Here is a 57,671-nt window from a genome sequence, read left to right on the forward strand (position 1 = left end):
ATCTGGCGGGCCGCGCTCAACAGCAGGGTGACGGCGTGCTCGGCGGCCGTGTGGATATTGGAAGTGGGCGCGTTGACGACCATCACGCCGCGTTCGGTGGCGGCGGGGACATCGACATTGTCCAGGCCGACGCCGGCCCGCGCGACGATCTGCAGGTTCTTACCGGCTTCGAGGACTTCGGCGTCGACGGTGGTCGCGGAGCGGACGAGCAGCGCATCGGCCTCGGGCACCGCGGCCAGCAGCGCGGGCCTATCGGGGCCGTCGACCCAGCGGACCTCGACACCGTCACCGAGCGCATCGACGGTCGACTGGGCGAGCTTGTCGGCGATCAGAACTACAGGACGGCCTGCTTGGCTCACAGTGGGGTACTCCTGGATGTGGGGACGGCCAGTTGACGGGGCCAAGCTTAGTTCGGACCGATCCGGCCATGTCCCGCCCCCTGCTCTCGGTCTCGGCCGACCTGCACGGACCCGGCCGGCCGGGTGGGCCGAATCACGCCCCGGATCGCCGCTCACCCGGGCGGAAGTCGTGTCCGCACCCGTGCGGGCATATCCGGCCCGGACCGCGGGGCGGCCGCCATGGAGACGGAAACCGCCGCGTGTACCCGGCTCGGCCGGAAGACGAGTTTCGAAATCCGCCGGACCGGATCGGGAGCGGAGAAAAACCGTTCGGGAGCGGCGTGCGCCGAAAGTCCGCGCAGTCCGAATTCCGGTCCTCGGACCGGCCGATTCGAATTGCCGGATTTTCACACCGGGCGACCTCGGGCGCTTACTCGGCAATTTTCGGTTCGGCTTGTATCGGCCGACCACCAAAACGCCGACCGGCGAACCCGGACCTACTCGTACCGGGCCGACAGGGAATTACATACCCGGCGGTCGGCTTTCCGTCGAGACCCGAGCTGCGCACCCCGGAAACGGAGCAAGGCCCCGTACCTCGCGGTACGGGGCCTTGCTGCTTCGTCACACCACTCAGATGGCGCGGACGTCCTGAGCCTGCGGACCCTTCTGGCCCTGCCCGATCTCGAACTCCACGCGCTGACCCTCTTCGAGGGTACGGAAACCGCTTCCCGACACTGCCGAGTAATGCACGAAGACGTCAGGTCCGCCCCCGTCTTGCGCGATAAAGCCGAAGCCCTTCTCGCTGTTGAACCACTTCACGCTGCCTTGAGCCATGTTACTTACTTCATACTTTCTGTTGCGAGCCAGACGGACCACGGTCGATCCGCCTGATCTCTCTGACAACGATGCCACGTTCGGGAAAGTTCCTCCAGTTCGAAAATTTTCCATCGTGAGGAAGAACGCGGTGCCCAGGAGACCGGCGTCACGTTCCGACGGGGCGGTCCGCCGCACGGATGACCCGCTCATCGCCCGGTCGAAGCAGGACCCCGGGATTCCCCGTAGTACCCGGGGATGATTTCTCGATCGGATCCGCGGAAGGTCTGTGACTTTCGTGACCATTACGCAAAGGTGAAGGTTCAACGTCTTCCGGCCGGCCGCTCCCCCGGCCGTGCCGCAGGACACAGCACGAGAGGATTCGACGTGTTCCGCACGAACCGAGTATCCGCGACCCGCCGGGCCACCGCCCGGCTCGCCGTCGCGGGTGCCATCACCCTGGTCCCGCTGGCCGGCCTCGCGGCGCCCGCGATGGCCGACCCCGCGGCCCCGGCGCCGGGCTACACCCAGGTGGACCGCGACCGCCACGGTGATCGCGATCGCGACCGGCACTGGGACCGCGACCGCGACCGTGACCGCCATTGGGATCGCGACCGCGACGACCACTGGAACCACGACCGGCACCGGGACCGCGGCTGGCAGGACCCGGCGGGCTGGGCCCGCCACCTGCTGCGCGGCCTTTTCGGCAGCAGCTGACCGCTATGCGGGCCCGCGTGCGCGGGCCCGCTTCGCGAGCACGACTCCACACATCGGTAACCCGAGCCGGCCACGGATGTACGCCCGTAGCGTAATCCGCCCGTGCCGCTGAACCCGGGTTCTAGGCTCTGTCCATGACCGAGCCTCGCAGACTCCAGGCGATTCCCGGTGGACGCGCCGAGCGGCCGCCCCGGCAGCCCGCGGACCGGCCCGAGCCGCTGTGGCGTGAGGTCCTCGGCGGACGACTCCGTATGCTGCGCAACGAGAAACGCGAAACGCTCGCGGAAACCGCTGAGCGCGCGGGCATTTCGCCGCAGTACCTCTCCGAGGTGGAACGCGGCCGCAAAGAACCCTCCAGCGAGATGATCGCCGCGCTGGCGGGTGCTCTCGGCACCTCTCTCGGCGCGCTCACCGAGCAGGTGGCCGACGAACTCCGGGCCCGGCGCCATCCCGTGGCGACCCGTCGCCCGGGCACCGCGCCGACAGCGCTGCTCCGGGCGGCCTGACCGGCCGGTGTCCGCGCCCGCCGCATCCGGCACGGTCGCGATCAGCGGGCGAGGGCCGGGCTCCGCGGCGTCAGCACTGAATCGACCAGCCCGTATTCGACCGCTGCCGCCGCGGTGAACACCCGGTCGCGGTCGGTATCGTGCCGCAGTTGCTCCGGGGTCCGCCCGGTGTGCCGGGACAGGATCGTTTCGATCTCCGCCCGCATCCGCACGAGTTCGTCGGCTTGCAGGATGAGGTCGGGGATGGCCCCCTGGCCGCGGGCAGCGGGCTGGTGCAGCACCACCCGGGCGTGCGGGAGCATTGCCCGGTGGCCGGGGGCGCCCCCGGCGAGCAGCACGGCGCCGACCGCGATGGCCTGACCGACGCAGGTGGTGTGTACCGGGGCGCCGATGTGCTGGATGGTGTCGTACACCGCGAGCATCGACGACAGATCGCCGCCTTCACAGTTGATGTAGAAGTCGATCTCCTGGCCGGGACTCTCCGATTCCAGGTGCAGCAGCTGCGCGATGAGCGCGTTGGCGACCCCGGAATCGATGGGGGTGCCGAGGTAGACGATGCGTTCGGCGAGTAGATGCGAATAGATATCGGTGATCCGCTCGCCCCTCGGATGCTGGGCTATCACATTGGGGATCGTGTAGGTGCTCATCGGGTCTCCCTGTCTTCGGTGCGGCTTTCGTGGGATCCGCTCACGCGGAGATCCCGACCCGTTGGCGCTGCGGGACGACCTGCGCGAAATCGCCGACGATATGGTCGATGAAGCCGTATTCCTTCGCCTGGGTCGCGCTGAACCAGCGGTCGTGCAGGGAATCCTCGTAGACCCGTTCGTAGGGCTGCCCGGTGTCCGCGGAGATCAGGCCGAGCACGGTTTCCACCGTGTAGCGCAGATCGTCGGCCTGCACCTCCACGTCCACCGCGGACCCCCCGATACCGGCCGACCCCTGGTGCATGAGGACCCGGGCGTGCGGCAGCGCGAAACGTTTACCCGGAGTCCCCGAGGAGAGCAGGAACTGGCCGGCGCTGCAGGCCAATCCGAGGGCGAGGGTGGATACCGGGCTCGGTATCAACCGCATGACGTCGCGGATGGCCAGCATCGCCGGCACCGACCCGCCGGGCGAATGGATCCACAGCGAGATACCGGCGTCGCCGTCTTCGGCGGCGAGGGTGAGCAGCTGGGTCGCCAGCAGGGTGCCGTTGTCGTCGTCGAGCGGGCCGTCGAGGACCAGGATGCGACGGGCCAGGAGTTGTTCGCGGGCACGCCAGCCGAACAGCGGGGATTTATCGTCGTGAGCCATGGTCACCACGCTGCCGGAGCGGACGGGTGAGCGGGAGGCCACGCTGCTGTCGGCAGATCTGCTCTCAGCAGCGCTGCCCGGGACCATCGGCCGATCGATACTCGAGCTTCACGCTGCGATACGTGGGCGAAACACAGCCTCCCTACCGTAATTCCTCGTATACGTCGCTGTATACAACGCCGAATACAAGCAAGTCAGCGGGCTGACCTTTCCTGAGTGGAGGCCGAACGGTCATGAATGCAGCCAGAACCGAAGCACCCGGACAACCCAGGAAAGGTGCGGTATCCCGCGGCACCCACAACCGTCGGCAGCGCCGGCGCGCACGGAATTTCCTCGCGCTGCCGGCCGCGGTATGCGCGACCGCGCTGGCGGTCACCGCCTGCGGTAGCTCCGCCTCCGATCAGGCCGGCGCGAGCGCGACCTCCTGTGTCGACACCGCGGGCCCGGATATCAAGGTCGGCTCACTGAACTCGCTGTCGGGGACCATGGCGATCTCCGAGGTCACCGTGCGGGATTCGATCAGGCTCGCCGTCGACGAGATCAATGCCGCCGGCGGCGTACTGGGTAAGCAGATCCAGCTGGTCGGCGAGGACGGCGCCTCCGAGCCCACGGTGTTCGCGGAGAAAGCGGAGAAGCTGATCAGCAGCGACTGCGTGGCCGCGGTATTCGGCGGCTGGACCTCGTCGAGCCGCAAGGCCATGCTGCCGGTGTTCGAGGACCGCAACGCGCTGCTGTACTACCCGGTCCAGTACGAGGGCCTGGAATCGTCGGAGAACATCTTCTACACCGGCGCCACCACCAACCAGCAGATCGTGCCCGCCCTGGACTATCTGAAGGGCCGCGGCGTGAAATCGCTCTACCTGGTCGGTAGCGACTACGTCTTCCCGCAGACCGCCAACCGCATCATCAAGGCCTACGCCGAGGCCAACGGTATCGAGATCAAGGGCGAGGACTACACCCCGCTGGGCTCCACCGATTTCTCCACCATCGTCAACAAGGTCCGCTCGGCCGACGCCGACGCCGTGTTCAACACCCTCAACGGCGACTCCAATGTCGCGTTCTTCCGCGAGTACAAGAACGTCGGCCTGACCGCGCAGGATATGCCGGTGGTCTCGGTGTCCATCGCCGAGGAGGAGGTCGGCGGTATCGGGGTGCAGAACATCGCCGGCCAGCTGACCGCCTGGAACTACTACCAAACCGTCGACAACCCGCAGAACACCGCGTTCGTCAAGGCGTACAAGGCGAAATACGGCGCGAACAAGCCGACCTCCGATCCCATGGAGGCCGCCTACGTCTCGGTGTACCTGTGGAAGAACACCGTGGAGAAGGCGCAGTCCTTCGCGGTCCCCGATGTGCAGCAGGCCGCGGGCGGGGTCACGTTCGAAGGGCCCGAGGGGCTGGTGACCATCGACGGCGAGAACAACCACATCACCAAAACCGCCCGGATCGGCGAGATCCGCCCCGACGGCCTGATCTACAGCGTGTGGGATTCCGGCGCGGCCGTCGAGCCGGATCCGTACCTGGCGGGCTACTCGTGGGCCGAGGGACTCGGGGGCTGATCTCGTGGAAGCACTGGTCGGGCAGCTGTTCACCGGCTTGAGCCTGGGTTCCATCCTGCTGCTGGCGGCCCTGGGGCTGTCGCTGACCTTCGGTCAGATGGGCGTGATCAATATGGCCCACGGCGCGTTCATCATGGCCGGCTCCTACACCGCCTACACGGTGCAGGAGTACCTGGTCGCCAACGCCGAGGTCTCGCTGATCGTCTCGCTGCTCATCGGATTCGGAGTCGGCGGTCTCATGGGTGTCGCCCTCGAGGTGACGCTGATCAAGCGGATGTACGACAGACCACTGGACACCCTGCTGGTGACCTTCGGCGTCGGTTTGATCCTGCAGCAGGCGGCCCGGGACATCTTCGGCGCGCCCGCGGTCCGCGTGGTGACTCCGGAATGGCTCGGTGGCGGGGTGGAGATCCTGGGCGCGGTGGTGCCCAAGACGCGGATCTTCATCATGCTGCTCGCGGTGCTGTGCGTGACGGCTGTCGCGGTGACGATGAAGTACACCGCGATGGGCCGGCGCATCCGGGCCGTGGTGCAGCATCGGGATCTCGCCGAAACCAGCGGGATCTCCAGCCGCGGCACCGATATCACGACGTTCTTCATCGGGTCCGGGCTGGCCGGGGTGGCGGGTGTGGCGCTGACCCTGATCGGCTCCACCAGTTCCAATACCGGCACCACCTATCTGGTGGACGCCTTCCTGGTGGTCGTCATCGGCGGGCTCGGGCAGATCCGCGGCGCGGTGCTGGCCGCGGTGGCGCTCGGACTGTTGAACTCGTTCATCGAATACAGCACCACGGCCTCGGTCGCGAAGGTGATCGTATTCGTCGTCATCGTGGTCTTCCTGCAGGTCCGCCCGCAAGGACTGTTCACGATCCGGTCGAGGAGTCTGGTATGAGGGAATTCCTGACCACCCGCTGGAAGGTCTATTCGGGCTTCGCGATCGCCGCCGTACTGCTGTTCGCGGTGGCGCCCGCGGTGCTCTCGGACTTCCGGCTCAACCTGCTCGGCAAGTTCCTGTGCTTCGGCATCGTCGCGGTGGGTATCGGATTGGCGTGGGGCCGGGGCGGCATGCTCACCCTCGGGCAGGGTGTGTTCTTCGGCCTCGGCGCCTACATCATGGCAATGCATCTCAAGATCTCCGACGCCCAGTTGCGCGGGGACGAGGTCCCGGACTTCATGCAGATCGCCGGTATTCGTGAACTGCCCGGCTATTGGGTCCCGTTCGCGTCGCCGGTCCTGACGATTCTGGGGATTGTGATCGTGCCGCCGCTGGTGGCGGTGCTGCTCGGGCTGGGCGTGTTCAAACGCAAGGTCAAGGGCGCCTATTTCGCGATCCTGTCGCAGGCGCTGGCCGCGGCCTTCGCCATCCTGCTGGTGGGTCAGCAGTCCACCGGCGGTAGTAACGGCCTCAACCGGTTCCGCAGTTTCTTCGGGCTGGCCCTCAACGATCCGGTGAACCGGCGGCTGCTGTTCTTCATCGCGGCCGCCACCCTGCTGGTGATCGTCGCGGCGACCCGGCAGCTGATGTACAGCCGGTACGGCGAACTGCTGGTCGCGGTGCGCGATCAGGAGGAGCGCGTGCGCTTCCTCGGCTACGACCCGGCCAATGTGAAGGTGGTCGCCTATGCGGTGGCGGCGCTGTTCGCCGGTATCGCCGGCGCGCTGTTCGTGCCGATCGTCGGGATCATCTCCCCCGCCGATATCGGGATCGTGCCCTCCATCGCGTTCCTGACCGGTGTCGCCATCGGCGGACGCACCACCCTGCTCGGCCCGGTGCTCGGCGCGATCGCGGTGGCCTGGGCACAGACCGGCCTGTCGGAGAACTTCCCCTCCGGCTGGGTGTACGCGCAGGGCGTCCTGTTCATCGTCGTGGTCGGTTTCTTCCCGGCCGGTCTGGCGGGCCTGGTGACCCTGCTGCGGCGGCAACGCCGTACCGGCGAGAAAGAGGATCCGCCGCCCACCCGGACGCCGGACCCCACACCCGCTACCCCGGTAGGAGTGTCGTCATGACCGAGGCAACCACCGTGAAAGCCCCGGTGACCGGCGGTAACGCCGGTATGCACAGCGACTACCTCGAGGTGCGCGGGCTGAGTGTCGAATTCGACGGGTTCAAGGCCGTGTCGAATGTGGACCTGACCCTCTTCCAGGGTGATCTGCGGTTCCTCATCGGCCCCAACGGCGCCGGGAAGACGACCATGATCGATGCGATCACCGGCTTGGTCCCGGCGACCGGTTCGGTGCAGAAATCCGGGGTCGAACTGCTGGGCAAGAAAGTCCACCAGATCGCCCGGCTGGGTGTGGGCCGCACCTTCCAGACCGCGAGCGTGTTCGAGGAACTGTCGGTACTGCAGAACCTCGATATCGCCGCGGGCGCGGGACGATCGCTGTGGACCATGCTGCGGCGCCGGCCGGCCGCGGTCTCCGATTCGATCGAACAAGCCCTGGAGACCATCGGACTCACCGCGCTGCGCGACAAACCCGCCGGGACGCTGGCCCACGGCCAGAAACAGTGGCTCGAGATCGGCATGCTGCTCGTCCAGGACGCCTCGGTGCTGCTGCTTGACGAACCGGTCGCCGGGATGAGCCAGGAGGAGCGGGAAGAGACCGGGAACCTGTTGCGCCGCATCGGCGGTGAACGCACGGTCGTGGTGGTCGAACACGATATGGACTTCATGCGCAGTTTCGCCACCTCGGTGACGGTGCTGGCCCGCGGCGCGGTCCTCGCCGAGGGAACGGTGGCCGAGGTACAGGCGGATCCGGCCGTACAGGAGGCGTATCTGGGGACCGCGGCGGCCGCCGACGAGAACGAAGGGTGACCGCGATGCTGGAACTCGTCGATGTCCACGCCGGTTACGGCCGCACCGAGGTGGTGCACGGGGCCGGTATCGAGGTCCCGGCCGACGGCGTGGCCGCGATCATGGGCCACAACGGTGCCGGGAAAACCACCCTGCTGCGCGCGGCGGTCGGCCTGGTGCGCACCCACCGCGGCACCATCCGTTTCGACGGGTCCGATATCACCGGGCTGCGGCCCAGCGCCCGGGTCAAGCGCGGGTTGGCCTATGTCCCGCAGGGGCAGCAGTGCTTCGGCCACCTCACCACCGCCGAAAACTTGCGGGTGGTGGCCGACGGCCGCAAACGCGGCCGGGCACTGATCGACGAACAGCTGGATCTGTTCCCCGCGCTGAAGGAACTGCTCGACCGCCGGGCCGGGCTGCTCTCCGGCGGGCAGCGCCAGCAGCTGGCGATCGCGCGGGCACTGATCACCGAACCGCGCATGCTCATCCTCGACGAACCCACCGAGGGCATCCAGCCGTCGGTGGTCGCCGAGATCGAGAACACCATCACCGAACTGGTGACCCGCGGCGGGCTCGGGGTGCTGCTGGTGGAACAGCACATCGGTTTCGCGCTGCGGGCCGCGAGCCGGTACTACGTGATGGAGAGCGGCCGGGTCACCTCGACCGGGGAGGGCGGTGCCGGGGCGGTGGAAACCGTTCGCGCCGCCATGACTCTTTAGGCTGCGCGTCGTGACGGAACCACGAGGTAAACGCGAATCACGCAGCGACGCTGTGTACAAGTCGCTGCGCGACGAACTCATGTCCGGTGCGCTGGGCCCGGAGGAGCGGCTCGGCGAGGAGCGGCTGGCCGAACGCTACGGTGTCTCGCGGACCCCGGTCCGCGAGGCGCTGGCCCGGTTGCAGGCCGACGGTCTGGTGGAACGCCACGACGCCGGACTGTTCCCCTACCGGCCGCGCCTGGACACCCTGGGCGACTACTACGAGCTGCGGATCACCCTGGAGGTCCAGGGCATCGCCCGCGTCCTCGACGATCCGGAGCTCGGCCACGACCGGGCCGTCCTCGGACCCGAGATCGACCGCTGGCGGGCCTTCCGCACCACGCCCCCGGACCCGGACGCCGGTTTCGTGGCCGCCGACGAGCAGTTCCACACCGTCCTGCTCGACTCCTCCGGCAACCACGCCCTCACCGACGCCCTGAAAACGGTGAACGCCCGGATTCGCCCCGTCCGGATGTTCGACTACCTGACCCCCGACCGCATGCTCGCGACCATCGAGGAACACATCGCCATCGGCGAGGCCGTCCTCGACCGTGATCTCACCGGCGCCCGCGAGCAGCTCCTCGCCCATATCGACCAGTCCCGCCGCGTGGTGGCCGACCGCGCCGGTCAGGTGCTCCAGCTGACCCGCATGGCCCGCGCGACCAAGACCTGAAATTCCCGGCTACTCCGGTAGCCGCACTGTCCACGCCGAGAGGATCGACCGTGACCGAGACCGCCCCGCAGTTGTATACACCGCTGCATACGCCGCTGCCCGAATGCCTGCTGGTCGCCAACCGCGGTGAGATCGCCTGTCGCATCCTGCGTACCGCCCGGCGGCTGGGCATCGAAACGGTCGCGGTGTTCTCCGATGCCGACGAGGGTTCGCGGCATGTGCGGATGGCCGATCGCGCGGTCCGGCTCGGCCCGGCCCCGGCCGCCGAGTCGTATCTGCGCGCGGACGCGGTGATCGAGGCGGCGCTGTCCACCGGCGCCACCGCCGTCCACCCCGGCTACGGATTCCTCTCCGAGAACGCGGATTTCGCGGCGGAGGTGGAGGCCGCGGGTATCGCGTTCGTCGGGCCGGCCGCCGAGCATCTGCGACTCTTCGGGGACAAACACAGTGCCCGCCGGGCCGCCGCGGCGGCGGGTGTTCCGCTGGTCGCGGGGAGCGGTCTGCTCACCGGGCTCGACGAAGCGCTCGCGGAGGCCGAGCGGATCGGCTACCCGGTGATGCTCAAGGCGGCCGGAGGCGGCGGCGGTATCGGAATGGCCGCATGCGCGGGACCCGGCGAACTCACCGACGCCTACCAGCGGGTGATCCGACTGGCGCAGAACAACTTCGGTTCCTCCGCGGTGTATCTGGAGCGGTTCGTCGCCCGGGCGCGCCACGTGGAGGTGCAGATCTTCGGCGACGGCCGCGGTCGCGCCGTATCCCTGGGCACCCGCGACTGCAGTCTGCAGCGGCGCAACCAGAAGGTCATCGAGGAGGCGCCCGCCCCCGGGCTCCCCTACACCGTGAGCGAGCAACTCCTCGAATCGAGCCGGAAACTGCTCGGTGACGTCGGTTATCGTTCCGCCGGGACGGTCGAGTTCATCTACGACGTCGACCGCGGAGAGGCCGCGTTCCTCGAGGTGAACACGCGGTTGCAGGTGGAGCATCCGGTCACCGAGGCCGTCACCGGCGTGGACCTCGTCGAGTGGATGCTGCGCCTGGCCGGTGGCGATTCCGCGTTCCTCGACGAGATCCCCGATTCCGGCCCGCCGATCACCGGATACGCGGTGGAGGCCCGCGTCTATGCCGAGGACCCCGGTAACGATTACCGTCCCGGCGCGGGCACCCTCACCGGCGTCGAGACCCCCACCGCGGCGGCCCGGGTGGAGACCTGGGTCGACACCGGTACCGAGATCAGCCCCTACTACGACCCGCTGATCGCCAAGATCATCACCTCCGGGGAGAGCCGGCCCGAGGCCCTGCACCGCCTGCGCGCCGCGCTCGACGAGACCCGTATGTTCGGTATCACCACCAACCTGCCCCAGCTGCGCGCCGCCGCCACCAGTTCCCCCATGCTCGACGCCCGGCACACCACCGCGACCCTCGGCAGTCTGGCCACCATCCGTCCCCGCCTGGAGATCCTGCGTGCCGGTGTCTCCACCACCATCCAGGACTTTCCCGGCCGCCTGGGACTCTGGAGCGTCGGTATCCCGCCGTCGGGCGCCTTCGACGATCTGTCCTTCCAGCTCGCCAACCACGCCGTCGGGAACTCGCTGGGCGAGAACGGCCTGGAGGCCACGCTGCTGGGTCCGCGGATCCGCTGCACCGACACCACCGTGATCTGTGTGACCGGGGCCGACGCCCCCGTGACCGTGGACGATCGGCCGGTCCCCATGTGGGAGCCGGTCACCGTCCCCGCCGGTTCGGTCCTCGATATCGGCGCGCCCCACGACACCGGCTTGCGCACCTATCTCGCCGTCCGCGGCGGCATCCTCGCCCCCGACTATCACGGCAGCGCCGCGACCTTCACCCTCGGCGGGTTCGGCGGTATCACCGGCCGCGCCGTCGCCACCGGCGATATCCTCGGCCTCAAACCGGACGCGGGCGGCCTGCTGGAGCCCACGCCCATCCCGGCGGGCGAACGCCCCGAATTCGGTCACACCTGGTATGTCGGTGTCGGCGAGGGGCCCCAGCCCGCACCCGACTACTTCACCCCCGCCGATATCGACCGGTTCTACGACGCCACCTGGCAGGTGCAGGCCCACGCCAACCGCACCGGTCTGCGCCTGGCCGGCCCGAAACCGACCTGGTCGCGTACCGACGGCGGCGACGCCGGCCTGCACCCCTCGAACCTGCACGACTGCCCGTACAGCGTCGGCGCGCTCAATCTCTCCGGCGACACCCCGATCCTGCTCGGCCCCGACGGTCCCAGCCTGGGCGGTTTCGCCTGCCCGCTCACCGTGATCTCCGCGCACCGCTGGAAACTCGGCCAGATGCGCCCCGGTGACCGGGTGCGTTTCGTACCGGTCGCCGACGACCGCACCGGTGCGTTCCGCTCCGCATCGGCCCTGCGCGGCCGTGGCCGTCCCACCCCCGAACTCCTCGGGTCCCGGGAGCGGGACAACGGCGTCCTGGGCCGCCGCGACGCCGGAAGCGGCACCCCAGAGGTGAAATACCTGCGCGGTGGCGACGACAATGTGCTGATCGAGTACGGCCCGAGGGAACTCGATCTGGGTCTGCGGATGCGCGTACACGCCCTGAGCGAACGCCTCGAACAGGCGTCCATCCCCGGCCTGATCGATATCACCCCAGGAGTGCGCTCCCTGCACCTGCACTTCGACCCCGATGTCATCGATCAGCGCACCGTGATCCGGCTGCTCGGTGAGCTCGAGGACGATATCCCCGATACCGCCGCGCTGCGGGTGCCGAGCCGGCATATCGAACTGCCGCTGTCGTTCGACGACCCCACCATCGGGCAGGCCATCGAACGCTACGGTCGCGGTGTCCGCGCCGAAGCTCCCTGGTTGCCGTCCAATATCGAGTTCATCCGCCGGATCAACGGGCTGGACGGTATCGACGAGGTGCGCGATATCGTCTTCGCCGCCCAGTACATGGTGCTCGGTCTCGGCGATGTCTACCTCGGCGCGCCGCTGGCCGTCCCGCTCGATCCCCGCCACCGCCTGGTGACCACCAAATACAACCCCGCCCGCACCTGGACCCCGTCCGACGCGGTCGGCATCGGCGGCAAGTACCTCTGCGTCTACGGGATGGAATCCCCCGGCGGCTACCAGCTCGTCGGCCGCACCGTCCCGATCTGGTCCGGTTACCGCCAGCGGGCGCCCTTCGAGTCCGGGAAGCCGTGGCTTTTCCGGTTCTTCGACCGGATCAGCTGGTATCCGGTCGCGGCCGCGGAACTGCTGGACCTGCGCGCCGATATGGCGGCGGGCCGTTACGAGATGCGCACGAGCGTCGGTGAATTCGCCATGGCCGACCATCTGGAGTTCCTGCGGGACAACGCGACCGAGATCGCCGCCACCGAGGAACACCGGCAGGCCGCGTTCACCGCCGAAAGGCAGCGCTGGGAGGCCAGTGGCGAACTGAACGACCGGGCCGATCCCGCCGCCGAGCCCGAACCCGCCGAGGAACTCGACCTGCCCGCGGGCGCCCATATCGTGGCGGCGCCCATGATGGCCAATGTCTGGCGGGTCGAGGTCGCCGCGGGCGAGCACGTCGAGGCCGGCACCACCCTGCTCGTATTGGAAGCCATGAAGATGGAGCTGCCGGTGGTCGCCGAGGTCTCCGGCACCGTGCACACGATCACCGTCGCGGCCGGCGACCAAGTCACTACCGGCGCACCGCTGGTCGCCATCGACACCGAAGGAGCGGCATGACCATGGAGCAACTACCGCTAGCGGAACCCGCGACCGGTACGCCGGTCGGCGTGACCGGCAAAGTCGCTCACGCCTACCGGACCATCCGCGAGCACGATCGCCCCGAAATCTGGATCACCTTGCGCGCCGAGGACGAGGTCGCGGCCGAGGCCGCCGCGCTCGATACCCGGCTCGCGCAGGGCGAGCGGTTACCACTGGCCGGGGTGCTGCTCGCGGTCAAGGACAATATCGACGTCGCCGGTATCCCCACCACCTGCGCCTGCCCGGGTTTCGGCACGACACCGCAGCACACTGCCCCCGCTGTGGCCCGGCTGATCGATCAGGGTGCGCTCGTGCTCGGCAAGACCAATCTCGACCAGTTCGCGACCGGCCTGGTGGGCACCCGCAGCCCGTACGGCGCGGTCCGCAACGCCCTGTTCCCGGACCGTGTCTCCGGCGGCAGCAGCTCCGGCTCGGCCGTCGCGGTCGCACTCGGCATGGTCGACGCGGCGCTGGGCACCGATACCGCGGGGTCGGGCCGGGTACCGGCCGCGCTCAACGGGATCGTGGGTGTCAAACCGACCCTGGGCCTGGTCTCCACCACCGGTGTCGCTCCCGCCTGCCCCGACTACGACGCGGTCACCGTTTTCGCCCGTGATCTGGCCCTCGCCACCGAGGTGAGCGCCGCCATGATCGGCCCCGACCCCGCCGACCCCCGATCACGCGTCTGGCCCGCCGACACCCCCTTGGGCGCGCCCGCCCGGACCACCCTCGCGGTCCCCGCCGACCACAACCTGTCCGCCCTCTCCCCCGCCTACCGTGCCGCGTTCGACGCCACCGTCGCGCGTTGGCGGGCCGGTGGCGGCGAGGTCGCCACGGTCGATATCGGCGAACTGCTCGATGCCGCGAAACTCCTCTACGACGGTGCCATCGTCGCCCAGCGCTACGCCGCGATGGGCGAATTCCTCGCCGGCGAACCGGACGGCGCCGATCCGGTGGTCGCGCGGATCGTCGCGGGCGCGGCGCGGCCCGCCGCCCACGAATACGTCACCGACCTCGGGCGTCTCGCCGTCGCGGCCGCCGCCGCGCGCCGGCTGTTCGCCGAATACCCCGCCCTGCTACTACCCACCACCACCGAGCATCCGACCCTCGCCGCGGTCACCGCCGAACCGGTGGCGATCAACAGCCGGATGGGCACCTTCACCAATTTCTGCAACCTTCTCGACCTGGCCGCGGTCGCGGTCCCGGGCGAGGAGACCGCGACGGGCGACCCGTTCGGCGTCATGCTGATCACCCCGGCGTTCGCCGACCAGGTGGGTATCGAACTGGCCGCCCGGCTGCTGGATACACCCGCCCCGCTGCTCACCGGGACCGGCACCGACCTCCTGGTCGTCGGCGCCCATCTGCGCGGCCTGCCCCTGCATCACCAGCTGGAGCAGGCGAAGGCGCGATTCCTCGGCGAGGTCGTCACCTCGGCGGCGTACCGCATGGTCGCGCTACCCGCCGAACCACCCAAACCCGGCATGCTCCGGGTCGGCACGGACGCCGGCCGGGCGCTGCCCGGCGAACTGTACCGGCTCTCCCCGGCGGCCCTCGGTACCTTCCTGAGCAATCTGCCGGCGCCGATGACGCTGGGAAAGGTGGAACTGGATTCCGGCCGCTGGGTCACCGGCTTCGCCTGCGACTACGAATCCGCCCGCGACGCAATCGATATCACCGAATACGGAGGGTGGCGCAACTATCTGAACACCGGTCGTTGACACTCCCCGCCCGAGACCCCGTGCGGCCCGTCCAACCGCACGGCGCCACCCGGCCGTTCCCGATGAGGGTTGCAGGGCAGCCTGCGAAGCAGGAACGGCCGGGTGGCCTTCGGCCACCCGCGATCCGAAACGAATGCCGTCACCACGCTGCCGGGTCCGATGACCTGCGGCGCTCCGCTCGCCGCACGTAATCCACAGTGCTGGACTACAATTCACGACGAGTGTGACCTGACGAAGCGGGAGGGATTCGTTGTGCCGGAGCGTGCCGTGCCACCGCCGCCGCCCGGTCCGTCTCTTCCGCGCGACCGCCTGCGCGCCACCGCCGTCCGCGAGCGCGCCCCCTTCGGCCGGCAGCCCGCTTCCCGCGTATCGGGCAGCGGTGGATGCACCCCTCGCACCTCGCCGGCCCCATACACCTGCCGCCGGGCTTCCTCCCCGCAGCAACCGATCCGTCGAGCGCGCAAGGTCGCGCCGATCCGGCGCACCCCGCCCGCCCGACCGGGCCGCCCTCGATTATCGACGGCCGGCGGCCCCGCCACCGCGCGGTGCCCCGGCCCGACTTCCCGGTGACGAAAACGGTTCCGCCCCGGCACCGTAGGTAATCACCCGGACCGCCCCGTGATCGTTCCGAGTCGGGAACAGCACACGAAAGTGCGTGCCCTGGGCGCCCGCAGTCGTTGTCGGGCTGCCGCGCGCGGGGACCCTCCGTGATCGGGGCCTTCGACCGCACCATCGATCCGTTTTTGGAGTACGTGACCATGTCGATTCCGTCCACGCGTCCGGCCACCCAGGGGTCGCCGCCGGCAGCCGGTGGCGAGCGCGTGCCGCTCTACGCCCCCGAGTTCGCCGCCGACCCCGCCGCCGCCTATCGAGAGATGCGGCGCCGGTACGGCGCGCTGGTTCCGGTGGATCTGGCCCCGGACGTTCCCGCGACGCTCGTCATCGGATATCGCCACGCACTGCGCATCCTGCACGACCCCGACCACTTTCCGGCCGACCCCCGCCGTTGGCAGGAAACCGTGCCACCGGATTCCCCCCTGCTACCGATGATGGAGTACCGGCCCAATGCCCTGCGTTCGGCCGGTGAGGAGCATCTCCGCCTGCGCTCCCCCATCGTCGCCGGCCTGGAGGCGGTGGATCTGCATCAGCTGCGCGCCACCATCGAGCGGCTGGCGATCCCGTTGATCAACGATTTCTGCGAGACCGGTACGGCGGATCTGCGCACGGAGTACGCGTTTCCGCTGACCTTCGCCACACTGACCGAACTGATGGGCCTGTCGCCGGAAGCCGGACACACCGCGTTCGAGGGTATGGCGGCGATTCTGGACGCCACGTCCGCGGAGAGCGCCGCCGAGGGCAATATGCGTTTCGCCGGGGCTCTGATGGAGGTCGTCGGGCAGAAACGCGCCTGCCCTGCCCACGACGTGACCTCCTCCATGATGCAGCACGAATCCCGGCTCGACGATATGGAGATGGTGCAGCAGGCGGCCCTGGTGTACGCCGCCGGTACCGAGCCGACCACCTCGTTGATCACCACCACCCTGCGGCTCATGCTCATCGACGAACGGTTCGGCAGTCATATGCTCGGCGGTTCACTGTCGACCCGCGATGCCATCGACGAAGTGCTGTTCACCGATCCGCCGCTGCCGAACTTCTGCACCTCCTACCCGCGCCGGCCGATCCTCATCGGGAACACCTGGCTGCCCGCCGATCAGCCGGTGGTGATCGGCATCGCCGCCTGTAACACCGATCCGCGGATCGGTGGCGGCGAACGGATCGGCAACCGTTCCCATCTCGCCTGGGGTCAGGGCAGTCATGCCTGCATGGCCGAGAACATCGCGCGCATCATCGCCGGTGAGGCGGTGGACCAGCTGCTCGACGCCCTGCCGGAGATCGAGCTCGCCATCCCCGCCGAGGACCTCACCTGGCGCCCCGGCCTGTTCCATCGCGCCCTGAGCGAACTCCCCGTGCGGTTCCCCCCCTCCGCTCCCCTGACCCCGACGATGACAGGAGCACCCCGATGACCCAGGAGCAGTCGCAGACCGAACCGCTGGTCCTCGACCCCGCCGGCGCCGATTTCCACACCGAGATCCACCGGATCCGGGCCCGCGGCCGGATGGCCCGGATCGAACTTCCCGGCGGCGTGCCCGCCTGGTCGGTGATCGACACCGAGTTGCTGGAGAAGCTGTTCACCGATCCCCGGGTCTCCAAGGACGCCCACCGGCACTGGCCCGCCATGCACACCGGCGAGATCCCGCAGGATTGGGTGATGTGGCCGTGGGTCGCCGTATCCAATCTGCTCACCTCCTACGGTGACGACCACCGGCGGTTGCGGAAACTGGTGGCTCCGGCGTTCACCCACCGCCGGACCCAGTCCCTGCGCCCCCGGATCGAGGCGATCACCGCCGAGCTGCTCGACGATATCGCCACCACCCCGGCCGATCGCCCCGTCGACCTGCGGGACCGTTTCGCCTGCGCTCTCCCGATCCGGGTGATCGGCGAACTGATGGGTGTGCCCGCCGAATTGTCCGCTGCCCTGCGCACCTACGCCGGCGGCACCCTCGACACCACCCTCACCCCCGAGCAGGCCCAGGCCAATTTCGCCGGCCTCTACACCACCCTGCACGAACTGCTGGACTACAAGCGCCGCAACCCCGGTGACGATCTCACCACCGTCCTCATGACAACCCACGACGAGGACGGTTCGAAACTCGGCGAGCAGGAACTGGGCGACACCCTGCTGCTCATCATCGTCGCCGGGCACGAAACCACCGCCAATCTCCTCGATCACGCCGTCTATGCCCTGCTCACCCATCCGGAGCACCGCACCGCCGCGTTCGACGGGCAGCTCGACTGGTCCGAGATCATCGAGGAGACCCTGCGCTGGGAACCCCCGATCGCCCATATGCCGATGCGTTTCGCCCTGGCGGACATCGACCTGCCCGACGGCTACCGCATCACCGAGGGCGAGGCCATCCTGGCCGGGCTGGCCGGCGCCGGCCGCGACCCGCGGGTCCATCCCGACCACCCCGACACCTTCGACCCGACCCGGCAGACCAAGGACCACATGGCCTTCGGCCACGGCGTTCACCACTGTCTCGGCGCCCCGCTGGCCCGCCTCGAGGCCGCGGTTGCGCTGCCTGCCCTGTTCGCGCGCTTCCCGGAGATGCGCCTGGCCGCCGACCCCGTCACCCTCGGCAACGTCCCGAGCCTGGTCACCAACGGACACCGCACCCTCCCGGTGGTGGTCTGAGAGCCCCGATCCCGCACTTAGGATTGACTAACCTAAGACTGGTCGCTAGCGTTTCGCATTACCCGAGTGGGTTCCGCCCTGCGTCCACCCACCCGGGCAGCGCCGGCGGACGAGGTACGCGACTCCGCGAACACCGCCCCCGTCGCATCGCTTCGCAGGTTGGTCTTAGAAGGGGCCGTCATGTCCAAATTCATCAGAATCGCCGCTGTCTGTATTCTCACCGCGCTCATGGGATTCGGCCTGGCGCAGCCCGCGTCGGCCGATTTCTCCATCCGGGCCTCCCAGGCTTCGGATCTCTACGTCCGTGACGAGGTCCCGAGCCTGGCGCAGATCGAGAAGCAGTTCGCCGCGTTCTGGAACCCGAATATCGGCATGGACCCCAAAATCGAGGTGAGCTTCAACGGCCCCTCGGCCCGGCCCGCCCTCGAACGGGTCATGGAATCCAGCAAGACCATGGATTTCTTCTCCATCCAGGGTCGCGCCATCGCCCCGGTCAATGTCTCCGGTAATACCATGTCGGTCACCGTGCACGGCGTCATGGCCGGTTTCCCCGCGCAGAGCACCCTCTACCACTACATCCGCGAGGGCGGCCTGTGGAAGTTCGATTGGAAGGCCACCTGCCAGGAAATGCAGTGCCAGGGTGACCCCTCCTTCGGCTACTGAGCCAGGACACACCGGCCGGAGCGGCCCCGGAGCATTCGACCCGGTGTCGCTCCGCCCGGGTGTGCACGTATTTCCGAAACCACCTCCGGGTCTTCATCCCCCGTCGGTATCCGGCACCAGTCACCAGGAATCCCTATGATCAGCGTTCGTGGCGTTTCCAAACGCTTCGGTGAGAAACTCGCCGTAGACGACGTCACCTTCGAGGCCGAGCCGGGCTCGATAACCTATTTGCTCGGGCCGAACGGTGCCGGCAAAACCACAGTCATGCGCATGATCGCCGGCCTGGCCCGCACCAGTTCCGGCACGATCTCGGTGAACGGCAGCGGTTTACGCGAATTCCGCAGCACCCTCACCGAAATCGGTTTCGGCCTCGGTGCATTCGCCCGGAATCCCGGCCACACGGCCGAACAACATCTCCGCTGGCAGGCAAAACTCGGCGGCCTCCCCACCTCGAATATCACCCCGGCCCTGGACCGAGTCGGTCTCGACGGGGTCACGAAACGCCCTGTCGGCAAATTCTCCTACGGCATGCTGCAACGCCTGGGCATCGCGTCCGCCCTGCTCGGCGACCCGAAAACCCTGGTCCTCGACGAACCGGCCAACGGCCTGGACATCGAAGGCATCATCTGGCTGCGCGAACTACTCCTCGGCCTGGCCGCCGAAGGCACATGCCTGCTCGTGGCCTCCCACAACCTCACCGAAGTAGAGATCACCGGCACCCGCGTGGTCATCATGGGCAAGGGCAGAGTCCTGTCCGATACGAGTAAGGACGAACTGGTGACGGCAGGGTCCGGCCCACGCCCCCTGGAATCGGCCTACATCGAAATCACCCAGGACAGCGTCGAATACGCCGCCACCGGAGGTGCCCGGTGATCGCCACCTCTCTCGTGCGGGCCGTCCGCAGCGAACTCGCGAAACTCTCCTGGCGCAGCCCGATCTGGTACGCCATAGTCCCTCTCGCCGTCGTGATCCCGCTGGGCCTCAATTTCGGTATCGCCAAGGCCACCGAATCCAATGCCCTCAACGGCGCCGGCGGTATGGACACCAACAATGCCGCCTACTGGATTCTCGTGTTCTCGTCCTTCATCCTCATGGCGGGCGGGGGGTCCTCGCTGTGCGCGGAATTCAAGGACAACACGATCGAAACGGTTTTCGGCATCCAAACCCGCCGCTGGATTCTTCCGGTCGCCAAACTCATCGTCTTCGGCGTGATCGCCGCGGTCACCGCCGCCGTCGTCACGTTCCTGGTCCTGTGGGCATTCCCGCAGTTGTTCCCGGAGATCTGGGGCCGGGTCGAAGTGTTCTCCGGTGACGGAGTCCAGCTGCTGATCGGAGTCCCGGTCTACACACTGCTGATCTCCGCGCTCGGGTTGGGAGTGGCGGCGTTGGTCCCCAAGCCGGGGCTGGTGGTCATGATCGTGCTGCTGTGGAAGTTCGGGGTGGAGGTGTTCGTGACCTTCGTCCCGGGGGATTTCGGTGTGACCCTGCAACAGCTGTCGCCGTTCAAGAACGGGGAGCTGGGGGTAGGGCAGCTGGCGACCATCGAGAGCATGTTCGGCGGGCAGAACGGGTCGCTGATCTACTTCGCGGTGGTCTGCGTGGCGATCTTCGCAATCGGTACGGTCCGGCTGTCCGTCACGGACACCAAGGGCTACTGACCGACCGCCGATACGTCGACGGTCGATTCTCGTGGTAATCCCCTGCCATCGACTCGGCCGGGGTATTTTCCTGTTCGCCGACGGCCGTCGGTCGCCACCTCGGGCACCGCCCCGCATACCGAAACCCCGAGTAGCGTCGAGTTGTGGCCGGCGCCCACGGATCGAAGTAGTTGCGCTTCCGTGTGTTCATCGACCGATGCGTTCGCGGGCAGCGCGTCGGGCCGTGGGGTCGGCGCCGAGTCGCTCGTCACGGTGTCCGATTGGTTCGAGGCCGAGGCTGTGCCCGGTTCGATGAAGCCGCGACCTTTCGCTGCCGCCTCGACGCCGGCCAAAACGGTTGGGATTGTGCTCCGCAGCGGGGTTGACAGTCGGATCGCTCACCGATAGAGTCTGTCGCCTCATGGGTACTTTGTTGTTCTTCCTGTAATCACACCCCCGACGCGTCGAGCGCCACTCATCAGCGAGTGCGCCTCCGCGTTCTTCACCCACAGCGCCCTCCGGTCTCGTCCGGCTGTTCGGGCGTGTGGGTTCTTGTGATCCCGGCCGTGCGCCGAGAACAGGAGGAATTCATGCTTACCGCTGCTCAAATCACCCTTTCCGACACCAGCAAACGCTACGGCGACCGCACCGTCCTGGACCGCGTCTCACTCTCGATCCGGCCCGGCGAAACGGTCGGTGTCGTCGGCGACAACGGGTCCGGTAAGTCGACCTTATTGCGGCTGCTCGCCGGGCAGGAACTACCGGACAATGGCGAAGTCCGCGTTTCGGCGCCCGGCGGGATCGGTTACCTTCCACAGTCACTCGAGCTGCCGGGTGCCGCGACAGTCGCCGAGGCAATCGATCTGGCGCTGACCGATATCCGCGAACTGGAAACCCGATTACGCAGTGCGGAAATAGAACTGGGCGCCGACGGGCCGATGGAACCGGCGCTGGGCCGCTACGCGGAATTGCTGGCGCGGTTCGAGGCGCGCGGCGGCTACCAAGCCGATCAGCGTGTCGATACCGCGCTGGCCGGTCTCGGGCTGCCGGGCCTCGCGCGGGACCGCACGCTGGGCACATTGTCGGGCGGGCAGCGGTCCAGACTCGCACTGGCGGCCACACTCGCGGCCGCGCCGGAACTGCTGCTGCTCGACGAACCCACCAACGATCTCGACGATGCGGCGGTGGACTGGCTCGAGCGGTATCTACGCGGCCACCGCGGCACCATCGTCGCGGTGACGCACGATCGAGTGTTCCTCGAACGGATCACGAACGTTGTGCTCGAGGTCGCGGACGGCCGCGTCGCCCGGTTCGGCGACGGATACGGCGGGTACCTGCGCGCCAAGGCGGCGCAGCGGCAGCGGATGGCCGAGGAACACCAGCGATGGACGCAGGAACTGGCGCGCAACCGGCGGCTGGCGGCATCGAATGTGGCGCGGCTGGATGCCATTCCGCGCAAGCTTCCGCTGGCGGTTTTCGCGGCCGGGCCCTTCCGGGCGCGCGGCCGCGATCACGGGGCCCGCGCGCGGATCCGCAGCGCCAAGGAACGCCTCGAGCGGCTCACCGGTAACCCGGTGGCCGCACCGCCCGAACTGTTGGCCTTCTCACCGGAGCTGAATGCCCACCCGCCGGTTGCGGGCGGGCCGGTCGCCGAAACGGCCGGCGTGCGGGTGTCCGGTCGGCTCGAGGCGGGCGAGATCAGCCTGGCAGCCGGTGAACGTCTGCTGGTCACCGGCCCGAACGGCGCCGGCAAGACCACGCTGCTGCGGTTGCTGGCCGGGGAGCTGGAGCCCGACAGTGGTTCGATACGAGTCCATGGCCGCGTGGGCTACCTACGACAGGAGGAGGTTCGGTGGCCTGCCGAGATAACCGTGCTGCAGGCCTTCGCCTACGACCGCCCGTGGCATCCGCAGGAGTATGCCGACGAACTGCTGCGAATGGGCTTGTTCCGGCCGGACGACCTGGGTCTTCGTGTCGGTGATCTCTCCTACGGACAGCGCCGGCGCATCGAGCTGGCCCGCCTGGTCAGCGATCCGGTGGACCTGTTGCTGCTCGACGAACCGACCAACCATCTCTCCCCGGTACTGGTGGAGCAACTCGAGCAGGCATTGACCGCTTATCGGGGCGCGGTGGTGATGGTGACCCACGATCGACGGATTCGCGAGCGCTTCCGGGGCACCCGGCTCGAGATCCACGACGGGGTGTGCTCGTATCCGAGCACGGCGGCGGCGCGGACCGCATGACCTGTGCGGCGGCTCGGTAACAGTCTGCCGAGCCGCCGCGTCCAACCGCCGCAGGCCGGATAGAACAATTCGTCGCCACCACGGACGTGGCGGCCCTACCGCTCAGGATCGGCTGACCCGTCGAGATCCGGGGTAGCGCGTACGCGACCATGAAACGGTCCCGTTCACCACCGACTTCCCGCGGCAGCCGCTCTGTAATGAGGGCATGACAACAGCGTTGACCGATCGGGAGCCGCTCGGGTCCGGCACCCCGACACGGCGCAAGGGCATCCTCTGGTTCCTCATACTCGCCTTCGCCGGAGCGTGGATTCCGTGGGGGATCGCCGGGGCGGTCGGGTACTCCCTCGACAATCCCGTCGTCCAGCTGCTGACCGGAGCTTTCGTTCCCGCTCTCGCCGCGGTCTGCACCCGGCGGTGGATCACTCGCGAGGGTTTCGCCGATGCCGGTTTGCGCCTGCGGCTCACCCGGCAGTGGCGCTCGTATCTGATCGCCGCGCTGCTCCCGATCGGTGTTCTCGCCCTCGCGCTCGGGCTCGCGCTGGTGCTGGGCATATGGCGTCCCGAGGCCGGAGACTTCGATTCCGGTCATGTGCTGTTCCTGGCGCTGGCGCCGATCATCCCCGTCGTGGCCGCGCCGATCTTCTTCGGTGAGGAATTCGGCTGGACCACCTATCTGCGCGACCGTCTCGTTCCCGGCCGCCCTGTGCTCACCACATTCGCGACGGGCGCGATCTGGGGTGTGTGGCATTGGCCGCTGCCCTGGGTGGGGTATCTGGGTGCGGGCGGTTCCGCCGCCGACGCGTTCGTCGCCATGCTGCTGTGGCTGCCGCTGTCGATCGAACTCGAGTTCGTGATCGGCTGGTTGTGGACGCGCAGTGGTTCGGTGTGGCCGCCGGCCCTGCTGCACGGCGGAAGCAACCTCGTGCTGGCGCTGGGACTGGAACTGTTCGCCGGCACTGCCGACCCCTCCGGCGCCGCCACTACTCTGCTGATGTGCGCAGCATATTCGCCCGTGGTCGCGTGGATCGTCGTAGCGACGAAGCGCGGCGACTCACGGCGCGCGCAACCGGCGACGACGGCAGGAGTCGAACAGTGACCGCGGTGGGGTCCGCACTCCGGACCGGCCCACGTTTCCTCATTTCCCGTTGGCCGTGGTGCGCGCTGCTCTCCGTACTCTGCGGTGGCATCCTCGCGGCGGCCGCGGCGGTCGGCGTCGTGCCGGTAGTACTGCTCGGGCTGACCCGCGATCTGCGGGCCGCTTTGTGGGAGCCGATGCTGCGACTCCAGTGCGCTCGGCTCCGACTCGTCGACCCCGACACCGCTGATCACGCCGCGGCCCGGGTGCGGGCCGCCGCGGCCGAGCGCCGGTTACCCACTGTCCGGCACGCCATCTACCTCGTCGCCACCACTGTGTTCGGCGGTGCGGTGTGCTGCCTGGCAGTGTTCGGTTTCATCCTCGCCGCGCTCCTGCTCGCCGCGCCGCGCCTCGTCCGAAGTGATTACTTCGACCTCGGCCCCTGGGTGGTCGATGAGCCGGCGGAGGCATGGATCTGCACAGGCGTGGGGTTCGTCGCCGCGATCCTGCTGTTGGTACTGCTCAGCGCCTGGTCGGCGCTCGAAGCGATGGTGGCCCGGACGCTGCTGGCCCCCGACGCCGACCGTTGGCGGCGCGAAGCCGTGCGGATCGAGAACTCCCGCTCCGCGCTGCTGGAGGCAGAAGGGTTCGAGCGTGAACTCCTCGAATCCGAACTGCACGACCGTGTCCAGCATCGGCTCGTCGCCCTGTCGATGACCCTGGGCTTGGCCGAATCCCAGGACGCGACCGGACCCACCGGCCGCGTCGCCGCCGAAGCCCACCGACAGGTCGACGAAACCCTGAGCGAACTGCGGGCCGTCCTGCGCGGCTTCTCGCCCCGGGTCCTGACCGAACGCGGATTGGGACCGGCTCTGATCGATCTCGCAGCGGATCTACCACTCGATATCCACATCGACCTCGATGACGCGTCCGGCCCGGGTTACCGGCTACCACCGGCGGTCGAGCATATGTCCTACGTCTTCGCCGCCGAATCCCTCACCAACGTCGCCAGGCACACCGACGCCACCCGAGTCGACCTCCACGGCACCCACACCGGTACACAGTGGGTGGTGAGCATTACCGACAACGGGCCGGGCGGGGCCCACATTGTGGGCGGCCACGGCCTCGACCGCCTACAACGCCGCCTCGCGGCCCTGGACGGACAACTGACGGTGTCCAGCCCACCCGGCGGACCGACAACCATCAGGATGGAGTGCACAGTGTGACAGTCCCACCCGCTCGACTACGGATCGTGCTGGCCGAGGACAGCCCGCTACTGCGCGCCGGGCTGGAGAGCGTGCTCGCCTCGGCCGGGCACGAGGTGAGCGCGGCAGTCGGCGACGCACCGGGCCTCCTCCACGCCTACGCGGCCTATACGCCCGACCTGGTGATCACCGATGTCCGGATGCCGCCGAACGGCACCGACGACGGCCTTCGCGCCGCCGCCGAACTACGCCGCCGCGATCCACGGCTACCGATAGTGGTTCTGTCACAGTACGTTTCCGTCGCCTACTTGGACGACTTACTCGGCGATGATTCGACCGCCGGTGTGGGATACCTACTGAAAGAGCGTGTCGGGCACGTCCGGCAGTTCCTCGACACCATCTCCCGGGTCGCCGCAGGCGAAACGATCGTCGACCCCGAGGTCGTCCGAGCCCTCGTCAAGTCGAGCCGACACCACACTCCCCTGGCCGACCTCACCGCACGCGAACGGGAGGTCCTCGCACTGGTAGCGGAAGGCAAGACGAATTCCGGCATAGCGGAGGTCCTGACAGTTTCGGAAGCCGCAGTGCGCAAACACATCGGCGCCATATTCGCGAAACTTCCCCTGCTCGACGGTGATCGACGAGTTCAGGCGACGCTCATCTACCTACGTTCGCTCGGCCAACCACCGACCCCTTGACCAGCGCTGGGCACTCGATGCCGCTCGCCTCCCGGGGCGCGCCGGTGCCCACGGACCATCGCCCTGTACTGCGGTCGGACCTACAGGTTTGCTGCCTCCCGCAGCCTAATATCAGGGTTTACTCGGGCGAGGCCGCAGCAATCGCCACGACGAGGGACCCAACAGTTACTGCGCGTGGCGCCGCACCACTACGGCGCGACTGGTGCACTCCCCTTGGGGCACGTTCTCGATCTCGGCGTCGACCACGTCGCCCTGCTGCAAAGTCAGCACATCCGATTGCGCGAAGCTGGACATGTGAAACCACGCCAATGAACTATCGGGCCTGGACAGCACCCCGGTCCCGTTGCGGATGTTCCAGCGGTACACGGTGGCCTGTTCCATGGGCCGAACCCTTTCTTCCACTGGCGCCCTCGTCTCGGTACATCCTCACACAGAGATCGGTTAGCCGGCCCGTTCGGATACCACCCGCAGGTCGACAGTTCCGGGAACAACAGCCACCTACCTGTTGTGAGCATGTCAACTCGATGTCCCGTCCGACCGCCGCTCCAATACCCAGGAAACCGGGTTGCGTGCGCATTCCGGCGTCGAATTCATCGTGCGTGACAGGTCGGCCTGCAGCGCTCATAGCGCGCACGACACGCTCTACATCCAACCCAAGTACTGTTTGCTGAAACGTTGCCTTCGGCAGGTGTAGATCGAGGTAGGCGGAACAGAGGCCACATCGGAGATCCCGTAGACGAAGCAGAAACGTCGGGAACGAGATCACGGAGGAGTCTGCGACAACACCTTCGACACCGAAACGATGGCTGAGTGCGGATCCGAAGGGCTGATACTTGAACCAAATCGAATGTTCATTCGAACGTCGTATGAACTTGGACCGGATCGTAGCCGGCCGCGACAAGCCTTGTGCCTGAGATCATTTCAGCAATGTCCACGAACATTCAGCATTACCCCAGCAACCGAGAACGTACCCGAATTCGGGCGTTGCCCGTCAATTTCTCAGGGAGATATGGCACTATCGGGACATCAGGGGGTAACGGCAACGCCACTGATGGCGATCACCAAGGCGACGTCCCCTCCCAGCACGCCGGGGAGGATTGCCGCGACGTAACAGACAAAACAGGACCGAGGAGTTTGGGCCCGGTGGTGAACCACGAATTCGACCGCACCGACCTGCACGAGATGATGCCGACGCCGTCGAGGCAGGACTCCATGTCGCGGGATCGCCTCAGGATCGCTCCGGCCGCGCGCCAACATTGACCACCACCGAACCCCCTCCACCACATCCACTATCGACATCGGCGAAGCTCTGCAACGCCGGTCGAGACGCGATTCGCAAGTTCGCCACCTGCGATCCAGAATTTCGAGCACTATCTGACCCAGGAAAGAGCATGAGCTATGGCGCCATGGACCCATGACAGCGGCCTTGCCAGCGAAGTTGGCGCACAGTTCCGCAGGGCGATCGAGTCGTACGAGGCGAACAGCAACCTCATCACCGAGCATGCCAACCACGAGGAGATCATTCGGGTTGGCGGATATGCGAACCGGACGCTTCTAGAACTCGTGCAGAACGCCGCTGATGCTATGTCAGGCGATCACACCGTTACCGGCAGGGTAGAGATCATCCTGGATCCAGACAACAGGACACTCTACTGCGCGAACGCGGGCCGCCCCTTCTCGAAAAACGGTCTGGTTGCGATCGCGCATGCACACCTGAGTGGCAAACGCGGTGACGAGATTGGACGATTCGGTCTCGGCTTCAAATCGGTTCTCGCGGTCACCGAAACACCTCAGGTATTCAGCAGGTCGGTGTCCTTCGAGTTCAATTCACCCGAGGCGAAGAACGCGATCGCCGGTGTCGGAGGCCAGGTCAAGCGATACCCTGTCCTGCGCACACCGACCCTTATCGACGCTCACGCTCATTTCACCGAGGACACCATTCTCGAAGAGCTCTCAGAGTGGGCGGCAACCGTCGTCAAGCTTCCCGATGCAACGAACCTCAACCGTTTGCGGAACGAGATCGAGTCCTTCTCCTCGGAGTTTCTCTTGTTCGTCAGCTCCGTACGAGAAGTGAGGCTCCGAGTACTCGGCGAAGACGGTTTCGAGACGAGTCACGTATCCCGGGAGCTCGGGAACGGCCTCTTCAAGATCGAGCGCCCGGACAGCACCGGAGACGAGTGGCTCGTCGAGGACCGGATGCATTCGCCGTCTCACAAGGCCCGGAAAGAAGTTGGTGAGGCCGTCTCACGCTCCGCGGTCAAGGTCACCGTGGCCGTGCCGGTGAACCACAGTCAGCTCCGCATCGGGCGATTCTGGTCGTACTTCCCGCTCCAGGACCAGACGTCGGCGTCCGCGCTGTTCAATGCGCCCTGGAGCGTGAACGACGACCGCACGACTCTGCTGCGCAACGACTACAACAGGGAGATACTCAGGACGCTGGCGGAGATGTTCGTAGACCTCTTGCCTCGCCTCAGTACTCCCACCGATCCCGCTGCTCACCTGGATTACCTGCCCGCGCGTGGGCGCGAGGAGCGTTCGTTCGGCGACAGCGTTTTGTATGCGGCAATCCCACGCCAGTACGCCAGGGTTGCGTTGATCCCCGACGCGCACGGAGAGCTCGCGCGAGCCGAAGACCTCCGTCCACTCGATCTCCGGACGGAGGTCACAGTGGACGAGGTCGTCCATCGCACATGGATCGAATCGCCCAATACGGGCGACGATGTGCCCCACTGGCGTTGCTACACCTCATCTCAACGAATGACACGCCTCCGCGAGCTGATGGCTTACGGTTTCGATTCCGGCCTTGCGGACAGCGATGACCATGATATGAAGCGCGTACTGGAGAATATACCGACACGTGGGATCCTTTCATGGTTGAGGGAGTGGGCGGAAGGCAACGACTTCTCCTCTGCGGCCGATGCTTTGAGGTTCATCCTGAACCAGAAGAACCCGTCCGGGTTCGCGCAGGCAAAGGTGATCCCGACCACGGCTGGATTATGTGGATTGCACAGCAAGGACAGTGTCTTCCTTGAACGTGAAGAAGATATCGACATCGAGAATGCCGAATTCGTTGAGCCTCAATTTCTTGCGCAGCCGGGTGTCAAAGCTTTGCTTCGCAAGGAGGGCTTTCGAAACCTTGATCCCATTGCCATTTTCAATGCTCGTGTATACCACTTGTCGGCCGAGCCCGACGACCTCGAACTGTCCCGGCTTTGGGATGCTGCGCTCAACCTCACCGTCCAACAGGCGGTAAGCGTGATCAATGACCACTCCCGAACGGTGGTCAAAGTTCCCACCTGCAACGGCGGCTGGTCGTGGCCACAACGGGTCATCGACATAGACGAGCCTCTGGCTGCGGAGTACGCCTACTTACAGCTCGATCGGTCACGATGCGTTCCCGACGTCGCGCACGCCATCGGTGTTGTCCGCGAGCCCATCGGGAAATACAGCATCGAAGACGAACCGCTCTACGAACAGTACTGTTCCTCTGTCTTGAAGACCGTCAACGAGGGCCTCGGCCCTGGCGAGCGCCCGCTCGAACGTATTTCAGTCCAACCGAGTAACGGCAGATCACCGGGGCCGTTTTCCATGCTGATCATCCTCGACGAAGCTCAAGCATCGTTTCGACTGCGCGTTGCGTGGACATACAAGCTACTCGGCTTCGGCGATGAGGAATGGGACTGCGAGGACCTCGACTCAGGCAATATATTTCCCGTCCCATCCCCGGTTCGGTGGGCCTACGAAAAAGCTGGCCTGGTGGAATCAATGAAAGGGATCCGATTTCCCGGCGAAGTGGTCGCACCATCGCTGACGAAATATGGAGAATTTCTTCCCCTGTTCATGGGCCCGCGGCCACTGGTGGATATTCTGAACCTTCCAGACGAGCTTGAACAGGTACCCCCCGATGTTCTCCGAGAAGGGCTCGATTCGGAATCTGTATCCGGCAAGATAAGTGACTCCGTCCTTACCGAGTTCGTCGTTTCAGCCAGCCGCATAGCCTACCCCGGAAAAAAGCCTCCGCGCATCCCCGCTCGAGTGGGACGTGCAATCGAATTACGATCGACAAAGTCGGTTTTCGTAGCCGTAACAGATGAGGAGCGCGAGTTCCTCATATCTCGGCAACGACCGTATTTGGTAGCCGCAGAGGAAACAGCCGCAGACGTTGTAGAAACTGTGGGGTGCCGGAAGTTCGAAGATGCCTTCACGTTCTCCGTTGTTCCGGAAGGACAGCAGGCAGACGAGTCGATACTCGACGTACTCACTGGACTTCGGAATACCGCCGCAGCCGACAGATTGATGCCGGCAACAGTCACTCGTGCTGCAAACATCACGAAGTACACCACCACGGAGCATGGGGTCGAGGACGAATCACTCGAGTGGCATCTGGCGGATGGAGTGCGACTCTTCGTTCAGAGCGCCACTGGCGAGGAGCGCCTGCTCAAGATCGTGAATGACGCTTTCGAGCTGAATTTAAACAATGCCGAACTCGCCAAAGTCCGCCAGGTCGGCCTGGACCATCGCCTCGAACAAATCCGCCAAGCTGCCCAGGCTGCGACCACCGATGCGGAGCGACTCGAGATCTACTTCGGCGAAGACGACCTACGTGAGGAGCTTCCCAAAGGGCTGTGGCAAGCGCTCGAAGCCCAGAACCTGGTGGATTCCTCAACTTCCGTCGGGGAGCTGCACCTGACGGTCCGCGGCTCGGATGCCATCAAATTTCTTGCGGAACTTTTCAGGCGGGAAGGTTTTCCAGACGTACCGCAGACATGGGCCGGCGGGGCAGCCACGATTTCCTGGCTCCGAAAAATGGGCTTCAGCGCCAAATACGCCGGCCGTAGAGCTCAACGTCAAGACGCCGAGTTCGTTATTCCCGGCGTTACCGAACTCAGTCCATTACATGATTTCCAGAAGGAAATCAGCCTGAAACTGCGCGAAATCCTTACAAAGCCTGACGATAAGGGGCGCGCACGCAAGGCCATGGTCGAACTCCCGACTGGCGCGGGAAAGACCCGGGTCGCCTCGGAAACGATCCTCCGCCTGTTCATCGAGGGTAAAACGAGCGGCAACGTCCTCTGGATAGCTCAGTCCCAAGAATTATGTGAACAAGCTGTTCAGACTTTCAGTATGGTGTGGCGCGGCATCCGCGCCGAACATCCGCTGACCATCGGTCGTCTCTGGGAAGGGAACGACGTTCACCGCCCCGAAACAGAATTCGGTGTGATCGTAGCTACGGATGCACAGCTCGACGAGATAATCAGGCTTGATGACAGCGAGTACTCCTGGCTGAAAGAGCCGGCCGCGGTGGTAGTAGACGAAGCACATCGCGCCGGCGATTCGGAACGCTACACCAGAATTCTGGCTTGGCTGGGTGTCGCGGGCCGAGGATGGGAGCGACCACTTGTCGGGTTGTCGGCGACGCCCTTCAAGGGCAGGTCAGAATCGGGAACACGAAGTCTCGCCGGTAGATTTGGTGACACCAAGATCAGCGCATTCGATGAGAACCCCTACAAGATCCTGGCCGAACGCGGATTCCTTGCCCACGTAAAACATGAGGTGCTCCCGGGCGCTGAAGTGACGCTCTCGAAGGTGGAGCGTGACCAATTGACGCGCATGGGGCGCGTCAATCAAGTCGTCCTGGACAGGATCGCCAAGGACCGGGCGCGTATGTCGGTTTTGCTCAGCCATATCCTGGACCAGGATCAGGAGTGGCCGATACTGGTGTTCACTCCGAATGTCCTCTCGGCCCAAGTCCTTGCGGCGATGATTCGTTACCAGGGTCGCAGCGCAGCGTCCGTCAGTGGTCAGACGGGGCGACAGGAACGCCGAGAGATCATCCAGCAGTTTCAGGACGGTGAGATCCGTGTGCTCACCAACTGCGATGTGTTGATCCAAGGGTTCGATGCGCCTGGTGTCCGCGCGCTCTACATCGCACGTCCGACATTCAGCCCCAGCGCATACATCCAGATGGCAGGCCGCGGACTTCGCGGTCCTCTGAACGGCGGCAAGGACAAGTGCCTCATCGTCGACATGGAAGACAACTTCGGAGATATCAACGATCTGCTCGGCTTCCGCGAGTATGAAGACCTGTGGAACAAGGGGAAAGCATGATTTTGATTCCGGACCTGCCGGAGATTCTCCGAATCGCCGACAGCGAGGCGGAACGCCGAGTCGCCTCGCTCCTGCATCGGATCGCCGGCCCGCCGGATGCCGTGGCGTTTTACTCGGTGAAGTTGCGGTCACACGCGTATAAGCAGCAGGCGGAAGCGGACTTCGTAATTCTGTGGGATAACGTGATCATCGTCGTAGAGGTCAAGGGCGGCGGTGTGAAGAAGTACGACGGGGTCTGGTACTCCGTCGATCGCCGAGGGGACTGGAATAAACTGACCTCATCCCCCATGGAGCAAGCACGCTCGGCAATGTTCGCCCTGCAGGACATTCTCCGAGGCGAAGGGGTCGGGTGGTTCGCCCAAGAGGCGGTCGTCATCACCCCTGACATCGATGCTCCGCCCCATTCGATCGAGTGGAAGGCGACTCACTGGCTGGCGAAGGACAATGTGGGCGTCGACGCCTTGACCGCTGCATTCGCTGCGATCGCCGAGACGCGACGAGAGGCGCCGTACGGCGAGAAGAAGGCCCGCAGTCAGGATCTGCGGAATCGGCTTTTCGGCGAGTTCACCCGTATGCCGGTGATCGATGCTCAACGAGGCGCCGTGCTGGAAGAGCAGAACAGAGCCACCGAGGAACAGGCGCGCGTGCTCGCATCGCTGGCCCGGAATCGAAGAATGCTGGTGCTGGGAGGCGCCGGAACCGGAAAATCGCTGGTGCTTGCCGAGGCGGCCAAACAGGAAGCCGACGCCGGCCGGTCTGTTCTGATCACATTCCATTCCCCCGCGCTCACCAAGCTTTTCACTCCGCTCATTGCGGACAGAGATATCGATCTCGTACCTTTCGACGAGTTGACGGACAGCAAGACTTACGACGTTGTTCTGATCGATGAAGCACAAGACCTCATGAACGCGGAGGCAATGGACCGGTTGGACACGGTCATTACGGGCGGCCGTTCCGATGGCCGGTGGCGTATGTTTCTCGATCCGAACAACCAGGCCCACGTCGATGGCCGCTTCGACCAGGACGTGTACGACTTGGTCGAAACCGAGGCACCGTCATTCGACCTGCAACGGAACGTCCGCAACACGAGAGCGATCGTGCATGTGGTCCAGGAGTATCTCGGCGCAGATGTGGGCGATCCAGGAATCGTCCACGGCGACAGAGTTCAATGGCGATGGTCCGAGGGCGCCGCTGACGTCGATCAGGCGGCAGAGGTTGCTCGGCGCCTGATCGGTGACGGGTGCTCGCGATCGGGAATCTGGATCATCAGCGCCTCCTCAACAGCGGAGCCCTCGTCGACGCACGACCGGATCACTGTAACCAGTCCTCGGTACGCCAAGGGGCTCGAAGCAGAACACGTGATCGTGTGTGACCTACCGGAGAATTACGATGACACGGGGATCGCCGCCTTCTATGTCGCGGTGACGCGTGCGCGCGTCTCCCTTCATATCGTCGCGTCGGTCAAGGACAAGCGGCGCCTTCAGGAACTTCTTCGACAGCAAGGGGCAGCGCAGTGACCCTCACCAGCGGACAGAAACTCGCTCTCGACCACCTTCGCGCTGCCTATGTCGGGCCCGAGCACGGCGAAGACGAAGTACTGCAGAACAGACCGAATCTGCAGTACTCGATCGGGATGTTGTTTCCCATCGATTCGAAACCGCCGCCTTCGGAAGTCGCAGACGAAGCCGCCGCTCTCTCGTCAGCGGTCCCGACCGGCGATGTCGAGGAAGACGGCGCCGGGGTCCCACTGCCCGAGGACTGGCGGCCCTCTTCCATCGCCATCTCCTTCGTGACCGATTCGGATGCCGCCGTTTGCGACTTCTCGGGAGGAACGTACGAGTCGATCTCCGACGATGGGCCGCCTCGATGGCGCCGCCGCCCGTTCGAATATCTGAACGTGGTAGTAAGCGCCGACCGACCGCCACAACGGTTTACGGCAGGACAGGTGCCCATCGAGATCGGATCGCGCTGGCGGCGTTATGGTGACGCCCATCTGGTCACGGTCCATGTGCGACTGACCGAAACCTCAACTGGCAACGACAAACTGGACATCGACCGCATGCTATTCCAGGTCGGCCTCGCGGTCCGCACCCCCGACGGCGCTCAGTTCATCGAATACGACACAAACCGCACCCTTGATCTGGATGGGGAGTCTGCCGAACTTCGCCTGCGCTATCGGAACCGCACGGTCTACGCCGTAGGCCACGGCATGGCCGCCGACTGGGAAGCGGAGTCCGGCCACTGCACCAGGATATTCCTCACGCCACTCCCGTCTTTCATAGTTCCGAGCGTAGAGACCACCGGGTTCGATGCAAACACGGAGGAAGCTCGTGCTCTGCGTCTCGACGTGCTGTCGCGTATCGACAGCGAGCCCGATGCGGTGCTGCCGCTGCTCGACGCGTTCGTTGCCGCATTCTCGACCTGGGTGTCGGTTCAGGAGTCTCGCGTCGAGACATTCGGCGACCAGGCCGAGGTCGCACGCGACACAATCAGACGCTCGCGGGTGGCGGCTGACCGGATGGCTGCAGGCATCGAACTGCTGCGGAACTCGGATCAGGCAGCTCTCCGCGAAGCGTTCGCGCTCGGCATGGCGGCTATGAGACTTCAGATGCAGCAGGCTGCCGTAAACCGGAGCAAACCTCCAGGTGAGCCGGCCTGGCGTCCCTTCCAGCTCGGATTCTTGCTTGTGTCCCTGGCATCGACCATCGAAGAGGACCACCCTGATCGCGGTCTGGTCGATCTGATCTGGTTTCCGACGGGCGGTGGAAAGACAGAGGCCTACCTCGGTCTCGCGGCAATCGAGATATTTCGGCGCCGTCTTCTTCATGGCATGAAAGGTGCCGGTACAGCGATTATTACGCGCTATACCCTGCGACTCTTGACCGCCCAGCAATTCCAGCGCGCCGCTGCCCTCATCTGCGCGATGGAGATCCTCCGCGGTTCCGACCCCAGGGTGAAGGGTATGGCCCGGTTCTCCATCGGTCTGTGGGTCGGCAACGAAGCGACTCCCGCAACGCGCTCCGATGCCAAAGCGGCCCTCGAACGGTTGCTCAAGGCAACTCGCCCCGAGGAAGCGAATAAATTTCAGGTTGAGAGCTGCCCTTGGTGTCTGACACCGCTCGTACCGAGACAGAGGTCAGATGACCCGGGCCGGTACGGCATGAAGTTGGTCGGTCGGGATATCGTCATCCACTGCACGGACAGGAACTGCCATTTCGCCACGGAATTGCCGTTGGCGGTCGTGGACGACCTCCTGTACGAAGAGCCTCCGACTATCCTCCTCGCAACGGTCGACAAGTTCGCGCGACTGCAGTTCAAGCCCGAAGCCGGAAAATTGCTCGGACTCGATACGAGCTACCGCCAGCCATCCATGATCATTCAGGATGAGCTGCACCTCTTGTCCGGGCCACTCGGGACCACGGTCGCCGTGTTCGACGCGGTGATTCAGCTTCTGTTGAGCAAGAACGGCACCAGGCCGAAGATCGTTGCATCCACCGCAACAATTCGGGCCTCGCAAGAGCAGATCAAAGGGCTCTACGGTCGTGACGTCGCGCTGTACCCCCCGGCGGGTCTCGACGACGATACGACGTTCTTCTCGCGGCCGGTGGAGAGTGGAGCAGGCCGTCTCTACATCGGTTTGATGCCTCAGTCGCTGCCGCAGGTGACCGCATTGGTGGCCGCTGCGGCACCTTTGGCCGAACTGCCTGCGGTCGTGGATGCGCAGCCGGAGCCGCTCACCTCACGTGACGCGTACTGGACGCTGGTCATGTACCATAACTCTCTTCGAGAGCTCGGACGAACCGGCACCCTCGTCGTCGATGACGTGAACGGCCGTTTGGAGACTCGCGCAGAACGGATTGGGCTTCCGCTGCGACGGATACGAAAAGACAAGGTACTGGAACTGACCAGTCGTCGACGGCCCGAGGAATTGCCCAATGATCTCCGGGAACTGCGTACGAGTGTGGATGATTCGATAGAAGCGATCGATGTGGTCCTTTCCTCGAATATGCTCTCCGTGGGCATAGACATTTCTCGCCTGGCACTCATGCTCATGGTCGGACAGCCGAAGACCACAGCGGAGTACATCCAGGCGACCAGCCGTGTGGGGCGCGGCGAGAACAGCGGTATCGTGGTGACCCTGTTCCGATCGAATCGCGCGCGCGACCGTTCGCACTTCGAGACGTTCCGCGGCTACCACGACGCACTATATCGTAGCGTGGAACCCACAAGTGTCACTCCGTGGTCCCTGTCCTCACGGCAGCGCTCGCTGGCAGGAGCCTTGGTAGCACTGATAAGGCACTCGTTCCCGTCGCTCGCCGCCGATACTTCTGCCGGCACGCTCGACCTCGAGAACGCCGGGCTGGCCGAGGCCATCGACAAGCACGTCACCCGGCTCCTCGAACTCGTATCTCGATCCGATGCCATCGAAAAGGACGAGACCCAAGATGAGCTGAGAAGCCTCCTGCGGGAATGGGACCGCCGCGCCGCACAGGCACGCGAGCAGAACAACCCGCTACGCTACGACCGCCGTTCAGGCACCGACGAATCCCTATTGAAGCGATTCGGTCAACCCAACGAGGGGTGGCTGGTAGCCGACTCCATGCGTTCGGTCGAACCGAACGTCGCTGTGTCCGTGCAAGAGCCACGCGAGGAGATCATTCGTGGAAAAGATTAGGCATGATCTGCGGCTTTCGGAGACGATCACGCCGTTCGGCGTCGGTGCGATCGTCGACGTGCGCGGAGAGTCCCTCATCGCTCCCGACACATCGTGGTGGGATCGAAAACACTCGCCCCGGATCAGCTGCGATCGGCTTCTCGCACGACTCGGCCCCGGCGAACTGAGGCAACCTCCGACGCATGCCGGCCGGGCAGCGAAGGAGACAGAGGGGTTGCTGTACTGGCGCTTCCCTGCCTGGCGGTTCTGCGAGCGGTGTTCGAAACTCTCGATGCTCACCGGCAAACACAAGGGCCGCTGGACCAATACCTGCAACTGTGGCGGCGGACTCGTTCCCATGCGGTATATCGCAGTTTGCACAAAAGGAAGCCACGTACAGGATATCCCGTGGTTCATGTGGGCGCACCGAGGTCGTGATGCCGGCGTAACGGAGGAGGTCCGATTCTGTCGCGCCTACAAGGAGCTCACATTCGTCCGATCGGCAAAACACGGTGAGGGCCTTGCCTCGCTGCGTATCAATTGCGGTGGATGCAAACGCTCGCGGCCGTTGTCCGAGCTCGTCGGGAAAGACGCACTTCACAGAGACGGCATCAAGTGCGGTGGGCGGCAACCTTGGGAGGACGAGGAAGCCGCCAGGGATGTGTGTGACCACCACCTGGTCGCGGTTCAGCGTGGTGCGACCGGAAACTATATCGCTGACCGAGTCTCAGCCCTCGATATCCCGGAAGAGACGCCGCAATCCGAGGAGTTGGCGTCCAGCATCCGAAGCCATGTCTACTTCGACAAGGTCGTTGCAGACAACGGCGGCCCGCAGGCGGAGGTCGTAGCCGGTTGGATCGCCGAAGAACTCGGTGTGTCGCACGACGCTGTTCTTGCCCTCGCCGCAGGCAATGGTATGTCGCTGGATGAATCGATCGCCGGTCTGCGAGATGGAGAATGGGCGGCTTTCGTCAAGAAGATGAGCAGCGGCCGGGACCGTACGGGAAGCGACTTCGTCGTCGACGGGTGGAAATTGTCGGGCGAGACTCCCGGGCCGAAGACACTGGCCGACACGATCGCTGGAATCGGACAGGTGCGGCGCGTGCGGGAAGTCCGTGCCCTCCGAGGATTCCGTCGGCACTCCCCGGACTCAGCGCTCATCCATGTTGATCTCGGACCGGACCAAAAGAGGCAGCCGGTGTATCCCGCCATCGAGTTGTACGGCGAGGGGATCTTTCTCCAGTTCGACGAAGAGGCTGCCGCGACTTGGGAACGTCTCGACAAGGTTCAGGCCCGGGCCGGTATTCTGGGGAAACGTCGCCAAGAGGCGCCGTGGGCGCAGCGACTCGATGTACCGATCCCTCGGTTCATCGCCCTGCACACCCTCGCCCATCTCCTCATCCGTCGCCTGGCATTCGCCAGCGGCTACTCGTCGGCAGCCCTCCAGGAGCGGATCTACGCCAACGCGGACGGGCCAGATCCCATGGCGGGCGTCCTGATCTACACTGCAGCAGGTGATGCTCAGGGAACCCTGGGAGGGCTCGTGCGGCTCGGTGAGCCGAAACGAATTATCCCGCTGCTCATCTCGGCTTTGGATGATGCCGACATCTGTTCCAACGACCCCGTCTGCATCGAAAGCGACCGGCAGGGCAGCGCACACCTCAACCTCTCGGCTTGCCACGGCTGCACGCTCATCAGCGAGACATCTTGCGAATCGGGCAACCGTCTACTCGACCGTCAATTGGTACTCGGTGGAAGCAAGGTTCCGGGATTCTTGGAGAAGGTGCTACCCGAGGTACGGCAGTCACTCAGCACTCACGTCGGACGCTTCCTCGAGGTCGACTGACGGCGGCACGAGCATCGAAAGCCATGTTGCTCGCAAGGTTACATCTGGAACGCAGGATAGATCTGTCATCTCCGCGTCGTAGCCGCACACCGGTAGTGCAGCAACACGAGGTCATACGGCAGGCGAGGAGGAGCGTTGGACTCGAACAGGACCGAGCGAGGTCAATGGTTGGCCGGGCGTCTTCGACGCAAAGGCACAGACCCGAAAGACCTGGCGCAACGGCTGGGGGTACATCCGGCAGTCATCAGCGCCTGGCTGGACGGGCGGTCCGAGCCTCGCCCGGATGTCGTGGCCCAGGCGGAGAAGATCATGAGGAATGAAGGTGAGATCCTTCCGGTATCCGGCAATATCCTCGCCGAGTCGAGCAGGCTGGAAATTTCCTGGTACCACCGTCCAGGACATAGAGACGGTGGCAGAGAGTTCGGCAATGCCGCGGCTTTCGCCTTCGAAGCCGATCTCGAGATTCTGGCACGCGAGGCGACTCAGAACAGCTTGGACGAGCGGATCAAGGAGAATGACGAGCCGGTTCGCGTCCGTTACACCCTTCATGAGTTGACCGGTGCCACGCTCGACCGGTTCCGCACGGCGATCCGCTGGGACGACCTCCTCCCGCACTACAGAGCAGCCGCCGCACAAGACCAGAAGGTCGGACGCATGATCGGCTCGGGACTGCGCGACATGATGGGTGAGCGCGACCGTCTAGTCCTGCTGCGCATAGATGACTATAATGCGACAGGCTTGACCGGCGACGACTACGGCGATGGGCGCTTCGCCGCCGTAGTCCGGCGCCAACTCGAGAGCCGCAAGACGGATCAGTCCGCTGGTGGATCGTACGGACTGGGCAAAGCTACCCTCTGGGCCACCAGCAGACTTGGGCTCGTTCTCATCAACTCCACCCTTTCCGAACCGCATGAGGGACAGACGCAACGACGTGTCATCGGACGGCTCGATCTACCGTGGCGTGAAGTGGATGGAAAAGGCTTCGCGGGCCCGGGATGGCTAGGCACGCCGGATCCGAAGAAGGGGGATTCGAAGGTCGTCCGGTCGTGGTGGGCAACCGAGGACACGGTAGAAAAACTCCATCTGACGCGTGACGGTGATGAACCGGGCACATCCTTCTTGATCGTTGGGGCCCACGATGTGGCCAGCCTCGCTGCGGCAGGTCTGGAACTCGACGGTGACGCCGAGGAAGACGAAGACAATCTGGAGCGTATGCACCGCAGACTGGTACAGGCGCTCGGTCGCAACTTTTGGGCGGCCATGACGGCGGGATCCGACCAGCCGCCCCTGCTGCATGCATCCGTGCGGACATTGCGCAACGGCACGGAATTCCTTGCAGAAGAGCACGTCGATCCGCATGTACATCAACCAGCCCGGACCCGCGCGCTGGAGGCGTTCCTCACCGGCACCACAGTGGATCGGCTCGTCGAGGCGGGCCAAGTGGCACAGACCACTGTCACCCTGCGGCTTCCCCATCGCGATGGCCGTGCCGGCACTGCCGGGGAGCACCCAGCCGTCCTACTTGTCACCGACGCCACCGATACCGACGGCAAGATCAATCAGGTCACGGCAATGCGTGGCAACCGTATGACCGTCAAGACCAGCCGGGTCACCGACCTACCGTTGGGCACCAATCCATTTCAGGCAGTTCTGCTCGCCGGTCTTGCCGCAGGAGAAGGTGCCCCGTTCGCCGACGGGACAGAGGAATTTCTCCGTGCCGCCGAACCGCCCGAACACAATAAGTGGGGCCAGACAGAGGAGTTGCGCATGCGCTACTCCCCCTCTGCCCATCGCCGAATCGCTGCGTTGACCACGGAAACCAATCGCGCTGTACGCGAGTTGGTCGCCATTCCAAAGGAGAAGCGCAACGGCCAATCCAACGTACGTAGCCGCCTGAAGATCTCCGGAAAGTCACCGGCCAAGACAAGGGGAAGATCGACTCCGCCCGAATTGGCCGAGTTGGAAGCCGAGGTCGACGCCTCGGGCGCCTGGAAAGTCACGGCGGAAGTCAAAGTGCCCTCCGATGGCGAGGTGTGGCGCATGTATCCCGTCGCAAAGCTCGAGGTCCGCTCCGGTTCTCGCCCCGTGGTGCAGTGGGCCGAGCTCGTCCCGGTCCGAAACTGCCAGCTGAACGGCGGCGCACTGGAATTCAAGCCGAACTCTCGTCGAGCAACATTCCAGGGGACCACCGACGTATCCACGCATCCGGTGCGGGCCGGACTGACCGGTCTCGTGGTGGAACTGCAGGAAAGCAAAGGGGGCGATCGATGAGGGTCTACCCCTACCCGCGGCTCGCTGGGCCGGTGACCGCACGGGTCACGGCCGTCCGACTACGCGGGCCCGGAGACGCTCGTGAACAGCTGGACACCAAGGCGTACTCGGTGATCGAACAGGTCGTCGCCTTCGGTCGAGCCGAACGTAACGACTGGCACACCGCTCGAATCGCCCTGACCGCAACCGTGCCCGATCGTGAAGTAGCGCGGACGAACGACTGGACCGACATTGCGGTTGTCGCGATTCTCGCCGAGGGGGCCACCAGCACCCGCACGGTAACGCGCCTGAGACCGGATACGTCCGGCAAGGAATGGACGGGCGAGCTCGAATTCGAGCGCGATGACCACTTGGACCGAGCCTCCCTGTTCGTCCATGTTGTGGCGACCGTCAAGGGCGTCGCAGGCCGGATCATCGGCTCCAGCGACCGGGAGTGGATCGTCGACCTGACATCCGACAGTCCGATCAGAGAGCGTGAGATCGAATTCAACACGGTGAGTTTCGCGCGCAGCACTGGATGGCTCGCGAGCCTGCGTGACACACCATGGGTTGTGGATACCTCGGGCAGTATGCCTGTCCTCCGCGTGAACTCGGATTTCGACGGTCTGGTCGCCCTGATCGAAGGGCAGGGCTCGAAGACCGAGCAGATGGTGGGGAAGATGCTGCTGGCCCAGGTATGCGCCGACGTCTGGACATCCGTCTTCCACACTGCTATCGGCGATCTGGAAATTGAAGACGATGGGACACCGCTGTTTCCGCCTGACTGGCGAGGTGCGGTACTGCGCGAGATGCTCCCGGACATCTTCCCCAGCCGATCCCTCCAGGATGCGCTGCGCGAGGTGCATGCGCGGCGGGCCGGTCATGGAAACTGGGCGGACCTCCAACCACGCATTCAGTATGCCGCCGCACGTCGAGCCGGGGTTCCGACGACCCTCGCGGCTACTGTCCGTGGCATCGCACAACTCGATCAGGAGATTCACCCATGACGGCGTGCCCCGAATACCTTCCGGAACGGCTGGCACTGCTATCCGACGCGCAGGCCTCCGAATTCCTCTCGACGGGACTACTCGAGGGACAGGAAGACGTCAAGTCCATTGCGCTCAACAAGGTCGCGGACGAACTTCCGGTCAATGATCGACGCATGGATACACGTCGCGTCCGGGAGTTGATTCACGATGCGATGAACAGGTTTCGCGACGAACGTCCTACCGCCGCGGATGCCTGGCTGGCACCGCGCCTGCACGAAACCCTTCGGCTAACTCGACGGGAAGCGGCCGACAGGCGCTTCTGGACCTACGTCGCTCTCGGGGTCGCGCCGGATTATGTTGTTTGGCGGCATATGCCCGAGCCCAAGTCGAACGGCCGGCGCAGCAGCGTTGCGCGCGACAAGTTCCTTGGCCCCCAATTCAAGCAGACCTTCGCGCGGCTGTGGTGGGCGGCCGAACTCTTCCGCGACGGTCCCGACTATCAACCGGTCGTCGTGGCATGCAGCAACCAGGACATGCTCAACTCTGCTCTTCGTCTAGATGTCATCGACCATCGGCCAACCGCGCTGGCGCTCGTCAAACTGATGACACAGGGAACCGTGCGTACCGGCCGTGAAGTCAATGCCCTGACCACGGCTGTCAATGCCGCAGCGGCAACGCTCATGTACGACGTCCTCGCTCCCGATGTGGATCGAGACGGCGAGGCACTTCGCAACTGGATTGCAGATGCAGAGAGAGCCTTGCCCTCACCGAGGAACGACCTGCCCGAAGGGCCGGAGGAAGAACAAGCTCCGGCTGACTCGGTCGAGAAACTCGTCGGCCACTTCGCTGAGTTGTTCAACGAAGCTCCGGTCAGGGGGCGGAATCCTGTTCCGAGTGAATAACCCTGTGTGTCTTGGGAGGACACTGGTTTCGATCACCGCACCCGACCCACCGTAGTTCTTCGGAGGTGCTTTCGGACACCGCCGGCCAGGTATTCGCCGCGGCGAGCTGCTCTGGACCGGGTGCGCAGCCATTCAATACCGCACTGAGTACGTGCATACCCAACAAAGGCGGAACAGCATTACCGATCTGCTGCGCCTGGTCTTTTCCAGACCACGGGAAGTTATGGGGAAAGGTCTGCAGAACTCCGGATTCCGGGAGTGTGAAACGGTCCCAACGCCCGGAATTGTAATCTTCTTGGCTCTTATAGATCCTGTTTCGGGAAACTTTGCCAGTTACCGTAAAAGCCGGTTCAGATGATAAGCGTTGACCTCTGTTCGTCGGAATTCCACCGGAACCGTAGTTTGAAACAACGAAAAACTTCAGATCTTTGCCTGTTTGCAACCGGGATATATCTACGGGCGAATCAGGCAGCTGGCTAGCAGTTTCCAGGGCCTCTGCCATCGAAATCCAGTTTGCGGGGCTCCGAGGAACCGCGAAGTCGCTCAGCAATGGTTCGGCTTGCGCGGCGCGGCGCTTACGCCGAGTTACATCGAAGGCGTAGTGTGTCCGTTTGATCCTTTCAATGGGTCCGTGTTCCACGCGACGTGCTACGAATACGGCCCGTGTCCGAGTCTGCGGCACCCCGAACTCCTCGGTCTTCAACTTCCAGGTCTCAGTTTCGTATTTGACGCCAGAGAGCCGCCCTTCACCACCGCGGAGTAACTCTGCATAGAGTTCCCACAGCGGCATGACCTGAGGTACCTGCTCGAGGACGACCACCTCGTACGGATCGCGGCCGTCGGTTTCGAGGGCTTTGATGATCCATCGGAGCGGCTCCAGAACCAGTGCGGTACGAGGGTCGTCGAGATCACGCAACTCTTTGTCGATCTGCGCCTCGTCCTCACCGTCGACGAGCCGCGACATGAACTTTTTCACCGTGTCCAGAGCCCGACGACCGGCTCCCTTCCCGGCGACGGAAAAGGACTGGCATGGTGGCCCCCCGGTAAGGATGTCGACCGACTTGGGGATCTCGTCGAAGCGGGTCTCGCGCATCGCCGTCACGTCCGCATGGATCGTCGGCAGTCCCGCCGCGTAGCGCGTCTCGCACGCATTCGAATCCAGCTCGATACCGATGCTCTTATACCCCAGGAAGTGTGCCGCCACATCGAGACCCCCCGGGCCCGCGAAAAGGTCAAGAACGCGAATGTCGCTCATGTGACTGAATCGTGCTCCCTGGTCGGTCATGGGCGTGAAGTCTAGCCGGCGACAACGCTTTTCGGTGCATCCAGGGCCGCCTGGATCGCACAACCGAGCGCCTTACCCACCGGTGGTGGCGAAGCGTGCCCGACCTGCCTGTACCGTGCCGTCTTCCTGCCAGCAAATTTCCATTCTGGCGGAAACCCTTGGAAAAGCGCAGCCTGGTCCACCGTGATTCTAACCATACCGCTGCGGCCTTGTTCTGGAGCCCAGGTGAAGGCGGGGCCAGGCACCATATCAGCAAGGACACTCCCATCAACGCCAATACCTGCCCACGCCCTCCTCGAACCCGTTGGACCCAGGTCCGCACCGCCTCGCCTCTCGGAGCCACCCACGAGAGTGGGTGCGACGCGATTTGCTTGGGCCGCCCACTGCTCGGCTCGGGACCACCCTCGGGAAGCCATGGACGGTCCCAGTGCGGCGCCGACCGACCGATGCTCCCGTACAGTTGGCGCCGGCGGACGGAACGCTTCGAAATAAACTTTCGCGAGGGCGACGAGCACACCCTGCTTGCGATCCTGCGGCACGCCGAAGTCGGCCGCATTCAGCACAAACCACATGAACCGATAACCTAGATGCTCGAGTTCCTCCCGAACGAATGTACGGATATCTTCGTACTCGCGTGCCGTCGCAAGGTTCGGCACATTTTCGAGCAGTAGAGCCTTCGGCTGAATCTCATGCATCAGGGATACGGTCGCCTTTACCAGGGACAGTTCGTCGTCCCATTCGGATCGAGTCCCTCCTGCACTCGATTTCACCCGCGGCAAGCCCGCCGACAAGAGGTCCACGTCCCGCAGGGTCGGCGAAGGGACATACTCTCGCAAATCGTCTTCGAGAACTTCCCATGTCGGCCGGTTCAAGCGAAGCGTGTCACACGCCACCCGCTTGTTATCCAGGAGAAGGACCGGCTCAAATCCCGCCTGCTCCAACCCCAACGCCAATCCTCCAGCGCCCGCACACACATCGATGAATCGTGGTCCGACCATCAGGCCCCCTTCCTGACTCGTTCATCCCTTCTCTACATACTCTCATCTGCGATTCCCCTCGTATCGTGGAGGCTGGATATCCACCGCCAGAACCAGCCGGCCGTCCCCGGCTCGCGGCGGCGGAAGCGAGACCAGTGCCCTCCGCAGCCGGGCGATACCTACGCGGCAACGGTCCAGGGCCACATAGATGCTGCCGTGCCCCCGGCGATGCTCGCCGATCAGCGACAACTCCGGCAGTGACCGGACTGACCCGTCCGCCCACAACACCGCATCGCACAGATCGAACACCGCATCCGCCCGCCGGGTCAGGCACTGATACAACTCCCGCCGAAACGCTAAGAGGTCCCCAACTGTGCCAGCACACCCGTTGTCGTGAACGCTGTTCAACTGAAGCCTTTGGTTTCCAAAGTCCCTCTGTCGCACAAGAACATGATCAACCAAGGGCTTCACCCATACTTACCCAGGATCACAAGACACCAGTTCAGAGGTTAAAACTCAAGCTAGAAGTCACGCCGAGACACAGATCCCGGCTCGGCGCGGTGGGTGAGGTGCCGTTCGATATCCTCTCGGGAGGCCGGGGCGACCGTCGTGTCGTTTTCGTTGACCGCGATCAGGTACCGACCCGCAGACGGCCGATCTTCCCGGATATCGACCCAGCTGAGATAACTCGGCGGCACCCCATGTGACACGTGGGTCGCGATGGTGAAGTGGCCTTCCGCCGCCCGCGGCGCCCGGAGGAAAGCACGGATTCGTTCCTCGATCGGCGCCCGGCCCGCACTATCCCGGAAATAGGTGGCGGGTGGTTCGTCACCTCGGATCCGCGGCGTGTAGCCGATCATCCGTTCCGCTGGTCCGGCCGTATTGGGCGGCATCGCCGCCGCGACATGACGAGCCAGCATCGACCGAGTGGTGGTGAGCACTTGGATATCACCACCGGCTTCCACGGTCGGGCCGGAGCGCTGGACCGCGACCGCGCCGGATTCGCCGACCGCCGCCGCCACCACGCGCAGACGTTTCTCAGGGAATTGATGCGAGTAGCCGGTGCCGATGATTCGAAGGTCGGGATCGGCAAGAGTACGGAGCGCCTCGGTCAGGTTCGGAGTGCCGCCCCGCGGGTATCGGACGCTGATTTCCCGGGTCAGCAGGCGGTATTCGTCCTCGGTAGCGGGTGATTCGACGACGCTGATCGGATCTGGATGGAGATCGCTGCCTGTTTCCATCCACACCCAGGCGAATTCGTCCGGGGTGAGAATCCAACGTTGCTGTGAGTGGTCTGTCATTTGGGTGAATCGTTACCGGGGGCGTCGAGGTCCATCATCGGGCCGCGGCCCGTCACTGTGAAGATCTCCGGTTCGACCGGACTCGTGGCGTCGGCTGCCGCAGTGTCCGAGGTCGAACCGTTGCTTTCGGCTGGTGCTGTGGTTTCGGCTTTCGCCGGATGCGGCTGTGGGGCAGGGTGTTCGGTTCGGTCCGTTATCGACGGCGGCGGAACTCTAGCGGGCGCAGGTGCCGGTGGGACAGGCTGCGCGGCGATGGGCGATGTCTCCGCAAAATTGACCAACTGCGGGTTGGGGTTCGGCCAGGCAGCCGGAGCAGCGGAGCCGGTCTGGGCAGCAGTCACCGACATCCCAGCGGCCCGCGTGCCGTCCGGAACAACTGGGGGGCGCGCGAAATCGTCTACGAACGTCCCGAACTCGCCGTCGACAGATGAGTTCGGCCTGGAGGGCCGTGCGCTCGGGTCCGACTCGAACGCCAGGTCTGCGCCGATCACACCCTCCGGGTGTGCGAGCCCCTCGGTCCACTCGTCGTATACGCGGCGCAGGTAGTCCGGAGCCGTGTGCTCGTTGTCGTCTTCTTGGCGGCGGTTCGCCGCGGCACCTGGCGCCATGGGCGTCATCGGGCTGCGGCCGGCGGGCGACGCGCCCCGAGCACCGGTCGCCGTAGCACCGGGCTGGGTGGTCGACGTGCCAGGTGCGCCCGGCCCCCCGGGACTGTTGACCGTGCGACCCGGCTGGTCCGGACTGTCCACAGTCGGTGCTGGTGTACCGAGCCCCGGACCGCCCGGCATGGTCGTGGTACTCGGCGTGACTCCCGCAGTGGTGGTCGCGGCCGGATCCTGCGGGGTTTCGCCGCTTTCGGGCAGTAGGCCTTCCAGCGCGCCCAGTTGGTTGGGATCGAGACCGGCCGGGGTATCGCTGGCGGGGGTAGTCGATTCTCCGGGTTCTTCCGGCGAGGCGGGTTGACCGGGCGGAGTTGTGGAAGTCATTACCGGGGACCCCGGCGCGCCCGGGCTGTTCCCGCCCGGCGCACCGGGCACATCACCGGCGATCTGTGAAACGGATACATAAGTGGGTACACCGGAACCGGCCGGTGGGTAAGTCGGTTTGTAGATATTGTTGAGAGCGCGCACTGCTTCCTGCCGCGCCAGTTCCCGGGCCGCTCGATCCTGATCCGAGAACTCTGGATTGACCAGGCCTGGTAGCACGGACTGGCTGGGGTCGTCGGGGTCCGCATACAGCACTGCCGTACCGGGTGGCGGTTGCACCGCTGCGCGGACCGCTTCGGCCGACCATGCCAGTGCGTCGAGACGGTCCGCCACGGAGGCGAAAACCTGCCCGATCTGATTGGCCGCCAATGCATACCGTTCCGACGCCACCTGTGCGGCATCGGAGGCGGCGCCCGTCCACAGGCCGTCCGAGAAGATCCGGTTCAGGCCCAGCCGGTTGAACATCGTGAGATTGAGAAGGTCCGAATAGTTCTCCCGCCACACCTGCTGCAGCGTCCGTAGACCGGCCGCGTCCATCCCGCCTTGGCCGTGGACAGCCTGATACAGGGCCTGATGGGTCATGCCTTCGAAGTGCTCGATGGTGGTGACGAAATCCGGGTCGGTGCCGGCACCGAGATCGGCGAGCCCGGAGTCCCAGGACGCGACCCGGTCCTGCGCCTCCGTGGTCTGCTGGACGGCAGTCTGCGACTGTGGGTTCGCCACATAGTCACCGACACCCGGCAGCAGAATCTCCGGCAGCCCCTGCTCGCTCACAAAGCCCCCTTCGCTCACGGGCGCTCCAGGCAAGCCCGCTGGCCGGAGATTAGCACAGCGAACGAGCGCGTACCTCCCGCTGGCTCGCCTACTTGCGCTCGGATATCGTCTGAGCGCATCTGTTCGTTGACAACCGTCCGAGCCGACGGAGCCGAGAGTTCGAGGGGGTTATCGGCGCATGCTCGAAGCTGATATCGACGAGCTGAAGAAGCTGGCCGACACGTTGGACAGCATCAGCGGTGAGATCGACAAGATAGACGTGCGCACCACTGGCGACCAGCTCGGGGCGGCACTTCCAGGCTGCAACCTCGGAACGATCTGTGCGCAGGCAGGCGAGTTCACCGAAGGAGCATGGCTGCGTATAGCCCTCCGGATGCAGTCGTTATCGGAGATCGTGAGGCAGTGCGCCGACGATATGAACACCACGGACCAGCAGCTCAAAGACAAGCTGAACACCATGGACTTCCGGATTCCTGGAGGCGGACAGCATGCCAACCCGTAAGCAGGTCGAATCCTGGAACACCGCGAAGCTCTCGGAGTGGGCGGCCGAACTCGACACCGACACCCAGCATTACGAGACAGAACTCGGGCGAATGCTCCCGCACTTCACCGGCACCAACTGGTCGGGGGCGGCGCACGACGCAGCAGCCGACCGATTCACCGAGGAACACGACCAGGGCCGCAGGCTCTCCCAGGAGATCCGCGACGTGGCGGCCGCACTGCGAAACGCAGACCAGCGGCTGGCCAACGAACGCCGTCTGTTGCTCGGCAAAGTAAACGAGGCCGAGAACGATCCGACGTGTCCGGTCCGACTGCAGGTGGCCGACAACTGGGCCGTCTCAGGTACAGGTACCGGCCTGTCCCAACAGGATCAGCAGACTGTCACCGACAAAGTTCATATCCACCAGGACGCGATCAACGCGGCCTACTACAGCTTCGCCAACGCAATCAGCGAAGTGGGCCTGGGGATAACGACCGCAGCTCAAGAGGTCCGAGTGAGAGGCGACTTGGTCGGAGATGGGGTCTCGGTGACCTCGATTTCACCCAATGACTCCGGTGAACTGGGGAAGGACGACGGCGAAGCACTCGCCGCGTGGGCCAATGGTTCTCTTCCGGACAAGGAGAACACCGAAGTACTCGAGGAAATCGCGGGCCGCCTGCCCCAAGGAGCGCTCACCGACGAACAACTAAGAATTCTGGCGGAGGGTGGCGAGGTCGATAACCTGCCGGCAGACGTTCAGGAGTACTACCGCGGCCTCTACCAAGCGGCCGGCAAGGACGGCATCCTGGCGCTGAGCGAGCAACTTCGGACCGAGGAGGCCGCGGGGAACCCCGATGCCGCTGGTCAACTCGACTCTTTGGCCAATGGGCTGATGGTGGTCAGCAACGAGGACATCGGCACGGGCCGCAACCCCGACGGAACGCTGACGAGTCCGGGCAGTTACCAGCAGCTTCCTGAAGATGTTCGGCAGCTGCTCGAATCCCGGCGTACCGATCCGGATCCCCTCGAGCCCGATGTGCCAGGTGGGCCGGCTGCGGGTTTGCAGAAACAATGGGAAGACACGAACGCGCTCGCGGCGCTATTGGGTGAGGCCAACCCCGATTACGAGCCCGGTACAGAACTCGGTACCCAGATGGTCCTGAAATCATCGGACATGGTGCAGGACCAGTACACCTGGGATGGCCGTGATGATGCCGCCGCACAACTACTCGGTATCGCGGGGCGTAACGACGACAGTAGCCACCAGATCTGGACAGGCGAGGGAATGCCTGAAGGCTACAAGCCGGAGGAAACCGTTCGTAGCCTTCTCGGCCATGATTGGTCGGATTCCGACAACGGGGTCGCGGCTTCCACGATGGTCAACCGGATCACCGAAGAGGCATCTCTGCCTGCCGATGATCCACGGGGTGAGAGAGGTCGGCAGGCGCTCGCGGGCCTCGGTGCGATGCTGGCCCCTTCCGACGACGATGCTGTATGGCAAAAGAGCCAAGAAGGCATCGCAAACAGTCCAGAACTCTCCGCGGCGATAGGTCGCGCTGTTTCACAAAATCTGGAGTCGGTAAGCATTCCCGGAATGGCGGCTGGTTTCGACGCCACGACCGTCTACCCCGACGGCCGAGTCGAATGGAGCGCGCAGGAAGCGAACCGCCTCATGCAACTCGCGGGCTACAGCGATGAAGGCCGGGTCACTTTGACTGCCGCGATCGAGCGGTACCGTATCGATGAACTCGCCGAGGCGATGCGAAACAATCCGGGCGATGTTACGGCTGGATTGGATGACAGTGACGTCGGTGCACTCTCCGGCCGCGCTGACAAAGCTATTTGGGATGCGCTGATCCATCAGGACCAGATGAAGGGGGAGGAAGTCCTGAACCCCACTGATGCTCTTCACCGGGCGAAGATGCTGGGTGCGCAGGTGGCTGGAGGATTAACCGATACGGCCGTGGGTGTCGTCAAGCCTGTCGAAACCGGACTCGGAGTCGCGGGAGTCGAAGCCGGCGAGACGGTTCAAAAAGCGGTGGAGAAGGCGCTCGGAGCTAATCCGGAGTACCAATTCCTCAACCGGCCGGATGAGCAGATGATGAATGTCGATGCCGTGATAAGCGCAAACGAGGCTGTCCTGAATGCGGCATATTCCGCCGGAGTACTCCCAGCAGAATTGCAGACGGAAAATGGCCCAATGAGTTTTGGGGACATCCGCGGAGATAGGACCACTTGGGATATCTTCAAGGAATTCACCGATAAGCAAGGATTGGACCAGTACGTCACCGACTACGGTCAGTCCTACAGGATAAATGTCGTCGAACGAGATAAACCGTAGCCCAACGGGACGATCCACGCGCATGCTGCAGAGGAGTTCGGCCTCTACTGCAGCAAGCGGGCTTTTCCCTATCCAGGAAGATGGGATGAAACTTCTTCAGCAATCGGTTCGATTCCAGCACAGGCTTCCTGTTGGGAACCCGATCGCACAACCGATCTACGCACAGATAGAGTCCCGTAGGGCCGCTCGATGACTACATCACATATTTTTTCGTCGCCGTAGACATATTTTATGGCTTCGTTCCCGCCTACTTCGGTATCGCTTTCGTTCTTTATTCCATCTCGTATCTCGTCCAATGTCATGCTCGATGCGGTCACGTGGAGAAAGCCGGTCAGCTCAGACGACTGCGAAGGCGCCGAGGCCAGCCCCCGCCCCTCGAAGCTGCAACCGACAAACACATGCGCAGATGGCGTCTCTTCGTTCCGCGCCCGGGTGAGGGGGTCGAAACCGAGGCGCTCGATCACATCATCACCCAGCACCAGACAGGGGTCGGCCACCTTGGATGATTGCCCGGCTCCCGGCAGAGGCGCCACCGGGGGGACCGATATCGCGATCACCGGCGGCGCGGTCGACCGAGGCGAGGAGGCGGTCGGCGCGTCAGGCTTCTCCGAAGCTGAGCAACCAGCCGAAAGGATGACGACCAGGGCAACAGGATACACAGCGGAGATAATTCTCATTGAACGATCCTGTCAGTCGGGCATCGACGAATCGATTTTCGAGGCAATTTGCGTCATATTATCGCAGGGATTTTCCTGAGTGAGCGCTCCGGCGACGCTCTTACCGACGCTCAGGGTTCCGTATCCCGTCTCTACGACAACGTAGCAAGCCTCTGCCTCAGGACTCAGGTAACTGATGGCTTCACGCCCGTTCACCTGAGTTGGTGTAGCACTTTCCCCTTCTCGCGCCCGGAACTCTTCGAGCGTAATGTTTGTAGAGTTCACGAACAGCGTCCGTGTCGGCGAAACGATTCCGAACCGGTCGCGCTCTTCATGATCGAATTGGCACCCGACGAATGAATATGTATCGAAGACCCGATCAATCCGTTGGCGCGTCCGGGGGTCGAATCCAGCCGTGGTGACGACGTCGTCTCCGAGTTCACGACATGGATCATGGTTCACCGGGGCGCGGCCCTGGTTGACCTGACTTGATGTCGGCGGAACGGATACGGCGATGTTCGGGGTAGTAGCGCCGGCTGATGGCGTCGGCGGAGTGGCGGGCTCATCGCTGTTGGCACTACAGGCGCTGGCCAGCACGACGGCCAGCAGAGCCGGCACAACGGCTGATCTCATGCTTCTCACGGTTCTCCGAGTCCACTGTTGTCCGCTACGAACTGCGTCAGCATGGCATTCGTCTGGTCTGCTTCGGTAATGAGGTTGCCGGATCGAAGGTATGCTTCCTGAAGCGTCATCGCCCCCTCGATAAGCTGGTTGAGGACCGCGAGACCGTCCACCGTCTTCTGCGCAAAGCCTTGCTGCAACTCCGTCGACGATTGGAAGCCACCGAAGCCCTGCGGGTCGGCCACCGTCTGTAGACGAGTTCGTATCTCCTGAAGACCGATGATCACCTTTTGATATTCGGCAGCGGCTTGGCGAGCCACGTCCGGCTCATACCTGATTTCTCCTGCGGCCGCGGCGTTGCTGAAGGCTGTGATCTGCGCTTGGCCGTAGTCGATTGCGGTTTGGTTCATCGATCGGACCCCCCTCAGCGGCTTCAGTGGCTCAGGCTAACAGATGGGAAGGGCCGGTCAGGTTCACTGGGCTGGGCGCGGAGTTCTCAATAATCCAGGTAGAGCCGTTCACAGGGGAGACGTGGGAGGTCGGCCGGGTTCTCACGGAGGACGGCAGCCGTGTGGGTGCCGTGGTATCCGGTCCACTCTTGGAGGAAGTGTTCGGCCGCGGTCGGATGGGCTCTGTAGTCGAGGCGGAAGCCCTGAAGGAAGACAGTGAGGTGGACATCGACGCCGAACCGTTGGGGGTCATGAGCGCTCATGACTGCGCCGGTCTGAGACCAGTGAGTAGCCGTTGGAGCATCGCGAGGGATGGGCGCATGCCCGAGGTGGTCGGCCCGACCGGTGGGTAAGTGAGGCCGCGGGAGGCGGCGCGCTCGCGGGGGCTGCGGGTGGCGGGGACGAGTTTGCCGGTTTCGACCAGGAGGGCGAACGCGGCGGCTTTGCGCGGGCAGTCCAAGGGATTGCAGTTCAGGTGGGTCTGCATGATGCGGTGGGCGGCGGCGATGCATAGCCGGGTGTCGGGTTCGCTGTGCCAGACCTCGGGCAACCAAATGGGATCGTGAAGAACCTCATGTGGGTTCGTGCCGACTTTCATCCATAGTTGTCCCGGACATACCGTCATGAGGTCGCAGGTGTCGCAAACTCGGCCGGGGTGGTTCTCGAGATGCCCGAGGTCGGGGATGATCAGCGTTGTTGTGCCGGTGGCGCGGACGATATCGAGGACATGACCGATAGCGTCCGGAACGGAGTCGGGACCGAGTCGGACTATGTAGACCAGCGTGTGATGCTGCCAGCGGGCGAGTCGACGGATAGCCTCCACGTCGTGGGCCTCGCAGGGCGAGAGGTCGGTTCGGAGATAGCCGATCGCGCGGGGGCGATGCGGGTGCTGCTTTTCGTTCACCGGACGCAACGTCATCTGTTCTAATCCCTTTTCGAAAATGGGTTTTCCCGGTGACCGCGCATCGCAATTCCTGCCGGCACGGCAATGCGATTGCGGCAGCTTTTCTGAATATTCGCAATGAAAGTATCCGGGCTCGGTATCTATCCGAGTTCGCGGCCATCGGGTGGCTACAGTAGACACCGAAAGCTGTTCGCCGGAAAGGCTATTCGTGTCCATATGGCCAGGTCGCGAGGCGTCCAGTATGGGTAGGTCCAGAAAAAATAGGTCCGTACTGGACCACAACGAGATAGCGAGGGTGGGCATGGCTATTGGTTCGACTCTTCCACGGCGCGCTTTGGGTCGGCGGCTTCGGGAGCTGCGGTTCGAATCCAAGAAGAGTCAACTGGCTGCCGGGCTGGCGATCGAGGTGTCCAAGCAGGGCATCGGGCGCTTGGAGGAAGGTCAGCCGGTCCGGATCAGTACCGCGCAGTTCAGGGATCTGCTGAATTTCTACGGGGCGGCCGAGGAGGTGCGCGATGAAGTGCTGGGACTGATCCAAGAGGTGAAAGCAGCGAAAGGCGATCCGTCTAGAGGGTGGTGGCGCGACTATGCCGACGTGGTCAATCCGCACTTCGATCACTTCATGAGTCTGGAGCAGGCGTGCTCGAGCATGACGACGTTCCAACTCACCTTGCTGCCAGGGTTGCTCCAGACCCCGGCTTACCGCCGGTGGATCATGGAGACGACCGAGCCGGATATCTCTGCGGCAAACAAGGAGCGGCACCTCGAGCTGATCGCCAGGAGGCAGCACAAACTGACTGAGAAGCAGCGGTTTTCATTGGAGCTGTTGCTGTCGGAGGCAGCGCTGAGGCACCAGATCGGCGGTAAGCGGGTAATGGTTGAACAGGTCCGTCAGCTGCTGGAAGCCGGTGAACTACCGAATGTAGCGATCCGGGTTATCCCGTTCGGTGTGGGCGGACACTTCGGCCTGATCACTCAGTCGTTCACCTTGTTTGAATTCCCGCCACTGCGCGCCGGCCACGTTCCGGAGCCACCCGTGGTGTTCGTCGAAGGGTTTACCGGGGCGTTGTTCCTGGAGGATGACGGCCAGATCGATCGCCATCGAAGAGCAGTAGCGACCCTGCGCGATGTAGCGTTGAGCCCAGAGGACACCAGCGGCCTCATGCGGGACATCTCAGAGGAGTATTCCGAGTGAACGACGATCTATCCGGCGCCAACTGGTTCAAGAGTAGCTATAGCCAGCACGGCGGCGACTGTGTGGAGGTCGCACACCTCGAAGAGGCAGTTGGAGTCCGTGACTCGAAGGATGTGACAGGGGCGGTGCTCATGTTCACTCCCGCCGAATGGGGCGACTTCCTTCGAAAGATCTCGTCGGCCAGCTGAAGGCTGCCACTGTTGATCGCCGGCCAGTTGTTCTCCGTGACGATCTCCTTCTCGTCCGTGCACCCTCCGCCCAGCCGGCGCGATTCGCCGCCTTGGCGACCGCCAACTGTTGCGCGATGACGATCAGTTCGGGCAATCGATATGGCCCAGCATCGCAGCGGATGCTGGGCCATGATCAGGCGTGGGCTGGTCCGTCACTTCCCACGCAGAATGGCTGCGGCTATGTGTCGATGACCTGCGTCCCACCCGCCGCGTTGTCGTGCCAACCCTGCTTCGTCGGGCTCGAGCTGATCGTGAACGCGATGGCGATCGCCGAGATGAACCACAGCAACCCGCCCACCCACGGGATCAGGTTGAGCAGCATGTAGGCGTTGCGGACCGCGGAGTCCTTGAGGCTGGGTTTCGGTGCCCTGCCCGACCCGTTGACGTGCAGGCCGAGGAGTTTCTTGCCCGGTGTCGAGCCGGAGGACACTTCGAAGAGGACGAAGTAGAGCCAGCCGAAGCCTGCGCCGGGGAGGACCGAGACCCAGTCGGGGAGGTCCCAGACCGTGCCGAGGAGCCAGAAGAAGAGGGCGCCGATGATGCCGGCGATGATCCAGTCGACGAACCTGGCTACCGCGCGTTTGCCCAGGCCGGCAGGTTTGATGCTGCTGGCGGGGCTTGCGGTGGGGCTGTATGCGGGGTCGAATCCACCTGCGGTCATCACGCCTCCTAGCGCACAGTGTGCGGCTCGGTTGCCTGCCGGATGCTGATCACGACATATCGATCCCAAGGATCGCACAGGGGCGGGGGTCGATGACTGCTCCGACACCGATTCGTGTCCGATTCGAGCTACGGGTTCAACCTCTATTTCTTGCGCAAGTGACAGTGCTACCGCTCCCCCGAAGCGACGAAGAGCTGGACGGAACGAATCTGTTTGCCGATCGATAGCTATGACCGGGGGATCCTCGGGCGGCTGTCCGCGGCCGGAGGACCCGCCCTGACCTTCGAATCGGCATGGCCGGCCTACCGGCAGCAGTCGCTCTACCCGTACTTCGCCTGGATGATCACCATCGGGCGCGGCGCCCCGATGCCGGAGTTCCAGCCCGCCGAGGTCTGCGGTGCGATCGTGCACCGCACCGCCACCGCGACCACGGACCTGGAGGCGCTGCGGGCTGTCGGCGACCGACTATTTCTTGCGGCCCACGGCCGCGTAACCGGCGGCCGGGGGCCGGGGCGCACCGGTCGGCAGCTCGGCCACCTCGGCCGCCGGCGACTGTGCGCCCTCCGGGTACCAGTTCTCGATCGCGACGATGCCGGGATCCAGCAACTCCAGGTCGCGGAAGAAACGCGAGACCCCGTCGTAGTCGCGTGCCTCCATGTCGATTCCGCTCTGCCGGTAGGCCTGCACGGTGCCCTGGACCATGGCGGGGTCGAAATCGGTGGTTAGATGCGTCATCACCAGGTACGACCCGGACGGCAACGGTGCGAGCAGGGTATCGACGATGTCGTAGATGCGGTCGCCGGGAACGAAATGGCACAGGGCGATGAGGCTCAAGGCCACCGGCCGGTCGAAATCCAAGGTCTCCCGCACCGCGGCCGCGGACAGGATCCGGTCCGGGGCGGTCAGATCGGATTGCACGTATTGGGTGACGCCGTCGGGTGTTCCGACCAGCAGCGCCCGCGCGTGGGCCAGAACGATCGGATCGTTGTCCACGTAGACCACCCGAGCGTCGGGCGTCGTCTCCTGGGCGACCTGGTGCAGATTCGGTTCGGTGGGGATACCGGTGCCGATATCGAGGAACTGACGGACCCCGAGCTCGCTGAGGTGACGCACCGCGCGCACCATGAAGGCGCGATTGTCCCGCGCCACGCCCCGCACCGACGGGATGGCCTGCTCGATCTTCGCCGCGGCCTCCCGGTCGGCGGGATAGTTATCCTTACCGCCCAGGAAATAGTCGTAGATGCGGGCGCTGTGTGCCCGGTCCTGCCGAAGGTCCGCCGAACCCTTGTGGTCTGCCACGATCTACTCCTCACTCCGGCGCCGCTGTCCGCCGCAACGAGTTAACCATCTCCGGGTACACCGCACATCACGGCACGGAAACACTTGTGCCGCCGCGATTTCGGTCGGCCGGTCGAGTCATCACGCCGGCGGTGGATGCGGGACCGTCACCACCCCCAGGGCGAGCTGACGACGGCCACTTCAGGGCTGATTACGCACCAGGGGTCGAAGAGTTCGCGCAGTCCCGGTGAATTCGGGCGAGTTCCCGCGGTCCGGAGGGCATCGTCACGACGAAGCAGCGGGCGGGGCAACGGGCCGCGCACCGTCGATTCCAGAGCAGTGCGGACACTCGCGGAGATCGCGACGGGCATCGCAACCGTCGGCGATATCGCGGATCAGCCGGGCGAAACGCTGCGGTTCGGCCAGCGGTAGGTAATGCCCGGCCCGGGGCACCACGAGCAGCCTTGCCCGGGGCGATGCCGCGATGAAACGCTGTTCGTGGCCGCGGAAATGGTCGCGGCTTCCGTTGATCAGCCAGACGGGGCCGGAGTATCGACGGAGTTCGCCGAGCGGATCGAAATCCGCTGCGGCCTTGGCGATATCGGGGATCACCTCGGTGGCGATACCGCCCGCCGCGACGGCGGCGGCGACCTGCGCGGGAAGGGTGGCGTCGAAGAGCCGGCGACTGAGCCGCTCCCCTCCGTCGCGCTGGGTCGACAGGACCAGATGGGCGATCCGGAAGGGAATCGTCAGGGCACTGTTCGGGATACGTGTCGATCCGGCGGCCACCAGACCGGCAACACGTTCGCCGAGTTCGGCGGACGCCGCGATGGCGACGTGCCCGCCCAGTGAGTGACCGACGACCAGGGCACGACCGCCGACACCGTCGATCGCCGCGCGGACGGTGTCGATCGCCGCGGGCATCGTGAAACGTTCCCCGCGACGTGCACCGTGCCCGGGAAGGTCCGGGGTGACCACCGGCCGCTCGATGCCGATATCGGCCTCGACGGAGACCCAGCATCGGCCACTGAGCCGGATGCCGTGCAGCAGAACCACGGGAAGAGCCATGAAGCCTCCAAATACAACGCAACGTTGCGTTGCACTGTAGCGA

The 57,671-nt window shown here is 64.7% G+C and carries 47 protein-coding genes (1 of these 47 running past the window's edge); 30 read left to right on the plus strand and 17 right to left on the minus strand.

Features of this window, described 5'->3' with window-relative positions:
- Together serA and IG75_RS0114795 are read right to left on the minus strand one after the other, a co-directional pair.
- Positions 1-359, minus strand: partial view of a phosphoglycerate dehydrogenase gene (serA, locus tag IG75_RS0114790; RefSeq protein WP_030521843.1) — the 5' portion only. Its footprint begins 1,240 nt before the window's first position; only the first 359 of its 1,599 coding nucleotides appear in the window; it begins with the start codon at positions 357-359; its stop codon lies off the left edge, out of view.
- A gap of 609 nt (positions 360-968) precedes the next feature.
- The gene (locus IG75_RS0114795; protein ID WP_030521844.1) at positions 969-1,172 is read right to left on the minus strand and encodes a cold-shock protein; all 204 of its coding nucleotides are present in this window, start codon (positions 1,170-1,172) and stop codon (positions 969-971) included.
- Between the two features lie 366 nt (positions 1,173-1,538).
- Here IG75_RS0114795 and IG75_RS0114800 point away from each other — a divergent pair, with 366 nt between their 5' ends.
- Both IG75_RS0114800 and IG75_RS0114805 read left to right on the plus strand, forming a co-directional pair.
- Positions 1,539-1,868, plus strand: a complete 330-nt coding sequence (locus tag IG75_RS0114800; protein ID WP_030521845.1) for a hypothetical protein — start codon at positions 1,539-1,541, stop codon at positions 1,866-1,868.
- A gap of 134 nt (positions 1,869-2,002) precedes the next feature.
- A complete protein-coding gene (locus IG75_RS0114805; RefSeq protein WP_030521846.1) occupies positions 2,003-2,374 on the plus strand; it encodes a helix-turn-helix domain-containing protein in 372 nt (123 codons plus the stop codon).
- A 41-nt stretch (positions 2,375-2,415) separates the two neighbouring features.
- Here the strand turns inward: IG75_RS0114805 and IG75_RS0114810 are convergent, their stop codons facing one another.
- Positions 2,416-3,021, minus strand: coding sequence for a ClpP family protease (locus IG75_RS0114810; RefSeq protein WP_030521847.1), 606 nt, complete (start codon positions 3,019-3,021; stop codon positions 2,416-2,418).
- A gap of 40 nt (positions 3,022-3,061) precedes the next feature.
- Entirely contained in the window at positions 3,062-3,667 is a 606-nt protein-coding gene (locus IG75_RS0114815) for a ClpP family protease (RefSeq protein WP_030521848.1), read from the minus strand.
- Positions 3,668-3,900: 233 nt separating this feature from the next.
- Between IG75_RS0114815 and urtA the strand changes: the two genes are divergently transcribed.
- The 17 genes from urtA (at position 3,901) to IG75_RS0114900 (ending at position 25,672) form a co-directional block, all read left to right on the plus strand.
- The gene (urtA, locus tag IG75_RS0114820; RefSeq protein WP_081876876.1) at positions 3,901-5,226 is read left to right on the plus strand and encodes an urea ABC transporter substrate-binding protein; all 1,326 of its coding nucleotides are present in this window, start codon (positions 3,901-3,903) and stop codon (positions 5,224-5,226) included.
- Positions 5,227-5,230: 4 nt separating this feature from the next.
- Positions 5,231-6,118, plus strand: coding sequence for an urea ABC transporter permease subunit UrtB (gene urtB, locus IG75_RS0114825; protein ID WP_030521850.1), 888 nt, complete (start codon positions 5,231-5,233; stop codon positions 6,116-6,118).
- Positions 6,115-7,233, plus strand: a complete 1,119-nt coding sequence (gene urtC / locus IG75_RS0114830) for an urea ABC transporter permease subunit UrtC (RefSeq protein ID WP_030521851.1) — start codon at positions 6,115-6,117, stop codon at positions 7,231-7,233. The genes urtB and urtC overlap by 4 nt, the downstream gene beginning before the upstream one ends.
- Positions 7,230-8,039, plus strand: a complete 810-nt coding sequence (gene urtD / locus IG75_RS0114835; protein WP_030521852.1) for an urea ABC transporter ATP-binding protein UrtD — start codon at positions 7,230-7,232, stop codon at positions 8,037-8,039. The genes urtC and urtD overlap by 4 nt, the downstream gene beginning before the upstream one ends.
- A 5-nt stretch (positions 8,040-8,044) precedes the next feature.
- Positions 8,045-8,737: an urea ABC transporter ATP-binding subunit UrtE gene (gene urtE, locus IG75_RS0114840; protein WP_030521853.1), complete on the plus strand. Its 693-nt coding sequence runs from the start codon at positions 8,045-8,047 to the stop codon at positions 8,735-8,737.
- 10 nt (positions 8,738-8,747) lie between these two features.
- A complete protein-coding gene (locus IG75_RS0114845) occupies positions 8,748-9,449 on the plus strand; it encodes a GntR family transcriptional regulator (RefSeq protein ID WP_030521854.1) in 702 nt (233 codons plus the stop codon).
- Between the two features lie 50 nt (positions 9,450-9,499).
- Positions 9,500-13,159, plus strand: coding sequence for an urea carboxylase (gene uca, locus IG75_RS0114850; protein WP_245713162.1), 3,660 nt, complete (start codon positions 9,500-9,502; stop codon positions 13,157-13,159).
- 2 nt (positions 13,160-13,161) lie between these two features.
- A complete protein-coding gene (atzF, locus tag IG75_RS0114855) occupies positions 13,162-14,898 on the plus strand; it encodes an allophanate hydrolase (protein WP_373863738.1) in 1,737 nt (578 codons plus the stop codon).
- 707 nt (positions 14,899-15,605) lie between these two features.
- Positions 15,606-16,922 carry a cytochrome P450 gene (locus IG75_RS0114860; protein WP_245713161.1) on the plus strand — a complete coding sequence of 439 codons (1,317 nt, stop codon included), beginning with the start codon at positions 15,606-15,608 and terminating at the stop codon, positions 16,920-16,922.
- Positions 16,919-18,151, plus strand: a complete 1,233-nt coding sequence (locus IG75_RS0114865) for a cytochrome P450 family protein (protein ID WP_030521858.1) — start codon at positions 16,919-16,921, stop codon at positions 18,149-18,151. The genes IG75_RS0114860 and IG75_RS0114865 overlap by 4 nt, the downstream gene beginning before the upstream one ends.
- 180 nt (positions 18,152-18,331) lie before the next feature.
- Positions 18,332-18,814: an MTB12 C-terminal domain-containing protein gene (locus IG75_RS0114870; RefSeq protein ID WP_030521859.1), complete on the plus strand. Its 483-nt coding sequence runs from the start codon at positions 18,332-18,334 to the stop codon at positions 18,812-18,814.
- 135 nt (positions 18,815-18,949) lie between these two features.
- On the plus strand, positions 18,950-19,687 hold the full coding sequence (locus IG75_RS0114875; protein WP_030521860.1) for an ABC transporter ATP-binding protein: 738 nt from the start codon (positions 18,950-18,952) through the stop codon (positions 19,685-19,687).
- Positions 19,684-20,472: an ABC transporter permease gene (locus tag IG75_RS0114880; protein ID WP_247904481.1), complete on the plus strand. Its 789-nt coding sequence runs from the start codon at positions 19,684-19,686 to the stop codon at positions 20,470-20,472. Before IG75_RS0114875 ends, IG75_RS0114880 begins: the two co-directional genes overlap by 4 nt.
- Positions 20,473-21,041: 569 nt before the next feature.
- Positions 21,042-22,694, plus strand: a complete 1,653-nt coding sequence (locus tag IG75_RS0114885; protein WP_030521862.1) for a TlrC/CarA/OleB/SrmB family ABC-F type ribosomal protection protein — start codon at positions 21,042-21,044, stop codon at positions 22,692-22,694.
- Between the two features lie 205 nt (positions 22,695-22,899).
- The gene (locus tag IG75_RS0114890) at positions 22,900-23,790 is read left to right on the plus strand and encodes a CPBP family intramembrane glutamic endopeptidase (protein ID WP_030521863.1); all 891 of its coding nucleotides are present in this window, start codon (positions 22,900-22,902) and stop codon (positions 23,788-23,790) included.
- Entirely contained in the window at positions 23,787-24,995 is a 1,209-nt protein-coding gene (locus IG75_RS0114895) for a sensor histidine kinase (RefSeq protein WP_030521864.1), read from the plus strand. Before IG75_RS0114890 ends, IG75_RS0114895 begins: the two co-directional genes overlap by 4 nt.
- Positions 24,992-25,672: a response regulator transcription factor gene (locus IG75_RS0114900; protein ID WP_081876877.1), complete on the plus strand. Its 681-nt coding sequence runs from the start codon at positions 24,992-24,994 to the stop codon at positions 25,670-25,672. Before IG75_RS0114895 ends, IG75_RS0114900 begins: the two co-directional genes overlap by 4 nt.
- A 165-nt stretch (positions 25,673-25,837) precedes the next feature.
- Here IG75_RS0114900 and IG75_RS0114905 read toward each other — a convergent pair whose 3' ends face one another.
- Positions 25,838-26,053, minus strand: a complete 216-nt coding sequence (locus IG75_RS0114905) for a hypothetical protein (protein ID WP_030521866.1) — start codon at positions 26,051-26,053, stop codon at positions 25,838-25,840.
- 1,017 nt (positions 26,054-27,070) lie between these two features.
- On the opposite strand from IG75_RS0114905, the gene IG75_RS0114915 reads away from it, so the two are divergent.
- From IG75_RS0114915 to IG75_RS0114945, 7 genes are all read left to right on the plus strand, one after another.
- Positions 27,071-31,780: a sacsin N-terminal ATP-binding-like domain-containing protein gene (locus IG75_RS0114915; RefSeq protein WP_030521867.1), complete on the plus strand. Its 4,710-nt coding sequence runs from the start codon at positions 27,071-27,073 to the stop codon at positions 31,778-31,780.
- Entirely contained in the window at positions 31,777-33,297 is a 1,521-nt protein-coding gene (locus tag IG75_RS0114920) for a nuclease-related domain-containing DEAD/DEAH box helicase (protein WP_030521868.1), read from the plus strand. The genes IG75_RS0114915 and IG75_RS0114920 overlap by 4 nt, the downstream gene beginning before the upstream one ends.
- The gene (locus IG75_RS0114925; RefSeq protein ID WP_030521869.1) at positions 33,294-36,455 is read left to right on the plus strand and encodes a helicase-related protein; all 3,162 of its coding nucleotides are present in this window, start codon (positions 33,294-33,296) and stop codon (positions 36,453-36,455) included. Before IG75_RS0114920 ends, IG75_RS0114925 begins: the two co-directional genes overlap by 4 nt.
- On the plus strand, positions 36,442-38,280 hold the full coding sequence (gene drmB / locus IG75_RS0114930) for a DUF1998 domain-containing protein (RefSeq protein ID WP_051714573.1): 1,839 nt from the start codon (positions 36,442-36,444) through the stop codon (positions 38,278-38,280). The genes IG75_RS0114925 and drmB overlap by 14 nt, the downstream gene beginning before the upstream one ends.
- A 135-nt stretch (positions 38,281-38,415) precedes the next feature.
- Positions 38,416-40,551 carry a helix-turn-helix domain-containing protein gene (locus IG75_RS0114935; protein WP_030521871.1) on the plus strand — a complete coding sequence of 712 codons (2,136 nt, stop codon included), beginning with the start codon at positions 38,416-38,418 and terminating at the stop codon, positions 40,549-40,551.
- Positions 40,552-40,661: 110 nt separating this feature from the next.
- Positions 40,662-41,537, plus strand: a complete 876-nt coding sequence (locus IG75_RS0114940; RefSeq protein ID WP_210436809.1) for a hypothetical protein — start codon at positions 40,662-40,664, stop codon at positions 41,535-41,537.
- Positions 41,534-42,421: a DUF6339 family protein gene (locus IG75_RS0114945; protein ID WP_030521873.1), complete on the plus strand. Its 888-nt coding sequence runs from the start codon at positions 41,534-41,536 to the stop codon at positions 42,419-42,421. Before IG75_RS0114940 ends, IG75_RS0114945 begins: the two co-directional genes overlap by 4 nt.
- Here IG75_RS0114945 and IG75_RS38250 read toward each other — a convergent pair.
- The 5 genes from IG75_RS38250 to IG75_RS0114970 are packed head-to-tail and all read right to left on the minus strand — an operon-like array spanning position 42,390 to position 47,744.
- Positions 42,390-43,706: a DNA cytosine methyltransferase gene (locus IG75_RS38250; RefSeq protein WP_063045278.1), complete on the minus strand. Its 1,317-nt coding sequence runs from the start codon at positions 43,704-43,706 to the stop codon at positions 42,390-42,392. The two genes, IG75_RS0114945 and IG75_RS38250, sit on opposite strands and share 32 nt — an antisense overlap.
- A gap of 11 nt (positions 43,707-43,717) precedes the next feature.
- Complete coding sequence (locus IG75_RS38255) at positions 43,718-44,704, minus strand: DNA cytosine methyltransferase (protein WP_081876878.1); 987 nt, start codon at positions 44,702-44,704, stop codon at positions 43,718-43,720.
- 42 nt (positions 44,705-44,746) lie between these two features.
- A complete protein-coding gene (locus IG75_RS40880) occupies positions 44,747-45,154 on the minus strand; it encodes a transposase (RefSeq protein WP_425594457.1) in 408 nt (135 codons plus the stop codon).
- 50 nt (positions 45,155-45,204) lie between these two features.
- Positions 45,205-45,984 (minus strand): ESX secretion-associated protein EspG, encoded by a 780-nt coding sequence (locus IG75_RS0114965; RefSeq protein WP_030521875.1) that lies wholly within the window; start codon positions 45,982-45,984, stop codon positions 45,205-45,207.
- Positions 45,981-47,744 (minus strand): hypothetical protein, encoded by a 1,764-nt coding sequence (locus IG75_RS0114970; protein ID WP_030521876.1) that lies wholly within the window; start codon positions 47,742-47,744, stop codon positions 45,981-45,983. The genes IG75_RS0114965 and IG75_RS0114970 overlap by 4 nt, the downstream gene beginning before the upstream one ends.
- A gap of 178 nt (positions 47,745-47,922) precedes the next feature.
- Between IG75_RS0114970 and IG75_RS0114975 the strand changes: the two genes are divergently transcribed.
- Positions 47,923-48,246: a hypothetical protein gene (locus IG75_RS0114975; protein WP_030521877.1), complete on the plus strand. Its 324-nt coding sequence runs from the start codon at positions 47,923-47,925 to the stop codon at positions 48,244-48,246.
- On the plus strand, positions 48,233-50,566 hold the full coding sequence (locus IG75_RS0114980) for a TPR repeat domain-containing protein (RefSeq protein ID WP_030521878.1): 2,334 nt from the start codon (positions 48,233-48,235) through the stop codon (positions 50,564-50,566). Before IG75_RS0114975 ends, IG75_RS0114980 begins: the two co-directional genes overlap by 14 nt.
- A gap of 68 nt (positions 50,567-50,634) precedes the next feature.
- Here the strand turns inward: IG75_RS0114980 and IG75_RS38260 are convergent, their stop codons facing one another.
- The 4 genes from IG75_RS38260 to IG75_RS39085 form a co-directional block, all read right to left on the minus strand.
- Entirely contained in the window at positions 50,635-51,243 is a 609-nt protein-coding gene (locus tag IG75_RS38260) for a DUF3558 family protein (protein ID WP_081876879.1), read from the minus strand.
- Between the two features lie 12 nt (positions 51,244-51,255).
- Positions 51,256-51,855, minus strand: coding sequence for a DUF3558 domain-containing protein (locus tag IG75_RS38265; RefSeq protein ID WP_082853950.1), 600 nt, complete (start codon positions 51,853-51,855; stop codon positions 51,256-51,258).
- A 5-nt stretch (positions 51,856-51,860) separates the two neighbouring features.
- Positions 51,861-52,253 (minus strand): hypothetical protein, encoded by a 393-nt coding sequence (locus tag IG75_RS0114990; protein ID WP_030521879.1) that lies wholly within the window; start codon positions 52,251-52,253, stop codon positions 51,861-51,863.
- A gap of 298 nt (positions 52,254-52,551) precedes the next feature.
- Complete coding sequence (locus IG75_RS39085) at positions 52,552-53,211, minus strand: hypothetical protein (protein WP_156058908.1); 660 nt, start codon at positions 53,209-53,211, stop codon at positions 52,552-52,554.
- Positions 53,212-53,497: 286 nt separating this feature from the next.
- Between IG75_RS39085 and IG75_RS0115010 the strand changes: the two genes are divergently transcribed.
- Positions 53,498-54,391: a helix-turn-helix domain-containing protein gene (locus IG75_RS0115010; RefSeq protein ID WP_162183793.1), complete on the plus strand. Its 894-nt coding sequence runs from the start codon at positions 53,498-53,500 to the stop codon at positions 54,389-54,391.
- Complete coding sequence (locus IG75_RS38280; RefSeq protein ID WP_081876883.1) at positions 54,388-54,579, plus strand: DUF397 domain-containing protein; 192 nt, start codon at positions 54,388-54,390, stop codon at positions 54,577-54,579. Before IG75_RS0115010 ends, IG75_RS38280 begins: the two co-directional genes overlap by 4 nt.
- A 220-nt stretch (positions 54,580-54,799) precedes the next feature.
- Here the strand turns inward: IG75_RS38280 and IG75_RS0115015 are convergent, their stop codons facing one another.
- The 3 genes from IG75_RS0115015 to IG75_RS0115030 all read right to left on the minus strand — a co-directional run bounded on the left by IG75_RS0115015 (position 54,800) and on the right by IG75_RS0115030 (position 57,628).
- Positions 54,800-55,282, minus strand: coding sequence for an RDD family protein (locus IG75_RS0115015; protein WP_030521884.1), 483 nt, complete (start codon positions 55,280-55,282; stop codon positions 54,800-54,802).
- Between the two features lie 465 nt (positions 55,283-55,747).
- Complete coding sequence (locus IG75_RS0115025) at positions 55,748-56,581, minus strand: SAM-dependent methyltransferase (RefSeq protein ID WP_210436811.1); 834 nt, start codon at positions 56,579-56,581, stop codon at positions 55,748-55,750.
- Between the two features lie 264 nt (positions 56,582-56,845).
- Positions 56,846-57,628, minus strand: a complete 783-nt coding sequence (locus IG75_RS0115030) for an alpha/beta fold hydrolase (RefSeq protein WP_081876885.1) — start codon at positions 57,626-57,628, stop codon at positions 56,846-56,848.
- Positions 57,629-57,671: the final 43 nt, after the last annotated feature.

Origin of the sequence: Nocardia rhamnosiphila NBRC 108938 (assembly GCF_000720425.1) — a bacterium.
Lineage (GTDB): Bacteria > Actinomycetota > Actinomycetes > Mycobacteriales > Mycobacteriaceae > Nocardia > Nocardia rhamnosiphila.

What these genes read in the sequence shown, in the direction of transcription:
- IG75_RS0114795 (WP_030521844.1), bottom strand. Translation starts at nt 1,172, where the DNA reads ATGGCTCAAGGCAGCGTGAAGTGGTTCAACAGCGAGAAGGGCTTCGGC.
- IG75_RS0114805 (WP_030521846.1), top strand. Translation starts at nt 2,003, where the DNA reads ATGACCGAGCCTCGCAGACTCCAGGCGATTCCCGGTGGACGCGCCGAG.
- IG75_RS0114810 (WP_030521847.1), bottom strand. Translation starts at nt 3,021, where the DNA reads ATGAGCACCTACACGATCCCCAATGTGATAGCCCAGCATCCGAGGGGC.
- IG75_RS0114815 (WP_030521848.1), bottom strand. Translation starts at nt 3,667, where the DNA reads ATGGCTCACGACGATAAATCCCCGCTGTTCGGCTGGCGTGCCCGCGAA.
- urtA (WP_081876876.1), top strand. Translation starts at nt 3,901, where the DNA reads ATGAATGCAGCCAGAACCGAAGCACCCGGACAACCCAGGAAAGGTGCG.
- urtC (WP_030521851.1), top strand. Translation starts at nt 6,115, where the DNA reads ATGAGGGAATTCCTGACCACCCGCTGGAAGGTCTATTCGGGCTTCGCG.
- urtD (WP_030521852.1), top strand. Translation starts at nt 7,230, where the DNA reads ATGACCGAGGCAACCACCGTGAAAGCCCCGGTGACCGGCGGTAACGCC.
- urtE (WP_030521853.1), top strand. Translation starts at nt 8,045, where the DNA reads ATGCTGGAACTCGTCGATGTCCACGCCGGTTACGGCCGCACCGAGGTG.
- atzF (WP_373863738.1), top strand. Translation starts at nt 13,162, where the DNA reads ATGGAGCAACTACCGCTAGCGGAACCCGCGACCGGTACGCCGGTCGGC.
- IG75_RS0114865 (WP_030521858.1), top strand. Translation starts at nt 16,919, where the DNA reads ATGACCCAGGAGCAGTCGCAGACCGAACCGCTGGTCCTCGACCCCGCC.
- IG75_RS0114870 (WP_030521859.1), top strand. Translation starts at nt 18,332, where the DNA reads ATGTCCAAATTCATCAGAATCGCCGCTGTCTGTATTCTCACCGCGCTC.
- IG75_RS0114875 (WP_030521860.1), top strand. Translation starts at nt 18,950, where the DNA reads ATGATCAGCGTTCGTGGCGTTTCCAAACGCTTCGGTGAGAAACTCGCC.
- IG75_RS0114885 (WP_030521862.1), top strand. Translation starts at nt 21,042, where the DNA reads ATGCTTACCGCTGCTCAAATCACCCTTTCCGACACCAGCAAACGCTAC.
- IG75_RS0114890 (WP_030521863.1), top strand. Translation starts at nt 22,900, where the DNA reads ATGACAACAGCGTTGACCGATCGGGAGCCGCTCGGGTCCGGCACCCCG.
- IG75_RS0114905 (WP_030521866.1), bottom strand. Translation starts at nt 26,053, where the DNA reads ATGGAACAGGCCACCGTGTACCGCTGGAACATCCGCAACGGGACCGGG.
- IG75_RS0114915 (WP_030521867.1), top strand. Translation starts at nt 27,071, where the DNA reads ATGGCGCCATGGACCCATGACAGCGGCCTTGCCAGCGAAGTTGGCGCA.
- IG75_RS0114920 (WP_030521868.1), top strand. Translation starts at nt 31,777, where the DNA reads ATGATTTTGATTCCGGACCTGCCGGAGATTCTCCGAATCGCCGACAGC.
- IG75_RS0114945 (WP_030521873.1), top strand. Translation starts at nt 41,534, where the DNA reads ATGACGGCGTGCCCCGAATACCTTCCGGAACGGCTGGCACTGCTATCC.
- IG75_RS38250 (WP_063045278.1), bottom strand. Translation starts at nt 43,706, where the DNA reads ATGACCGACCAGGGAGCACGATTCAGTCACATGAGCGACATTCGCGTT.
- IG75_RS38255 (WP_081876878.1), bottom strand. Translation starts at nt 44,704, where the DNA reads ATGGTCGGACCACGATTCATCGATGTGTGTGCGGGCGCTGGAGGATTG.
- IG75_RS0114965 (WP_030521875.1), bottom strand. Translation starts at nt 45,984, where the DNA reads ATGACAGACCACTCACAGCAACGTTGGATTCTCACCCCGGACGAATTC.
- IG75_RS0114975 (WP_030521877.1), top strand. Translation starts at nt 47,923, where the DNA reads ATGCTCGAAGCTGATATCGACGAGCTGAAGAAGCTGGCCGACACGTTG.
- IG75_RS0114980 (WP_030521878.1), top strand. Translation starts at nt 48,233, where the DNA reads ATGCCAACCCGTAAGCAGGTCGAATCCTGGAACACCGCGAAGCTCTCG.
- IG75_RS38260 (WP_081876879.1), bottom strand. Translation starts at nt 51,243, where the DNA reads ATGAGAATTATCTCCGCTGTGTATCCTGTTGCCCTGGTCGTCATCCTT.
- IG75_RS38265 (WP_082853950.1), bottom strand. Translation starts at nt 51,855, where the DNA reads ATGAGATCAGCCGTTGTGCCGGCTCTGCTGGCCGTCGTGCTGGCCAGC.
- IG75_RS0114990 (WP_030521879.1), bottom strand. Translation starts at nt 52,253, where the DNA reads ATGAACCAAACCGCAATCGACTACGGCCAAGCGCAGATCACAGCCTTC.
- IG75_RS39085 (WP_156058908.1), bottom strand. Translation starts at nt 53,211, where the DNA reads ATGACGTTGCGTCCGGTGAACGAAAAGCAGCACCCGCATCGCCCCCGC.
- IG75_RS0115010 (WP_162183793.1), top strand. Translation starts at nt 53,498, where the DNA reads ATGGCTATTGGTTCGACTCTTCCACGGCGCGCTTTGGGTCGGCGGCTT.
- IG75_RS0115015 (WP_030521884.1), bottom strand. Translation starts at nt 55,282, where the DNA reads ATGACCGCAGGTGGATTCGACCCCGCATACAGCCCCACCGCAAGCCCC.
- IG75_RS0115030 (WP_081876885.1), bottom strand. Translation starts at nt 57,628, where the DNA reads ATGGCTCTTCCCGTGGTTCTGCTGCACGGCATCCGGCTCAGTGGCCGA.